Genomic DNA, 43089 nt, shown 5'->3' with positions numbered 1-43089 from the left:
ACAGAAGCCACCAGACTGCGAAGAGAAGCGTGACCCGCGTGAACGAGCCCCGGCACAGGCTGCAATCCGAGCTTGACCCAACTGCCCGATTAGAGAAGCCGGCATTACGACGCTGCCTGACAGCGGACATGGCCGAGGCGGCCCCTGTATTTAGGATCAAGCGCAGCCTATATCGCCGTAGACGAGAACATGCATGATGGCCTGATAGTCAACGGGTCTGCCCATGTTCGCGCGCAATGATCGCGCAGAAGGTATCGTGTGAAACTCAGGATCGGCTTCGAGCTCGACTACGATTTTCCCCAACCAACACCCGTCATCCTAATGCTGAACGTGCATTTCAGCCGGGTATCGGACCTTGCCGAGCCCGATCATATCCGCATCCAGCCTTCGGTTCGCGTCAGTGCCTACCGGGATAGCTTCGGCAATTGGTGCACCCGGCTGCTGGCACCACAGGGGCTGATGCGGATCGCCGCAGACGCAATCATCTCCGATAGCGGCCTGCCCGAAAGCCATGACCTCAATGCTGGCCAAATTCCCGTTGAGCAGTTGCCGGAGGAAAGCCTCGTCTTCCTGCTGGCGAGTCGGTTCTGCGACAGTGACCGGCTGCTCGATCTCGCTTGGCAGCTTTTCGGCCATACCCGGCCCGGTGCAGCGCGGGTTCAGGCAATCTGCGATTTCGTCAACCAGCGCATTGCGTTCAATTACAACGATGCCAGCGTTACCCGCACGGCGACCGACGCCTATCGTGAAGGCCGCGGCGTCTGCCGCGACTACGCCCATCTCGCCATCGCCTTCTGCCGTGCGATGAACATCCCGGCGCGCTACTGCACCTGCTATCTCGGTGATGCAGGTACGCCACCGCCATATCCGCCGGGCGATTTCGCGGCGTCGCTCGAGGCCTATCTCGAAGGCGGCTGGCAGACGTTCGATCCGCGCAACAACGTGCCACGCATCGGCCGCGTGCTGATCGCGCGCGGCCGTGACGCGGCCGATGTCGCTATTGCCACCACATTCGGGCCAAACACACTGAAAGGGTTCAAGGTCTGGACTGACGAGGTGGTGGAAAGGACGACGTAGACGGTCGCAACCAGAGTGGTCTTGGACGCGCCGATACCGTTGAAAAAGTCGTCGTTGCCGCGGGTATGAAGTCCTGATTCAGTTGTCCTTGGTCGGAGGGCGGCGCGATGATGGGCGAGCGACAGGTGGCGCAAGAGGCGTTGTTCTACGAGTTCAGCCTGGAGCGGCACGTCCCGGCCGATCATTGGGTCCGAGCCATCGACCGCTTCGTCGATCTCTCTGATATCCGGGCGCATCTGCGTCCGTTCTACAGCGAGATGGGGCGGCCCTCGATCGACCCGGAGCTGATGATCCGGATGCTGCTCGTCGGCTACTGCTTCGGCATCCGGTCCGAGCGCCGCCTGTGCGAGGAAGTCCACCTGAACCTCGCCTATCGCTGGTTCTGTCGGCTCGGGCTCGAGGGCGCCGTTCCCGATCACTCGACCTTCTCGAAGAACCGGCATGGTCGTTTCCGCGAGAGCGATCTTCTGAGGGAGTTGTTCGAGACGACCGTCCGGCGCTGCATCGCGGAGGGGCTCGTCGGCGGCGAGGGCTTCGCGGTCGATGCCAGCCTGATCAAGGCCGACGCCAACAAGCAGCGCTCGGCGGCGGCCTCCGAAGTGGTCGACTGGGACGATCTCGCCCGGACGCGCCGGTCGGTGCGCGAGTATCTCGACACGCTCGACGAGGCCGCCTGGGGCGCCGCCAGCGAGGCGAAGCCGAAGTTCGTCTCGCGCTCCGATCCAGCGGCGCAATGGACTGGCGCCCTGAAGGGACACGCCTTCTTCGCCTATGCTACCAACTATCTGATCGACCTCGACCACGCCGTCATCGTTGATGTCGCGGCCAGCCGTGCCATCCGGCAGGCAGAGGTCGGGTCGGCCCGGACCATGCTCGACCGAACGCAGGAACGCTTCGGCCTCTGGCCGGCCAGATTAGCTGCTGACAGCGCCTACGGCTCGGCCGAGAACCTCGCCTGGCTGGTGCATGAGCGCGGGATCGAGCCGCACATCCCGGTCTTTGACAAATCGCAGCGCAGCGACGGCACCTTCAGCCGCCCGGACTTCGCCTATGACCACGCCCGCGATTTCTACACCTGCCCGGGCGGGAAGGAGCTTCACCAATATCGCCGGCGCTTCGGTATCAGCCGCGAGGGCGTCGATCCCGAAGGCTTCATGCGCTACCGCGCCAGCAAGTTGGACTGCGACGCCTGCTCGTTGAAGCCGCAGTGCTCGCCCAACACGCCGGCTCGCAAGATCCTGCGCTCGATCCACGAGGGCGCCCGCGACATGGCCAGGGACATCGCGCAGACCGATGCCTATGTCACCTCGCGGCGAGAGCGGAAGAAGGTCGAGATGCTGTTCGCTCACCTGAAGCGCATCCTGAAACTCGATCGCCTGCGCCTACGCGGACCGAACGGCGCCAGAGACGAGTTCCACCTCGCCGCGGCAGCCCAGAACCTCCGGAAGCTCGCAAAGCTCCTGCCGAACGGACCGCAGTTCAGGCCTGCATGAGAGGGCGAGGATCAATCGGCCAAATCCGAAACGCCCTCGCGTCCCTCTTAAGACCGACTTTTTCAACGACATCCGCCATTAGCCGACATTCGAGCTCTGCCCGCTAGCGGACATTGGCAAATTGCCCAGATCGTGATCGCGATCGGCCCGCAGCTGCTATCCGAAAGGAGCGATCAGGGCTGGGTGTGGCTCAGCCTATCCGCACCGCCGCTCTGGGTGTGGATCGCCAGAAGATAACGACATTGCCGAGTAGCGTTAGAAACAGCCCGATCACGGATAGGGCGTCCCATCTGTACCCTTCGAAAATTGTCGAAAGCGATAGGGCGACCACCGGGAACAAGACGGTTGTGTAGGCCGCCTTCGCCGATCCAACTCTTGCGATGAGAAGTAGGTAGGTGGTGAACCCGATCACCGATCCCACGATCGAAAGGTACAGCAGCGCCGCGAGATAGCGGTTGTCGGGTGGCGCGACCAACGGAACGCCAGTTGCAGCGATCAACAGTGCCAGCAGAATAGCGCCATACGTCATGCCCCAGGCATTTGAGGTGACGGGGGACAAGCCAGCTGCGCTGTTTCGGCGCGACACCATATTCCCGAGCGAAAAGAATAGCGTCCCGAGTGCGGCCAAGGCCACGCCGATGAGTGTTCCACGATCGAAGCTGATTAGGAGGTCGCGTCCAAGCATGAGCGCCAGGCCAGTGACCCCTAAGGCCGCCGCGAGGAGTGTTCGGCTGGTGATCCGATCGCCGAAAAAGATGCGGGCGTTGACGGCATTGTAGACGGTAGCCAGCGAGAAGATGATCGAGACCAGCCCAGATGGGAGGTAGGCAGCCGCATTGTAGAAGCAAACGAAATTGAGGCTAAACAGGCACAGGGCCTGTGCGACGATATAGGGTTGGTCGCGCCATTGCGGTACGGACAGCCGCCGTAGCACAGCCAGTGCCAGGAGTAGGACGACTGCGGCACTCGCAAAACGGTAGAACACAGATACCAGGACCGGGACCGGCCCTATCTGCCACGTGATGGCGATCCATGTGCTGCCCCAGATTAGAACCGTCGCGATAAACAGGATTGCGTTCATGGCAGTCGGCTGATCCTCAAGCCTTCGAAGTGCTCTTCGGACGTCGAGCGGGGGGACGCGGCATAACCACTCCTCGGTCCAGTGTCGATCGAGTGCCAAAGATTAGCTCGTCGCCCGCGCCGCTGCTCCGCTCTGGTGTCTTAGCGCGATACAGTTTTTTGCAGCAAGCGATCGAAGGTCGCGTCAGGGCAGAGCGTGGAAAGACGGAGGATCAGTTCGTCAGCCGCCTCGTGCAGTGCATGTTCGGGCATGGGTTCGAGCCGCTCCAGAACAAACCAGGCCGAGGTCGTGTCCAGCTCAATCCGGGTGCGGGTGCCCTGGCGCCAGTTCCAGCGCCTGCAAGTCACCCCTCGCTCGTCTCGCCAGACGACCTCCCCGGCGTCCACTGTTTCTCCCTTCGGTATCCCGTCTTGCATGGTATCGAAGGTCTCGCCGCCGAGAGCGCGGGTCAGCGCCGGCGCCCCCTGATATGCATCGGCATCCTCCCCGCCAACCGGCAAGGTGTAGCGGACGCTGATCGCGTTATAGATATCGACCACCGCGTTTGTGCTAGGCAGCCGACCATCGCGCACGGCCCGCTTGCGGAGGGCATCGACCGAAGGGGGCGTGCGCTGCGGCTTGGCCCCGAACGCGCGATAGGCATCGCGCCAAGCCTCGATGTGAGCATCCGCCCAAGGCGCTTGGTGCATGTCGTGGCAGGCCGCATCCAACAGTGCGACCGTGTCAAAGGTGCTGGCTGTGTTCTGCAAGCCGGTGGCGAAGACGCTTAGGGCCATGAAGTCGGAGCGCAGATCGTAGACAGCCGGAGAGATCGAAGGCACGAGCATTGGGTCAGTCCAACGATGGGATATCAATTCGGGAAGGCTGATTTCAGAAGGCTGGCCGCGAGCGCGAGCATCACGGCGCCAATGATCACGTCGAGGACGCGCCAAGCGATAGGACGCTCGAAGAGTGGCGCCAGGTATCGCGCACCAAAGCCCATGGAAGCGAACCACGCGAAGCTGGCCGATGCGCCTCCGATCATGAACCAGAACTGCTGCTCGGCAGGCAGACTGGTTCCGACCGCACCCATCAGCATGACGGTGTCGATGTAGACATGCGGGTTGAGGAAGGTGAATGCGGCTGTGCCCGCTAGCGCTGCGCCAAGTGTGAGTGTCCCGTGCTGATCGATAACCATCGTCGAGGCACTGAACGCGCGACGAAGAGCCGTCACGCCATACCAGCAGAGGAACGCAGCGCCGCCAAGGCTGAGCGTAACCGACAGCCCTGGAACCGCTGATAGGATCGTTCCAAGGCCATTCACGCCGGCGACGATCAGAGCCGCGTCGGCCGCAGCGCAGAATAATACGACCTGCCAGACATGCTCCCGCTTCAGCCCCTGGCGCAGCACGAACATGTTCTGTGCGCCGATGGCCATGATTAGGCCGGCGGAAAGGGCGAAGCCTTTGGCGAAGGCAGGGACGATCAGATTGGTCATACCCGCTTGATGGCGCAAACGGGGCATGTAAGGAAGCTAATCCTCCTTATTCTGGATTAGGCTTGCTTATGCTGGACTACATGGCGTTGGCTGCTGTCGCAGCGGTCGCCCGCGAGGGTGCGTTTGATAGAGCAGCCGCGACGCTCGGCGTCACCCCATCCGCAGTGTCGCAGAGAGTAAAGAGCCTCGAAGAGCGTATGGGAGTTGCGCTGATCGCACGGGGAAATCCATGCCGACCGACTGCGATAGGAGCAAGGCTATGCGCCCATGTGGAGCAGGTCGCGCTTCTCGAAGGCGATATGATCGGCGACCTACCAGGAATAGGCGGAACGGTCAGTGCGCCCACCACCATCCGAGTTGCGGTAAATTCGGACAGCGCAGCGACTTGGTTTCCAACAGCGGCAGCTCTGTTTTATTCGGAGACGGGCTGCCTGCTGGACCTCGTCCTCGACGACGAGGCGAATACGGCAGAACGACTTCGTAGCGGAGATGTCGTTGCCGCTGTGACAGCTGATCCCTCGCCCGTTGTAGGCTGCAAATCCCACTTGCTCGGTGCAATGGAGTACATCGCGGTCGCAAGTCCATCCTTTATGCGGAACCATTTCTTAGACGGTGTTACCAGCGACCGACTGCGTCACGCTCCCATTATCCGCTTCGACCGTCGCGACGAGCTTCAAGCGCGTTGGGCGCAGGAGGCGTGGGCTATCAAGTTGGTCTCACCGACACATTGGACGCCTTCGACAGCCGGCATGCTGGAGATGACTGCGGCCGGCCTCGGTTGGTCCATGGCGCCAGCGTCGACTGTCGCAGATCACATCGCAGACAGACGTCTATCGGAACTCCCGCCCAACCAGCGGCTGTGGATTCCGCTCTATTGGCAACGCAGCCGGCTGGTTTCGAACGTCCTCGATCGCCTTACGCGTTCTGTGCGAGGTGCAGCTGAAATCGAATTTGCGAGCGTCCGCTAGCGGCGCTGTGCACTATTCACCTGAGTGGCGAGCGCGAGTTCGGACCGCGCCATAAGCCGTTATTGGCGCATCGCGGATAAGCGGACATTGGCCATGGCCGGCTTACGGTAGCCATCTGTCAGCGGCCGTTTGCTTGCCTATCGTTATAATATCGGTTATCTTGGATAAATGGATAATTCGCATGTCATCGCCGCCATGGCCGCTTTGGCGCAGCCGACTCGACTCGATACCTTCAAGCTGCTGGTCAACTGCGAGCCGGAAGGCGTGCCCGCCGGCGAGCTCGCGCGTCTGATCGACGTGCCCCAGAACACGATGTCGGCGCATCTCGCGATCCTGGCGCGAGCCGGCCTGATCACGGGCGAACGCCGGAGCCGCTCGATCATCTACCGCGCCGACCTCGAAGGCTTCCGGGCCGTGATCACCTTCCTGCTGAAGGATTGCTGCGGCGGTCGCGCCGACCTCTGCCAGCCCCTCATCGACGAACTCATTCCCTGCTGCCCTCCGAAGGTCACGACCGATGCCTGATCGCGTCTACAACGTGCTGTTCCTCTGCACCCACAATTCCGCCCGGTCGATCATGGCTGAGGCATTGCTGAACCATCTCGGACAGGGCCGATTCCGCGCCTTCTCAGCCGGCAGTGAGGGCGGCCCGGCGCCGAAGCCGATGGCGATCAAGGTCCTCGAAGCCGAAGGCATTCCCACCGCAGGCCTGTCGTCGAAGACATGGGACGTCTTCGCGAGGCCAGACGCTCCGGTCATGGACCTGGTGATCACGGTCTGCGACCAGGCCGCCGGGGAGGCCTGCCCGCATTGGCCCGGGCAGCCGATTACGGCGCATTGGGGCATCGAGGATCCGTCTAATGGCCAAGGCACCGACATCGAGCGCGAGCGCGCCTTCGTGACCGCGCTCCGCTACCTCAGAAACCGAATCGGCGTGCTCCTGTCCCTTCCGATGGCGAGCCTGGACCAGATGGCGCTGGCGCATCGGGTCCGCGGGATCGGCGAGATGGAAGGGACGACGGGTCGCCGTTCGGAGGTCGCGTGATGGACGTGCTCATCTACCACAACCCTGCCTGCGGGACGTCCCGCAATGCGTTCGCCATGCTCGAAAGGGCCGGGGTCGACCTGACTATCGTGCCCTATCTCGACGCGCCGCCGACCAAGGAGCGTCTGCGCGAGCTGTCCCACCTGTCGGGCCTGACGGTGCGCGAGATGATCCGCGAGAAGGGCAGCCCGTTCGCCGAGCTGGGCCTCGACCGCCCGTTGGTCGACGACGAGGCGCTGCTCGACGCGATGGTGGCCAACCCGATCCTGATCAACCGCCCGCTGGTCGTGACGCCGAAGCGGGCCAAGCTCTGCCGGCCGAGCGAGACCGTGCTCGATCTCCTGGAGGACTGGCCACGCAAGGACGTCGTCAAGGACGACGGCACGCCCTTTCTGGAGAGCGTCCGCGTGCCCGGCGGCTCCGAGGACCTGCGGGACGCGCTCGCCGCCGCGAGCCTGCCGGTCGACGACCTGCAGGAGTCTGGCAGGACGTTCTTCCGGTTCCAAATGCTGGGCGGCCTGGTCGTCGGCTACGGCGGGTACGAGGTCCATGGCCGCGACGCCCTGCTGCGGTCCGTGTGCCGAACGGAGCGGTCGGCGAAGGGCGTCGGCCCGAACCTGGTGCAGCTCCTGATGTCGCGCGCGTTCGACGATGGGGCGCGACAGGCCTTCGTGCTGACCGAGGACGCCGCCCCGTTCTTTCGCCGGATCGGCTTCGTCGACGTCGACCGCGCGACCGCCCCGGAGGCGATCCGCTCGACGCGGCAGGCGCTGGAGCTTTGCCCGGCCTCGGCCTTCCTCCTGTCCCGCCGGATCGCCCTCTGAGATGTCCGCCTTCGAACGTTACCTCACGCTGTGGGTGGCGCTGTGCATCGTCGCCGGCGTCGCCCTGGGCCACCTGTTCCCGGCCGCCTTCCAGATCGTCGGCGCGATGGAGATCGCCAAGGTCAACCTGCCCATGGCGGTCCTGATCTGGCTGATGATCGTCCCGATGCTTCTCAAGATCGACTTCGTTTCTCTCCGCCATGTCGGCCGGCACTGGCGCGGCATCGGCGTCACTCTGTTCGTGAACTGGGCGATCAAGCCGTTCTCGATGGCCTTGCTGGGCTGGCTGTTCATCGGCTGGCTCTTCCGACCGAACCTGCCCGCCGACCAGATCGATTCCGATATCGCGGGGCTGATCATCCTCGCCGCGGCGCCCTGCACGGCCATGGTCTTCGTCTGGTCGAACCTCATCAGGGGCGAGCCCCACTTCACGCTGAGCCAGGTCGCCCTGAACGACGCGATCATGGTCGTCGCCTTCGCGCCGATCGTCGGCCTGCTGCTCGGCCTGTCCGCGATCACCGTGCCCTGGGGCACGCTGACGCTGTCGGTCGCGCTCTACATCGTGGTCCCGGTGATCGTCTCCCAGCTCATCCGCAGGTCGCTCCTGGCGTCGGGTGGCGAGCCGGACCTGAAGCGCCTCCTAGACCGGCTGTCCCCGTTCTCGCTCGTGGCGCTGCTGGCCACGCTGGTGATGCTCTTCGGCTTCCAGGGCGAGCAGATCGTCGCCCAGCCCTCGATCATCGCGATCCTGGCCGTCCCGATCCTGATCCAGGTCTACTTCAACGCCGGGCTGGCCTACGGGATGAACCGGCTCGCCGGCGAGCGGCATTGCGTCGCCGGCCCCTCGGCGCTGATCGGGGCCTCGAACTTCTTCGAGCTCGCCGTCGCCGCCGCGATCAGCCTGTTCGGCTTCAACTCCGGCGCCGCGCTGGCCACGGTGGTCGGCGTGCTGATCGAGGTGCCGGTCATGCTCTCGGTCGTCTGGATCGTGAACCGGTCCAAGGGTTGGTACGAACTTGGCGCCAGGGTGCCTGCGGATGTCTGACCGGCGGCTCGTCGTCGGGGCGCTGGGCATCACGCAGATCCTGGCCTGGGGCTCGTCGACCTACCTGCCGGCGGTCCTGAACGCGCCGGTGGCCGCAGATACCGGATGGCCGCTCGGCTGGGTGGCGGGCGGGCTCTCGGCGGGCCAGCTCATGGCGGCGGCGGTGTCGCCAAGGGTGGGGCGGGCCATCGGCGAATGGGGCGGCCGCATCGTACTAGCCGCCTCCGCAGGGCTTCTGGCGATCGGGCTGGCCACCATCGGGGCGGCTCCGAGCCTGCCCGTCTACGTCCTTGGCTGGACCATCATCGGGGCCGGCATGGGCGCGGGCCTCTACGACGCGGCCTTCGCCACGCTGGGCACGATCTACGGCCAGTCCGCGCGCTCGGCGATCACGACGCTCACGCTCTACGGAGGTTTCGCCAGCACCGTCTGCTGGCCGCTCTCGGCCTTTCTCGTCGAGCGTTACGGCTGGCGCTCCGCCTGTTTCGTCTATGCCGGAATCCAGGTCCTCGTCTCGCTGCCGCTCCTGCTCGCGACCCTGCCGCGCCGGCAGGTCGCCGAGGTCTCGACGTCCGAGGCCGACGTTGCGCCACCAGCGGTCGACAAACGCCGCCGTCTCCAGCTCCTGCTGCTGACGATCGCCTTGCCCCTGAGCGCCTTCGTCTCCTCGGTCGTCTCCGTCCAGCTGCTGACCCTGCTCCAGGCCGCCGGAGCCACCCTGGCGGTCGCGGTCGGCTACGGCATGCTGATCGGCCCCGCGCAAGTCGGCGGCCGCATCGTGGAAATGACGGTAGGCAAGCGCTTCGACGCGCTTTGGACCTTGCTCTCCGGCGCCGCCTTGATCGCGCTCGGCCTCATCCTGATCTGGACCGGCCTGCCGATCCTGGCGATCGCCATCGTGGTCTACGGTGCCGGCAACGGCGTCTGGTCCATCGCCCGAGGCGCCGTGCCGCTCGCGCTGTTAGGGCGGGACGACTACGCCGCCGTGATGGGCCGGCTCGCCCGTCCCGCCTTGCTGGCGTCCGCCGCCGCCCCGTTCGCCGCCGGCGTCATGTTCGAGCGCGGCGGCGTTGCCCTCAGTCAATCCGTCCTGGCGATCCTCGCCGTCGTCGACGTCCTCGTCGTCATGGCTCTGGTCGCGGTCACCTTCAGAGCAAAGACACCCGCCGCATGAGCGATCTCCCCAACATCGACCTCGATCGTCTCGCCACGCCGGACCTCAGCCGGCTGGAGCCGACGAAACGCGCCTTGCACCCGCCGCGCATCCTGCTGCTCTATGGGTCCCTCCGGACCCGTTCCTACAGCCGCCTGCTGACGCTGGAAGCCGAGCGCATCCTCCAGCACCTCGGCGCCGAGACGCGGGTGTTCGATCCCTCCGGCCTGCCGATGCCCGACAGCGTCCCTGCGGACCATACCAAGGTGAAGGAGCTTCGCGACCTCGCCCTGTGGTCCGAAGGCCAGGTCTGGTGCAGCCCCGAGCGGCACGGCACGATCACGGGCGTGTTCAAGAGCCAGATTGACTGGATTCCGCTGGAGCTGGGTTCCGTCCGACCGACGCAGGGGCGCACGCTGGCGGTGATGCAGGTGTCGGGCGGCTCGCAGAGCTTCAACGCGGTCAACGCGCTGAGGGTGCTCGGGCGCTGGATGCGGATGGTGACGATCCCGAACCAGAGTTCGGTCGCCAAGACCTATCAGGAGTTCGACGAGGCGGGGCGCATGAAGCCGTCCGCCTATTACGACCGGGTGGTCGACGTCATGGAGGAGCTTGTCCGCTTCACGCTTCTCACGCGTGACCGGTCGGATTATCTGACGACCCGCTATAGCGAGCGGAAGCAGGCCGCCCAAGCGCCAGTGACCTCCCTATAGCTGTCAGCGCTCCTCTCTCTGCACAGCGAAATGCGCCACAATCGGACATTGGGAAGCGACCCAGAACCGGACGTTCGAAGCTGAGCGAAATGGGGAAGCGCGCAAGCGACGCCAGCCCGCACGGTCACGCTTTCCCTCGCTCCCTGCTCAGCCATCGCTGAAGCTTCGCATCACCAGCCGGTTCAGCCGTTCGGTGAATGCACTTGCGTCTATCGGGCGTTCGCCGTCCAAGACGCGGGCGGTATCCAGGAGCAGATGGGCGACGTCGCTACGCAACGCATCATCTTCGACAGACGCGAGGGCTGAGACCATCGCATGGCGCGGGTTGACCTCGAGGATCGGCATGGCCGCGCTGTCGACCCGGCCTGCTGCGCTGAGCAAGCGTTCGAACTGGCGATCCAGCCCCTTGTCCGATGCAACAAGGCAGACCGCGCTCTCGGTCAATCGATCGGAGGTTCGGACGTCAGCGACCTCGTCCGCCAAGATCTCCTTCATCGACGCGAGCAGCGCACCGATTGTCTCATCCGTTTCAGCGGAAGAAGGCGTTGCGCCGTCGAGCAGCGGGATCAGACCGAGATCGGCCGCACCTTGGGTCACGGATTTGAACGGCTTGCCTTCGAATTCCGGTGCTGCCGAGGCCCAGAAGCTGTCGATCGGATCCGACAGCAGCAGCACCTCGATGCCCCGCGCCCGGAAACCTTCGAGCTGCGGGGAGTTGGCAATCCGGGAGGCGTCGTCGCCGGCGATGTAGTAGATCGCGGTCTGGTTGTCCTTGAGCGCGCCGATATAGCCCTTGAGGCTGCGCGACTCTTCGCTGGAGGTTGTCGTCCGGAAGCGAGCGAGGCCGAGCAGCTGCTCGCGGCGCGCAAAATCCTCGTAAAGCCCTTCCTTGATGACGACGCCGAAGTTTTCCCAGATCAGGCGGAATGTGTCCGGTTCCTGTTCGGCCAGTTTCGCGAGATCGGCGAGGACACGGCTGGTGACGCCCTTCTTGATCGCACCGAGCAGTGGGCTGTCCTGGATCATCTCGCGGGAGACGTTGAGCGGCAGGTCGGCTGTGTCGACGATACCGCGAACGAAGCGCAGGTAGCGCGGCAGGAGTTCGGCTTCGTCCGTGATGAAGACGCGCTTCACATAAAGCTTGATCCGCCCTTTGCGGTCGGCATCGAAGAGATCGAACGGACGCGCGCCCGGGACGAAGGCCAGCGCGGTATATCGTGCAGGCCTTCCGCGCGAAAATGGATCGTGGCCGCCGGCTCGTCATATTGTCCAGCAACGCTGCGGTAGAAATCGGCGTATTCGTCCTTCGTGATCTCGCTTTTCGGCCTGGTCCAGAGCGCGGCCCCGTCGGAGAGGGCGACCGCATCGGCGCCCGGCTCCCTGATCAGCGAAATCGGAACAGGCACATGGCCGGACTGTTTCTTGACGATGCGCTCCAGCGTCCAGCGCTCGGCATAGGACTTGGCCTCCTCCATCAGGTGAAGCGTCACGCGTGTTCCGCGTGCTGGAGCATCTTTCAGGGGCGCCGGCGCCACCGTGAACTCGCCCTTCCCATCCGAGGACCAGGACCAGGCTTCGGCGCTACCGGCGCGACGGCTGACGACCTCGACCTTCTCGGCGACCATGAAGGCGGAATAAAAGCCGACGCCGAACTGGCCGATGAGCTGCGCGCCGTCCTTACCATCGGCGGTTGCTACCCGCTCCATGAAGCTGCGCGTACCGGAGCGGGCGATCGTGCCGAGAGCTTCGATCATCTCGTCATGGCTCATACCGATGCCGTTGTCGGCAATAGTTAGCCTGCCGGCCTCTGGATCGGCTGAGATGGTGATCGCGAGCTTCGGGTCGCCCCCCAGAAGTTCGGGATTGCCGATCGCTTCGTAGCGCAGCTTCTCGCACGCGTCGGCTGCGTTTGAGATCAGCTCGCGCAGAAAGACGTCCCGGTCGGAATAGACCGAATGCACCATCATGTGCAGAAGGCGGGAGACGTCGGCTTCGAAGCTGCGATGCTCGGCTGTGGCGGTCGTTGTCATTCGGATTTCTCGAATAGATTGGCAGCGGGGAGACTCTGGCGGAGAGCGATATCGCGCAGGACCGCGGCGAGCCAGCCTGTTTGCTGACGGCCGGGGGGTATAGAGAGCGGCGCTCACCCGCTTCCGGACGTTTGTCGGTTGGATAGCGTCCTGATCAGAGCAAGTATGGCGTTCAGGCGCGCGGTCGCGAACTCGCCGGCGCCAGGCAACTGAGCCTCGATGTGAGCGGCGACGGTCTGCCACGTTGCTGATCCATCCCGCGTCATGACGGCCAGGAGATTATCCTTGAGCCCATACGTTGCGCTCTCAGCATTGGTGATGAGGGCCTTGAAGCGGTCGGAAGGCGAGAGGTCCTTAGGTTCCTGTGGGGCATCGGTCATGTCGGATATCTGATGCGATTGAGGAAATGTAGGGGATTTCATGCGGCCTCTCGCCTAGGCCTTCTCGCGAAACCGATCGATCGCGCGCTGTGCGAGATCATCCTCGTCGAGCGCCAGCGGAACCAGCGAAGCCACGATATAGGCGAGGTTGTTTCGCTCTAACTCGTCCGAACCTTCCGGAAGCGCCGGCTTGAGTTTCGACCACGCCTTTTCGAAAGCAGCTTCGGCGCGGGCCAAGTCGATGGGATCGGTCAGTGATGAAAAGGGCATGGCTCCCCTCAGCATGCCTAGAAATTTGGACGTTAGAAGTGGGCGCCGCGGAAACCGCGGCGCCCACGATGCTCAATAGTCCATTCCGCCGGCGGGCATGGCGGGCGCCGGGTCCTTCTTCGGCGCCTCGGCGATCATCGCCTCGGTGGTGATCAGAAGACCCGCGACCGATGCCGCGTCCTGGATCGCCGTGCGGACGACCTTGGTCGGGTCGATGATGCCGGCCGTGACCAGATCGCCATACTCGCCAGTTTGGGCGTCGTAGCCCCAGGCGTAGTCCTGCGACTCCAGCAGCTTGCCGACCACGACCGCCCCGTCGCCGCCGGCATTCTCGACGATCTGGCGGGCAGGCGCGGTGATCGCCTTGCGGACGATCTCGACGCCGGTATTCTGGTCGTCATTGCCGGGCACGAGCCCTTCGAGCGCCTTGACCGCGCGCAGCAGGGCGACGCCGCCGCCCGGCAGGATGCCCTCCTCGACCGCTGCGCGGGTGGCGTTCAGGGCATCGTCGACGCGGTCCTTCTTCTCCTTGACCTCGACCTCGGTCGCGCCACCGACGCGAATGACCGCGACGCCGCCGGCGAGCTTGGCCAGGCGCTCCTGCAGCTTCTCGCGGTCGTAATCCGAGGTGGTTTCTTCGATTTGCGCCTTGATCTGCGCGACCCGGGCGTCGATCTCGGCCTTCGCGCCAGCGCCATCGACGATGGTGGTGTTCTCCTTCTCGATCCGGACCTTCTTGGCGCGGCCGAGCATGTCGAGCGTGACGGTTTCCAGCTTGATGCCGAGATCCTCGCTGATAGCGGTGCCGCCGGTCAGGATCGCGATGTCCTCCAGCATGGCCTTGCGGCGATCACCGAAGCCCGGAGCCTTGACGGCCGCGATCTTCAGGCCGCCACGGAGCTTGTTGACGACGAGCGTGGCGAGAGCCTCGCCCTCGACATCTTCCGCCACGATCAGCAGCGGCTTTCCCGTCTGGACGACCGCTTCAAGCAGCGGCAGCATCGCCTGGAGGCCCGAGAGCTTCTTCTCGTGGATCAGGATGTAGGGATCTTCGAGCTCCGCGACCATCTTCTCGGTGTTGGTCACGAAATAGGGCGAGAGGTAGCCGCGGTCGAACTGCATGCCCTCGACGACGTCGAGCTCCGTCTCGGCCGTCTTGGCTTCCTCGACGGTGATGACGCCCTCGTTGCCGACCTTCTTCATTGCCTCGGCGATCATTTCGCCGATGGTGCGGTCGCCATTGGCCGAGATGGTGCCGACCTGCGCAACCTCCTCCGAGCCGGTGATGGTCTTGGAATGCTCGCCGAGCGACTTGGTCACCGCCTCGACGGCGAGGTCGATGCCGCGCTTCAGATCCATCGGGTTGATGCCGGCCGCGACCGCCTTGGCACCTTCGCGGACGATCGCCTGGGCCAGCACCGTCGCGGTCGTGGTGCCGTCACCGGCCGCATCGTTCTGCTTCGAAGCCACCTCGCGGACCATCTGTGCGCCCATGTTCTCGAACTTGTCGGAAAGTTCGATCTCCTTGGCGACGGTGACGCCGTCCTTGGTGATGCGGGGCGCACCGAACGACTTCTCGATCACGACGTTGCGGCCCTTCGGACCCAGCGTGACCTTCACGGCATTGGCAAGCGTGTCGACGCCACGCAGCATCCGCTCGCGCGCGTCCTGCGAAAACTTCACGTCCTTCGCAGCCATGATTCCTCACTCCTTCAGACTTGAGGTTTCAGGTTGATGATGTGGGATAAAGGCCCCGTCAGGCGGCCTTCTTGAGGGCGGCAGTGGTCTCGACGACGCCCATGATGTCGGTCTCCTTCATGATCAGGAGATCCTGGCCATCGATCTTGACCTCGGTGCCGCTCCATTTGCCGAAGAGCACGCGGTCGCCGACCTTGACGTCGGGCGGCACGAGCTTGCCGGTCTCGTCGCGCGCGCCGGCGCCGACGGCGACGACCTCGCCCTCCTGCGGCTTCTCCTTGGCAGTGTCGGGGATGATGATTCCGCCCCGGGTCCTCTCCTCCGCGTCGATGCGCTTCACGACGACGCGGTCATGCAGTGGCCGAAACTTCATGAGTTCCTCCAGTTTTCCATCATGTCAAAGCGGGTCGGCCCTGTTCGGGTCTCGCGGCGAGGTTCCGCGCGCCCCTGAGGCGCCATACCCGCGCGATGATTTGGGTTGCTTGTTTTTGGCCTTCAAGAGGTCGGCAGCACTTTTTTTGATCGAGTGCTAACAGGCTGAAAAGGCAGCACAAACGCAACCATTCAGCTTGCCAAAGCGTTGGAAATCCGCTGCCATCGGCGCAGTGAAACCAGGGAGCTGAAAGGAATGGCTTCGACGGACTTCGCCCGCCAGATCGCCGGCTACGGATTGACCACCGCCGGCATCCTCTACCGATTGCCCGACCACCCATCGATCCTGCAGGAATATATCTGGCAGGACTACGACCTCGCTCCGCGCTTTCCTGAGCTCAACAAGTTCCTCGCCTTCTGGCAGGCCAAGCTCGAGGGCAGGCTGTTCCGCATCACCGTCGCACACAAGGACCTGATCGGTCCGGCCGACCTCAGCGCGGTCAGCGGCGAGTTCCGGCTCCAGTGACGTCGATGTTGCGGCGGGCTTGATTCGCGAAAAGTCATCCCAAAATGATGGCAAGCCGCCGACAGCGACAGCGCGCTCGACGCGGCGATCAACCAAACCGGATCCATGTTGCTTCGAGGAGGATATGGCTATGGCAATGTTGGCACTCGCTCCCCACCGAGGGAGGGCTGCATGACGACATCAGATGATTTCGAGAGGCCGGTCGTGATCCTGACCGGGCTCGGGCACCCGGCGGCGATCGCGTCCGCCATGGAGGCCTACATGTTCCTGGCCGACTGGCCGGCGAGCCGGCGCGATGCGGTCCACGGCTTCGCGCTGAAGGCCTGCCTGGCGGCGATCCGCGGCGAGATAGAACCAGACACGGCACGCGGCTTGTTCGCGTCCTGGGCGGAAAAGCATGATCTTCTAGCGCCCGACGTGGCCGCGTTCGCCAGCAGCCGCAAGGAAGGCTCGCGCGGCCACGCCTGACCAGTGGCCCGGCTCCGCACCGGTGGGGCCGGGCATTTCCGAAGCCGCGGGACGCTGTTTTATTGCCGAAATCCTGCCCCGGATTTGGGGCGGGCGGTTACGGCTTTGAGAGCCCAGCCCGACGGGGAGCTCCCACCCAGCGCGGCACCGTTTCCGAGCCATCGAACGATTCCCCCAAAAAATCTCACTGATCCCCTTGAACGTCCGCCGACCGGATCCAAATCGCTAATTGCCGATCGCCTTTTGAGGGATCGGCCGGTCAAGCCGACATCGGTGAGACCTCGGAATGACCGATTTGTGCCCATGTTGCTCAATGGAGGATGTGGTTATGAGAACCGTCTTCGATTTTTCTCCTTTGTATCGATCGAGCATCGGCTTCGACCGCATATTCGGTGCGATTGAAGCCGCAAGCCGGCTGGACCCGCCCGGCAACTGGCCGCCCTACGACATCGTCAAGACCGATGACGACGAATATCGCATTACGATGGCCGTGGCCGGCTTCTCGCGGGACGAGCTCACCATCACGCATGAGCCGAACCTACTGGTGGTGTCCGGGCAGAAGGCCGGCCAGGACAATGGCCGATATCTGCACCACGGCATTGCCGAGCGCACCTTCCAGCGCCGCTTCGAGCTTGCTGACCACGTCAAGATCGTGGCCGCCAACCTCGAGAACGGTTTGCTGACGGTCGATCTGAAACGCGAGCTGCCAGAGGCGATGAAGCCGCGCCGGATCGACATCGCCACCGGCACCGCACTGCCGAAAGCCGATCGGCGGCAGATCGACTCGGAGAAGCGCGCAGCCTGAGCAGAGGCTGATTGAATCAGCGTTGAGCGCCGGGCGGCGAGCCCGGCGCCGCGAATCCGCTTCGATGTTTGAACGCAAGGAGGATGTCATGAGCGTTCGAGATTTGATCCCCTGGGGCCGCGATAACGGCAATCGGCCTCCCGCGCTGTATCGCGATGATCAGCACAACCCCGTCTTCTCGCTCCATCGCGAGGTCAATCGTCTGTTCGACGACATGTACCGCTCGTTCGACAGCCTTGGTTCGCTGCCGCCCTTCAACGGCGGTTGGCCGAAGGTCGAGGTCTCCGAGACAGCCGGGGATATCAAGGTGACCGCCGAAATTCCGGGAATGGAGGAGAAGGACCTGGAGATCCTGCTCGATGGTGACACTCTCACCCTCAGGGGCGAGAAGCGCGCCGAGAGCGAGAACAAGGAGAGGCAGTTTTCGGAGCGGTATTACGGCCGCTTCGAGCGTCACATCCCCCTCGGCTATGAGGTCGAGCAGGACAAGATCGATGCCCGCTTCAGGAACGGCGTGCTGACGGTCGTCCTGCCCAAGAGCGAGAGGGCGCAGTCTCAGGTCAAGCGCATCGCGATCAAGCATTAGCAGATCGCCGAGACCCTGGCGGAGCGCCTCGGGCGCCGCCAGCTGCTGGAGCGTCACGAGACGAATGCTGGCGCGGGCCGGAGCCGCGAGAAGCCCCGGTCCATTCTAGCTCCGTCGTCTTGCCGAGAGTGGCCAACCCCTGGCGCCGGTCTCACCAGCGGCAGCTTCATTGTCAGTGCTTTTCTCGATTGGTCAGGTCTTGGGTCACCCGTCTGGAACCAGCCGGGGATGCGAACCGTTGAAGCGCCACAAGTGCGTTGCGAGAACTAACTCGACGAGCCGCCCATGTCCGAGAAGAAGGCAGTTGAGATCCCGGTCATTAAACCGACGATGATCCAAATGAGCAGCGACCCGCGAGGCGATGCAGCCATAACATTCGAGACGATCGGGGACGCAGACGTCCTCCTCGTGTTGCCGATGACGGCCCTGGTCGCTTTGGAAGCGATGCTGGCGAAAGCGAGCCAGGAGCAGGCGAAGCACCAGCCTGTCAGCCATCCGGGCTCGGTAGTCCGACACATCGTCGCTGGCAGTGGCAGACGATGAGCCCGGAGGGCTGTGCCTCGCGCCAGAGGCGGAACCTAGCGCTTCGCTCGGAAGCGGACATCTCAGAGCTATCCGGTTGAAGGCCGGTCGCGCCCCTAAATAGTCATTACCTCGAAGAGCGCCTTGTGCGCGGCTCGCCAATGATCAGGCGTGCGCGCTGCCAATAATCCATAACCGTCTTGTCCAGCCCGGTAGGGAGAACCATTCCAGCGTGCGACGTGGCCGCCGGCCTCGCTTAAGAACAACGCACCGGGCAGATGATCCCACGGTAAGGTCCGCCAGAAAACGGCGAAATCGCGATCGCCAGCGACAATGGCAGGATACTCGGCTCCTGCGCAAAGCAGTGGCGGGACGATCAAGGGCACCTGATCCAACCGTGGTTTGACGGCCTCAAGCACCTCGGGAGGAAAGAAACGCATAGAAATTGAACCCTTCCGCAGCGGCTCTGCTTTTCCATCACCAACCACGCGGACTCCATTAATCTGGGCTCCACTTCCCAATTCGGCGACATGAAGCTGACCTGACAGCGGGTCGAGCATCCAAGTGGCGACGGTCTCCCCTCCGTGCAGAAGCGCGACCATGACCGAAAATGGTCCTCGGCCGGAGACGAAATTTCCAGTGCCGTCCAGCGGATCGATCAACCAGACGGTGCCCTGGTCTAGAGCGCTAGCCAAGGCGGGGTTACGTGCACAGGCTTCCTCACCTACGATCCTCGCGGATGGATCGAGCTGCAGCAATTGTTCGCCAATTAACCGTTCGGCGTGATGATCGGCAGCGGTGACGAGTTCTCCCGGCGACTTTTCCTCAACGTCGCTCGCGGTAAGTTTGCGAAAGCGAGGTAAGATTGCCTCGGCAGCTGCCTGTCGCAGAACCGTCGATACTTTCTCAATCAGACTCATCATGCCCCCGGCCCATCGTCCTGGACTTGCCTATCGGGTCTCGTCGATCTGACAAAGTCCCTACTACCAGCCCAGGTCGTTCTCGAAGTGGCAGAGGCCAGAAGCTACGACGCGCCATTGGACTAACCCGCTCTCGCGGGAGGGCGCTGCAGCGTAGCAGCGAGATTTCGCCATGTGAGGCGCTGCGTCCGAGGATTTCGGGGTCGTTTCCCCTGATCCCTGGAGGTCTCCATGATCGATGCCGTCACCGTCAGTCCGCTGCGCCAGCGGATGATCGAGGACATGACGATCCGCCAGTTTGGCGAGCACACGCAGCGCGATTATGTCCGGCAGATCCGCGAGTTCACGGCCTTCCTCGGCCTGTCGCCGGATCGGGCCGAGCCGGAGGATCTGCGGCGCTATCAGCTTCACCTGGCTTCGCTCGGCGCCAGCTACGCCCGCATGAACTTGGCCTGCACGGCACTGCGGTTCTTCTTCCACGTCACGTTGGGCCGGACCGGTTTCGGAGACCGCATGGCGCGGATTCCGACGCCGGAGCGGCTGCCGGTGGTGCTGGACACGCAAGAGGTAGCGCTGCTGCTGGCGCATGCGCGGAGCCTGAAGGACCGCGCCGCGCTGAGCATCGCCTATGGCTGCGGACTGCGCGTCTCGGAGATCGCCAACCTCAAGGTCGCCGACATCGACAGCGCCCGCATGCTGATCCGGGTCGAACAGGGCAAGGGCCGCAAGGACCGCTATGTCATGCTCGCGCCCGACCTGCTCGACCTCCTGCGGCAGTGGTGGCTGGTGAAGCGCTCGCGCGGCTGGCTCTTCCCCGGCCAGCAGCCGGGCCAGCCGATCACGACGCGCCAGCTCAACCGGGCCTGCCATGCCGCAGCCGTTGCGGCCAGGCTCGACAAACGCGTCTCGATGCACACGCTGCGGCACAGCTTCGCCACCCATCTGCTGGAGCGGAAGACCGATATCAGGGTGATCCAGGTGCTGCTCGGCCACAGGAAGCTCGACACCACCGCCGTCTATACCCGCGTCGCGCTGAAGACCCTGCGCGAGGTGACGAGCCCGCTTGCGCTGCTGGCTCCGCCGCCACCGCCATAGCGGCCCCGCGCCGATCATGGCGCGGCCTGCGCTGGAGGTCGCGGATATCCTGAATCGGCATGGCGAGGCCTATCTCGTGCGCCATCGGCTCAGTCGCGGCCAGCTCAAGGTGATGGGGGCGATCCGGGCCTGCCGCACGGCTGCGCTCGGCGGCCATGTCATGCGCTGCGGCGACTGCGATCACGCGACGATCGCCTACAACTCCTGCCGCAACCGGCACTGCCCGCGTTGCCAGGGCGCAGCGGCGAAGGACTGGCTCGCGGACCGGCAGGCCGATCTCCTGCCCGTGGCCTACTACCATCTCGTCTTCACCCTGCCGGCGCCGATCGCGGCCATCGCCTTCCAGAACAAGGCCCAAGTCTACGGCCTGCTGTTCAGGGCCGCGGCCGAGACGCTCACCACCATCGCCGGCGACCCGAAGCATCTCGGCGCCCGCATCGGCTTCACCTCGGTGCTGCACACCTGGGGATCGGCAATGACCTATCATCCCCATCTCCACATCATCGCGCCCGGTGGTGGCCTCTCACCGGATGGCGCTCGCTGGATCGCCTGCAGGCCCGGCTTCTACCTGCCCGTGCGCGTGCTCTCGCGCCTGTTCAGACGGCTCTTCCTCGAAGGGCTCGCCGCTCTCCATGCTTCCGGGCGGCTCGCCTTCCATGGCGATCTCGCGCGGCTCGCCGACGGCGATGCCTTCGCCGCCATGCTGGCGCCGCTGCGCCGCGCCGACTGGGTCGTCTATGCCAAGCGGCCCTTCGGTGGTCCCGACGCCGTGCTGGCCTATCTCGCCCGCTACACCCATCGCGTCGCCATCGCCAACAGCCGCCTCGTCGCCATGGATCAGCACGGGGTCACGTTCCGCTGGAAGGATTATCGCGCCCGCTCCGCCGGCACAGTCTGGCGCAAGACCATGACGCTGACGGCGCACGAGTTCATCCGCCGCTTCCTGCTCCACGTTCTGCCTGACGGCTTCCACCGCATCCGCCATTACGGCCTGCTCGCCTCCAGCCGGCGCGCCGACACCGTCGCACGCATCAGGCAGATCATTGCGGCGCAGATCCCAGCGGCAGCGCCCCAAGAACACGACGCAAATGGTCGTGCCGAGACGGACGAGCCACCGGATGACCATCGTCCACCATGCCCATGCTGCGGTGGCCGCATAATCCTCGTCGAGCGCTTCGCGCCGGGCGCGGCGCCACGCACCATTGTCGCCGTCAGGATCGACACATCATGACGATGGCGACGCGGCGGCACCCAGAGGAAGCACTGCCGGCCTCGCCCAGAGAGCGGGCGATCCCCTTCGGTCCGATGGCGGAAATGGAGATTGCGGCGGGCCCGAATCCGTCCCATGCGAAGCCAAGCGCCGGCTCCCGGGCATCCCGGACGGAGCATAGCGTACCCGACCCACGCCTCGCACGCTCCCGCAGACCACGCCGCGCGGCGAAATCCCCATAGCGCACGGCCTCGGGCCGCGGGTTCTTCCCCTGGAGGCTCTCAGACGCGGGCCCAGGAGCCTCGCCATCAGCGCTGCGCAAGGGCCCGCATCTGAGACCCTTCACACAAGCTGACGTTGGCAACTCGCCCGGAAGCAGACCCAATCTTGAGGAAGCCGACACACCCGTGCAGACGAACCTGGGGACCGCGTTCTGATCCCGCCCCAAGCGCGCGTACGGGGGGCGACATTTGTGCCTGCGCCATTTGTCACTGCACCGAGGCTTAGCGCTTGACCCGACCCGGCGCCAATTGGGATTGGTACCGACGGGCAGCGAAGACCGGAAGCTACTGTTTCCCGGCGGCTAGATCGGGCCAGCCGGAGGGACGGCGCCAGTCTCATCCATATTTCCGCATGCAGCACTTTGGGCGCCACACCCTAGAACAGCCCATGCAACAAATTGGCGTGCGACCCTGAAGGACCGTCCTGGACATCGACGGCATCCGCGTAGGAGATCCCGGCAAAGCCGATCGTCACCGTCTCGATAGCCCCTCCGAGCTCGGGCATGAAGGCATCCTGCCCCGCTGGCGCCAGCCCTTCGGCGTCAACAGAATCGCCGACCTCGGCCACGCCGCCCTCTTGCGGGTCAGGTGCCTCGATCAACTGCGGAGCGTCGAACAGTCGCGCGAGGAAACCGTCCAGCTCGCGCCCATCCTGATCAGCGCCAAGCACCGTCGCCGGTACCGCCGACGACGTGGTTGATGGATGCCGCATGGCTGGCAATCGCGGTCACTTGCGTGATTGCGGTCATGGCTGCCGACGGCGAAAGCGCCTGATTTGTCTTGTGCATCGCTCAACAGCCAATCCGACCACGAAACCGACTGCCACGCCCGATGGCCAATGGGCAAGGATCGCGACCCGAGTTGCCGCCAAACCGATAGCGGTGGCCCAAATCGCAGCAGGCCACCGCACTGACCTTGAAAAGAATGCAGCTATCGCGCCCGCATGCATGGCGTGTCCGGACGGCATTGCGTCAGACGCCCGGCCAGTCCTCAAATGGCCCTCGCCGATCATTCGATCTGGCCGACGCTGATCAACCAACCGTTTGACGGTGTGATGAATCGCAGTCGTGCATGCAATCATCAAGAGGAAGCGACCGGAATCTCGATGCGCATCGCTTCTACGAGGCGTCGCCAGATGCCAAAGCGCGCTGGTACCAAGAAGGACACGTGCATCGCATAGCCACCCGAGCGCAAAGCCCGCTTTGACGATCGGCAATGTCAAAGCGATGGCCCGCGCTCCGGCGAAATCGATCTTCGTGACGCGCAGCGAAATCCGCACCGTTGAAGTGGGGTCAGCCGGCTTTTGCGCGCGGCTTTCGTCCAGGGCTATTCGCCGGAGCGCTGGTTTGCTGGTCGGTCGAGTCGTCGAGCCCGCGTCTCTGCATGGCCCAGGCCGCCTTGGCCGCTGCCCAATGCTCTCGATCCCGTCCTTCCGGTTGCCCGTCCTGCAGCCAGATCCGATACGCCAGCCTGCGAATTTCAGCGTGATCCGTGTCGTGTTCCATCATCGTTGGCCCAATTGGTCGATGGTCGCGTAACGTTTCTCTGCGGCTTGGAGTTCCCCTCCGCCTGCAACCATTCCGGTCGTCGGCAGTTACGATAGATTGGACCGCCGAAAGATCGCCATGACGAAGACAGTCGTTCTAGTCGTGGAGGATGAGGCCCTCATCCGCATGTGCGCCGTCGAGTTGATCAAGCACGCCGGGCACACCGCCTACGAAGCTGCGCATTCCGATGACGCGATACGCCAGCTCGAAGCTCACCTCGACATCACGGCCGTCTTCTCGGACATCGACATCGCGCCGCCGTCGCGCGCCTCGCACGATCCCGCCGACCAGGCCGCGCGGCGAAATCCCCATAGCCCACGGCCCCGGGCCGCGGCTTCCTCCACTGGAGGCTTTCGAACGCCGGCCCTCAGCCCGGTCCGAACCCGCTCGCACGGGCCGGCATCCGAAACCCTTCACAGGTGCGGACGTTGGCAGATTGCCTGGAAGCATACGTTCGACCTTTGGTTTGGTCGGCCAGCGAGCGGTGCTGGCCGGCCGTGACGAAGCATCCGGGACGGCTCTGCCCCGAATAACTTGTTTCAGAATGTCATGCCGCAGGCTTGGCGGATGGCGATCTGGACCGGCGAGGGCGGCAGAGAAGGGTCGAATTCGAAACGTGGCAACAGAGGGGGCTGTGCCATGAAACGCGGCTGCCGACCTCGATGAGGCTGTGCGGCGTGCACGAGAAAGGGGTGGCATAGATAAACCGTTCCCGCCTCACCCAGCGCCAGATCGATGGGACAATTCTCTGTCGACGCGTACCCATCTGCCGAGAGCTGACGCAAAGTCGCTCCTCGCTCGCCATAGGGCAGAAGTTCCTTGGCGATGGCCGCATGCGAGCCTCTTCGGATCCGCGTCGGTGCATCATCAGGTCCGACATCGGACAGCAGGAAAAGCATAAGCAATGCCCGCCCGCTGCTTTTGATGTTGGCCCGCCATTCCATGAAGTCGGCATGTTCGAAGCCAAAGCTGACATCGACATGCCAGCCGTCATCGTTCGGCGCTATAGGCGATGGGAACCGTATCGGAAAGGTTCCGAGGCCAGTGGGAGCCAGCCACCGGCCCGGACCGACAAGTTGGTCAAAGGCCGCATGGAGGCGCGGCGAATTGGAGGCTTCGATAAATGCTGCCGACGATTTCGACGACACCCGAATGACGGGTTTCGTCCAGTTGTGTGGCTCGTCAGCAGAAAGGCCGATATCGGTCCACAATTCGTCCCGACACCGCCTCGCCAGATCGGGGCTGAAGGCTCGATCCAATTTGACGTAACCATGGTCGATGAAGCTATGGACCTGACCTTCCGTCAGACCAATCCCGTGTTCGTGGGGCATTCCATATCTCTCCGCTCGGCCGCCGCTTGCACGGCGCCGTTTTGATCCGATCGGCGCAAAGCGCCGCGCTGCGTCAGCAGGTCAGATCAGTGGAAAGAATGAGGAGACGAACATCATAGGGCTGAAACTAGCACAATGCCGACTTTGCCCTCAAGCTCCAGAAGCGTTGCCTTCGTTCATCAAGGACGAGGCTCTTCGCCAAGGATTTACACTCGACGGAGAAGAGCGCCAATTGCCGTCATTGAGTGAGCGCCGCTTAGCGGGCTTTCGTGGAGCTCGACGTGATGGGCTTCTTTCGCGGAGCAAGCTCACCGGTGATAGAGTCTGACACGCTCCGTCTCGGCGCGAAGATCGAGATGGCCTTGGGGTGGACCTTGAAATGCGCGGGCGTCGCCGTGACAATTTCTCCGTCGGTGTTGACCGGCATAGGCTTCCTCGTCTCGACATCGAATTCGATGCATTTGGCCGTGCGGACCTCGCGCCACGCACCATGAGTTCCGGAACGGAATGAGCGCAACATCAGCGCCAGTTTCCACAGATTGGTCATCTCTAGGCTATACAGGTCGAGATGCCCGTCGTCGATTTCAGCGGTCTCTTCCACAACATTGCCGCCGCCATAATGCCGGCCGTTGCCGACAGCGATCTGATAGGTGTCCACATCGACCCTGCGGCCCTTCTCGGTGATGCTTGCGCTGAAGCGGGAAGCGCGGGTCATGACCTTGATAGCGGCCAATGCATACCCCAACCTGCCAAAACGCTTCTTCAGCACTGGATCAAGATTTTGCGCAAGGTCGCTGCTCAGCCCAATGCTCGCGACATTGAAGAAGGCGTGACCGTTCACCGTGCCAACATCGACCGATCGGGTCTCACCGCGCACTATGATGTCCGCAGCTTCAGCCAGATCCATCGGAATGCCAAGGGTCCGGGCAAGGTCGTTCGCCGTCCCCATCGGAATTATGCCCAAGGGCAGTCCGCTTTCCATCGCTGCGACCGCAGCGGATGAGACCGAACCATCGCCGCCGCAAACGATGACCAGATCGGCCATGTGCCGAAGCCGGACGATGTCGCGGGCAATTTCGGGCAAGGCCTCGAAGGTTTCAACGGTCACGTCGAGACCGCCGCGCTGGAGGCCTTCGAGAACGGGCGTCATCGACTCCTGTCCACGTCGCGCCTTCAAATTGCGCAACAACAGGGCGCGTTTGTGGACTGCCTGGCCCATCGAACACTTTGCGGCGGGGGATCGTGGATATGCAGGTGGTGAACCTGCCCAATGAATTCAACCTAGGTATGTCCCAGTTGCGGCCTGTCCTCGTTGACCGGCTCGACGCGGCCGACGAACTCTGTGCCCGGGCGACTTTCTTAGACGTACGGGATCCACGACCACCACAGGCACTGAACCTTGCGCAAGCGCGCGGGAGCCGCCGGGAACAAAGGGGGCGACCTCCAAGAATACAAGAAGATACATCGTCGGGAGGGAAGATCCTCGCGCGACCTGAATGCGACAATGACAACCCGGGCGGCCGATGGGTCCAGGATATCGTTCGGAATACCAGGCGTGGTCCTCTTGGAAGTCCCGGATCGCCGGTTCATGCCATGCCTCCTCCTGTCGCAGACGCCAATCTGGCAGGTGTGCAGAGCAGAATCGACGCCTTGAAAAATCATCATGGCTGCGCTTTTTTGCACGCATTGAGCTTGGGGTCACAGTCGGGATTCGAGGTCATTAGCGACGGCTGAACCGATGAGATCGGTCATAACGATGGGTGCACCCGCATGGACCGCCGATCATTCTTGAATGCCCTGCTCGGGGGAGCTCTCGCGATCGGCCTATGCCGCGCCGCAGCAGCCGACGAGTTTTCCGCGGAGGCCGCAGTGGCCCTCGACGGGACGTCCGCGGAATTCATGCAAGGGCCACCTACGCCCCGTCGGCCCGGCGAGCCGGCGCCGAATTCCGGACGACAGAGGCCGACCCGTAACTGGCATCGCTGGCGCATGCGTCGGCGCCGGCCTTTGCCCCCTCCGCCGAGACAAAGGCGCTCGCCGCCGCAGTGAGACGCGACTATCGGTAATTCTACCGGCAAAATTTGAATCCGCTGCGAAGCTGACCAATTGCGGCGACGCTTCAGCACAGCTCCGGAGTTGCTGTTCCGTCTCCGTTAGATCCAGACCCATTGGCAGCGGCGGACACGACGACCCCGACGGTCGAAATGCGTGCGGCAGACCCGGCGGCGGCGCACATGCCTGCGATGGTATCGGTGACGGCGGTCACGATGGTGCCAATGCGGGGATCGGCTCGATTGGGTGAACTCGGCCGGCGCCTCGTCGAGGCGTCCGGCCGTGAGGATGTCTGCTGCGCCACTTTCGGGCAGTGCGCAGCTACCGAGTGCCGCCGCCTTCACGTCAGGCGCTGGGATCACTTCAGAACCCGCAACAGCAACGCCTAACAGGCCCATCACGAAGGAACGACGATCCATACTCATCTCCTTCCTGCACCCAACGCTAGCGACCGAGACTGGCACCCTCAAAGCCACGGTTAATGCGCAAACTTGCTCCACATCGATTTCTACGAATTCTCAGAAGGGCGAGATGCACTGGCGGCGGGGTCCGTTATTTGGCTGCCACGAATTGTCCGACACTCGAAAGGACCGGAAGCGCTGCGAGCACCAATTCACATGATTGCTCCACGCGCTCTGGTTCTGCTGGGCAACCGCCGATGCCGCCATGCCTCCAATCAACATTCCGCCAATGAGGCCTGCCGCAACGGCGCCGCTATTGTTCCTCGAATGCCGGTAATAGCGGTGGTGATGGCGGGAATGGCCGCGCACATGCCCACGGGAATGCCCGCGGACATGCCCACGGGCGGGTCCGCGAACATGCCGATGCGAAACACCCCGGGATGGTCCCCGCGACGACCGCACTGTTCGAGACGAGCCCCGCACTCCAGCATCACGCCCCCGCGACTGGACAGTCTGGATGTCCTCGTGGACCGGCAGATTAGGCATCCCGATCGGCAGGGCCTCAGCCGGCGCTGCGACACATGCAATCAGAATAGCGATAATGAAGGCCTTCATCGTCAGTCTCCATAACCAGCCCCCGCCTATTCAGCCTAGCGCGCCGAACGTCAGGATCAACCGACTTGCTTTCGAAGAGTCGTGGGGTTTCTCAAGAGCACCCGTGCGCAGTGGTTATCGACTCACGGCCCGGCCCTGTCAGGCCGTCGATTTCGAAGACGCGGGCGACGGCGTGCGGGACGCACGTGCTGCCGCTGTCTGTTGTAGTGAAGTTGCGGCCGCTGGCTGAACCCAACGTCCGCTTGATCCAAAGTCCGGGCGATTTCGTTTGAAAGACTTTGCACAGTGTTAACTGCTTCAGCAGAGCATGTTCCGATCGGCCCAAAGGTCGCCGACGGAAGTCCGAGCAACAGCGCTGAAACGAAAGACCGACGGTTCATTTTGCTGTCCTGCTAGCGCATTCTCGCGAGTTATTCTGCCGTGGTGGATTGACCGAGTCTACGCTCGCGATGCCATCCACCGCCCTCGCTTCGGGCATCTTGGACCGCTCGGGCGGCGCGTGCGGGCGGTGATGCGCATGCATCGCCTTTTGGTCATCCGGCACCCAAAGTCTTCATCTATATCGAGAGCACTGTCAGGTTCGCCTGGCTGGGCTCCCTTGTTTGTCTGGAACATAGGGGCCGCTGAACGGTCTCCTTTCCAAAATTTGATCGCGGTTGTCGTGGTCTGGAAGGAGACGAGTGATGAGTAATTCCCACGAGGTCGACATCCATAATGCCGACGCCCGCGCTGAGCGACAAGGCGAGACGCGCAGAGGGGATGCAGTCAGTCCTATGAAGGCGGACACGCATTCCAGCGCGGATCCGGCCGTTGAGACACCGGTTGAAGGTCGCCAGGGATTTTTAGGACGGCCGGTGCTGGCCGTCTTGGTCGGCGGCCTTTTGCTAGTGGGCGTGGCATGGCTCGTGGTCCATTTTGCGGTGCCTTGAATCAAGACACTGGCAAAACGGGCGAGGTCTGCAGTCGGTAACGCCGAAGCAATGCTGGAGCTTGCCGAGACCGTTTTATTCAATACGGTCGCGACAGACGCACAGAAGGATGCGGCCAAGTTTGGACGGAATTCCCTGCGCAGCGTGCTTCGTAAATGCGAACCGTCGGATGCCTGTCATCAGGCGGCATTAGGCATTGGCACACTTGAGGCCAGTGGCTCAAACTGGGAGACGAGTGATGGAACGGCGATCGTTTTTGTTTGGCTTCCTGGCTCTGGCGACGAGCGCGGCGCTCCGACCAAACGACGCACAAGCGGCTCCCGAGTTCATAGCTGATGCGACGAGAGCGGAGGTTTCCGAGCCAACGCTACCGGACGGAACTCCATTGGATTGGGCCCAACATCGGGGCAATGAGTGGAATCGTCGTCACCACCATCATCGTCATCATCGCAGGCATCGCCGTCGGCACCGCAGGCAGGTTTGCCGTGTGCACCGGGATCGATTTGGGAGGCGGATCCGCCGTTGTCATTGGGTCTGACGTGAAAGGGGTGGTGCTCAATGCGCCACCCCTTTTTTTATCCCGCAGATAGTTCGACGCTCGTGGTCGGTGAACTATCGACCCGCAGCAGTGTTCTCCAGCCAGGATAACACCGATGCTTCCTGTACAATTCGACACGCGCGACCTCCCACGCCGCAAGCAAATCGAAGCGTGGCGAGCATGGTACCATGGTATGTTCGACATCCAGCTTTGCGATGACGATGTGGGATGTTCGTGTTCGACAGCCGTCTGGTCCTTGCCCGATTTTGGGATATCCACGGTTGCGACGCCCGCACTGACAATGATGCGCGATACGGCACTTCTGCGTTCTAACCCGATCGACCATTGGGTCATTATGACCGGGCAGCGGCGGACTGTAGGCGCGGTAGCGGAAACCGCGCTTGATGTTCCGGCTCAGGTGCCATTCGTGGCTTCGCTCGGCCAAAAGCTCATGCTGACAAGGCCGGCCGACGAGCGAACCCATCTGTTTCTTCCGCGTGACGGTTTCCGGGAGCTCGCCTCGCTTCTGGATGCAACGGTGGCGCAGCCGTTGGATTCTGCGCTGGGTCGCCTGCTTGGCGATTTTATCTTCTTGCTTCGGCAAAGCCTGTCCGGTTTGGACGTAGCCGAAGCCTCGCGTTTGACCGGAGCTGTGCGGTCGATGGTTTTGGCATGCATAGCGCCGACAGCCGACCGGCTTGAAGAGGCAAGCCCGCAGGTCAATCTTACAAGACGCGAGCAGGTCCGCCAGTTCATTGATCGGAACTTGCGAAATCCAGGCCTCGACACTCACATATTGTGTCGCGAGCTAGGAATGTCTCGCACACAGCTCTATCGCCTCTTCGAGCAAGATCGCGGCGTCGCTCACTACATTCGTCACAGGCGGTTGTTGAGTTGCTACGGCCTCCTATCGGATCCCTTGAACACGTTCCCGATCAACGTGATTGCCGACCAGCACTGTTTCGAAGACGCATCGAGCTTCAGCCGAGCGTTTAAGCAGGAGTTTGGCTGCAATCCTCGGGACGTGCGCGCCGCAACGGTGTCCGGCCAGAAAATCGCTCAAAAGCGCGCCGAGTTCGCGAGCGAGTACCGAACCCTGGACGAGTATCTAAAGGGGCTATGATCCACATTCCTCGTACGGCCGGGGAAGCAGGCGAACAGGGAGCACAGCAATGAACACCGAGCGAGGCGCATTGCTGCTGTCAATGGTTGCCGCTCTGGTAGTTGGCGTGGCTGCATTGGCCATCGGTTTCGTGACGGGCTCTGGCGCAATCCTGTTGGACGGGGCCTTCAACCTCTGCTTTTTCGCAACCGCGGTTTTTACACTGAGGGTGGCACGTCTGCTCAAGAACCCCGATGATGCACGCTATCCCTTCGGATACGTCCAATTTGAGCCTCTCATCAATTTGACCAAGGGGCTCCTCATCCTTGGTGTTGGATGCTTTGCGCTGATCGATGCCGCCCTGAGCATCAGTCGAGGTGGCAGTGACGTCTCGGCGGGAATTGCGGTGAGCTATGCCGCTGTCGCCCTCGCATTGTGCGGGGCCGTGTTGCTCACTCTGCGCAAAGCAGCCCCCAAACTGGCGAGCCCTCTGGTCGAGGGTGACGTCGAGAACTGGGGCGTGAATACGGCCATCTCCATCGGCATGCTGGTGGCCTTCCTGCTCGCAATCGGCCTGAGTTTCTTTGGATGGGAAAGCGCCGCTCGCCTAGTGGATCCTGGACTGGTGATCCTGGTGGTCTTGGTCACCATTGGTGTGCCTCTTCGGATGGTTTATCGCGGCATGGCGGCTTTGTTGTTGCGCGGCGTGGACGACGAGCTTGTTCAAGAGGCTGCGAGCCGAGTGAGGCAGGCGGTAGCAGTTGTGGCGCCCAAAGATGTGTTAGTTCGCATTCTCCAGCCGGGGCGCACGACCTACATTCTGGCACATGTCGTTGTGGATCACACTAAAAGCTCTCTGAGCATCGCTGAAGCGGACGCGCTACGAAGCGCGATCCTCGTGAAGCTGTCGGAAAAATTCGCACCGGTCGTCGCGGATGTCGTTTTCACGTCTGTGCTGGCTTTCTCCGCACCTACGACAGGCTGGGCCCCGGGCGATGCTGAGGCAATATCTGCCAGTCCACAGAACCGGCAGTAGACCACACTGCCCCAAAGCGGACCCTCAGAGGGTCAGCAATGGGCCAACTCCGGAAGGGCCGGCCCTAAGGAGTGAGTGCAAGGAGGAAGGCGGAGCCTGACCAAGGCTACCCCCGAGAACAAGATCCCTGGAGCGGGTCCTCGGGCCCGCGCTCCGTGGATATCGAGATGACCACCAAGGATTTCGCCGGCAGCAATGAAGCACTGCCTAATGACGCCGAGATGCGGCTCTACGCCAGGGCCTACTCAGGGCGAATGGCTGCTGACGAGCTGTTCCTGCGCTGGGAGGCGCATCTCGCGCATGGCCTGCTGCTCGAGCAGGCGCCTGACCGCGACTATCCCGAGTACGGCCTCAACAGCCACCAGTTGGCGGAGGGTGCGCGACTCGCGGCGCGCAGGATGGCTCTGCTGCTGGCCGAGGCGCCGGCGGAAGTCCGCGAAGTGCTGGCGATGAAAATCCACGTCTTCGAGACAATGGCGCAGCTCCCCACCGAGGGGACAGCCTCGAACACCATATTCATGGTGGAGACGGCGATGAAATCCGACGCCGAACGGTTCAATATCGTACTGCTGCCGATGTCACATCGCCCCGCACAAGCACAGTGAGGGTGTGATGTACCTTTTCTATGATCTGGAGACCTCGGGTCTCGAACCGTGCTGGGACGTGCCGCTCCAGGCCGCGTTCCTCCAGACGGATGCCAACCTCACGGTCCGGCGCGAGCTGACGCTGCGCTGCCGCCTGCCGGCGCACATCGTGCCATCGATCGATGCGTTGATGGTGACCGGCGTGACGCCTGAGATGCTGGAGAACCAGCGGGACAGCCATAGCGAGATGATGGCGCAAATCGCCCGGATCATCGCCAACTGCAAGCCGGCGATGCTGATCGGCTACAACACGATCAGGTTCGACGACGAGGTGCTGCGCCAGAGCTTCTACCAGTCGCTTTTGCCCCCCTATTGCGGGGCCATGACCGGCCACGGTCGGGCCGACGTCCTGACCATGCTGCGCGCCGTCATGATGCTCGAACCCGACGCCGTGGTGATCCCGCGCGATGCCTTGGCCAAGCCGGTGCTCAAGCTCGGCGAGGTCTGCAGGCTGAATGGTATCGCCTTGAGCGAGGCCGATGCACATGATGCCGCCGCCGATGTTCGCGCAACACGCGACCTGTTCTCGCTGTTGCTCGAGCGGGCCCCAACCACGATGGCGACGATGCTCGGGCATGCCAGGAAATCCGGGCCGCTCGCGCTGATGGACGCCGGCGAACCTATCATTCTTGGTGGCACCTCGCGGCTTACCCCGGTGCTGCCGATGATCGGCTCTCCGACGAACCCGTCGGCGCGCATCTGCATCGACCTCAGCCAGGACCCAGCGGCATTCATTGATCTGCCGGCACCGGAACTCCTGGCGGGAATCCGGTCGAACCGCTCGCCGGTCCGGCAGGTCAAGACCAACGCCCAGCCGATCCTGGTCGGCTGGGACCAGGGCGCCCATGCGCTGGTCGAACGAGAGCCCGACCAGGTTTATCGCAATCGCGCCCGGATGCTGTGGGCCCATCCGACCTTCACCCGGCAACTCGCGCTGGCACTGCAGGACCAATATGCCGATCGTGAGCCGTCGCCCTGGGTCGATGGTCAGCTCTATCAGGGTGGCTTCATCTCCGATGCCGATTCGGCGGCGTCCCGGCGCTGGCACGAGATCGCCTGGGAGCATCGGGCGGCCTTCGCCGCGCAGCACATCGCGGACCCGCGGCTGCGGACTCTGGCGATCCGGCAGGTCTTTCTTCACGCACCGGAGACGCTCTCGCCCGAGGCGCGGACCCGAGGTCGGGCTTGGCTGCGTGAGCGCCTGACCGCCGAGGACGAGGTTCCGTGGATGACCATTCCTCGCGCCCTGGCGCGCTGCGAGGAACTGGCGGCGACCAGTGACCCCGAAACCCGCGGAGGGCTTGAGAAGATCAGGGATTGGCTGATGGATCGGCGCGAGGCGTTGGGAATACCGCCCGCCACGATCGTAGCGACGGCCTGCACCGCGGCGTCTTAGGCGGAAAGACAGACCAGAAAAGAGGGCGCGGCCGCAAGGTCCGCGCCCTTTTCTCATGACCGGACGAGCCTTGGTGCTGCAGCCGCAGAACCCCTGTGAACCTGAGAAATCTGATAGCCCATGAACTCGATCCATCGTCGCCCGCGCCGTAAGCGGTCTGAACCTCTGCACACGTCACCGCCCCCACCGGTCGGGCTCGATCTTTACAGCACGCGTGATCTCCTCCAGCGCCTTTACAGCGACCGCCCCTCGGCGATGGGCGACGGTGACGACGACCGCGTCCAGGCGGCGCGCCAGCGCGCGCTCTGGCTAAGGATGCACGAGGACGAGCGCGGCTCCTGGCGCAGCCTGATCATACCCGATGCCGCGTTGCTGGCCCGTATTGCGGCGCTCGACCTGACCTGCCCGCAATTCGCGCAGGTGACCGCGTGGGTCCTTCGCGCCGCGACGCTGGCGATCGCCGGCGGACAGGCGTTGCGCCTGGACCCGGTCGTGCTGCTCGGGCCGCCTGGCGTCGGCAAAACCTACTACGCCCGCCGTCTGGCGCAGGCGTTCGGCGTATCGACGTTGACCATTCCAATGAACCTCGTCAGCGACAGGGGCAGCTGGTTCACCGGGCTGGCACCCGTGTGGCGCGCGGCTGGGCCTGGCAAGATCGCCCAACTTCTGGTCGACAGCGATAGTGCCTCACCTGTCGTCGTCATTGACGAGATCGAGAAAGCGAGCCCGATCAATCCGGCTGAGACGCCGATCCACGTTCTGCACTCGCTGCTCGAGCGTGAGAATGCCCAGTGCTTCCAGGACGAGTTCCTGGAGATCCCGATGCGAGCTGACGGCATCATCTGGATCACGACCGCCAATGATCTGAGCCCTCTGCCGAGCTCGATCGTCGACCGCCTGATCGGCTTCGAGATTGCCCTGAAGCCCGAGCAGATGTTGGCGATCCGGCGCTCGCTCTTCGACGAGGCCAATACCGCCACCGGTGGACTGTTCGAGCCGCCGAGCGACGCCTTTCTCGATGAGCTCGCTGCGCTGACGCCGCGGGCGCTTTCGCGGCTATGGCCGATAGCCTTCGGCTTCGCCTGCATGGCCGGGCGACGCAGCATCATCCGCTCGGACCTGACCCAGGCCGAAGGCGTCCTCAACCTGCAGCGCCATGACCGGAGCCGGATCGGGTTCATGGCCGGGATAGCCATGCCGCAACTGTCGGCCGCCGAGGCCAGCCGAGCGAAAAAGAGCAGGAATAAAGGCTGAAAGCGGGAACTGGGAGGAAAGCGAAAGCACCCCCGAGAACCTCGAATGAAACCGCAATGAAAGACCAGAACATGACCAACGCCCATCCGCGCCAGCCCGCCAACGCCGGCAGACTCAACAACCTCGTCGTCGACAATACCGAGCGTCCCGTCATCGACGAGCTCACCGCCCTTCGCCTCCACGATCCGAGCATGGCGGACTACGCCGCCCTGATCCGCAACCCGCCTGCGATCGGGGCGATCACGGCCCGGGCCAAGCATCATGCCGACCAGTCGGCGCGCTTCGTCGAACTGGTCAGTGACAGTGACCAGGAAGCCTTCGGCGAACATGTCGGCCAGCTCGTCGCGCTCGCCCTGCTGAACAACATGGCGACCCTCGCGGCCGCGCTCTTACCGGCGCTGACCGGACCCGATCGCCACGCCAGGCGGGAGCAGGGCCACGCGTTCATCGACTCGCTCGATCGACCCCAGGACAACCCGCTGCGCGAAGTCGCAAAGATCGCCTTCGGGATGCGCGACATCGATGCAGCGGAGATCGCCAACGACGCGATCGCCTTCGCTGCCGCTGGTCGGGCTCCGGCAGCGCCCGGACAAGCAACCCTGCACGATCTCGAAGAGCAGGCCACATTGCGTGGCTGGCTCGCCGCGGAGATCAATATCGGCGGGCTCCAGCAGGAAGCCCGCCGTCACGCGCAGATGGCAATTCGCTTCAGCAAGTCCCTGCGAGACGACGAGCTCGGGCATGCGGATCACGACCTGACGCAGGCTGCGCGGGAGGGCGCGATCCTGCAGCACGCGATCACACTGGCGTGCCTCGCGATCTCGCCGAAGGTGCCGAACGCACGCACCCTCGTTCAGCCGATCAGCGACGAGATGACCGGCCGGCCGCAGGTTCGTGCTGCCCTCGAACTCGCCATGGAGATGGGTGACCATCTGCGCCAGCTGGCTGCTTCCTACCCAGCCACGAGCAGGTGAGGATCAGCAGGAGATCGGCCGCCCTTCCAGGCCTGGCGATACGCAGGGAGCGCCCAGAAGCCAGGCGATCCGCAGGGTGGACCGTGGCGATCGGTTGGCGTCTCCAGCTCAGGTGCCCAGCAGGGCCAGCTTGCTCGGATCCAGCCGGCCGATGCGAACAGGAGCAAATCGCGCCTGCTCAACAGCCGGGAGGACAGGAACCGGCTCCCACGATCCTCTGAGCGGAAAATGAGCTCGGGAGACTCTGGCACGACCGTGGTGATCGGTTGGCGTAGAGACGACAACGCCGTCCCCCGATTGTCCCTGCAGGACATCGCAGGGAGGAGCCAGGGAGGACCGTGGCGTCGGAGGGGCAGAGACCAAAGACAGATGAGAGGCGCCCGGCCCGGGCGCCTTTTTCGATTCCGAGAGCAGCGGGGAGCGCAGCCACTTGGCTGAGACCCACAGGAAATTATCATGTCCAAGAACAAGCAGGACCTCTCGGTCCAGAATGAGGGCAACGCCCCCGACCGCGCCGAAATTCGGACCGACCTCGACCCGATCGCGGTGGTCATGGAACGCGTCAGCGACGACCCGTCCGTCGCCGAACTTCTGTCGTTTCGCAACGCCAAGCCCGATCTCAAATTCGCGGCCCGGCAGGCCAAGCGCCTCGCCGACGAGGCGATGCGGGTGCGGTTCGCCGGCGGGAACGTCGACGACGCGCCTGGCATTGCCGTCAGCCTGACGCTGGCCGGTCATTGCTTCACGGCGCTGACCGCGATCTGGCCTTCGGACACACTCAACGATATCGAGGCCAAGCTGGCGCTCGCCGAGGCCACCGGGCCGTATGGCGACGCTCAGGATGGCGACTATGTTCCCGCCCTCGAGCCAGAAACCGCGACGCGCATCCGGATCAAGCGCGCGGCGTTCAACGTCGGGGAATTGATGATGCCGCCGCCCCCAGCTGTCCCGGCCGCTCAGGATCGCGGCCTCGCGGACTGGCCGCTGCGGCACTACGACCTCAGCACCGTCCTGCCTCCCGCAGGTGGGCCGCCGGTCTTCATCGATGCGCAAGTCCAGCACTGGCTGCAGCTGCTGTCGCATGTTCCGGATCTCGGCCGTCTGGTCGAACGTGTCGAGCTTCTTATCAAGACTGCCGACAGGCTCTTCCTGCTCGCGCAGACGCCTGGGGAGACCGCGATGGATCTGCGGAAGGCAGCAGAGGGCGCCCAGATTCTCGCCTACCTCACGGCCGCCCAGATCGCACTCTGGCCGGTCGTCAAGGGATCGGACGGGGTCAAGGCCAAGCGCAGGCTCGCCAAGCTCATCGATGACAGGGCTTGCCGCTCCGATCCCCTGCACATGCAAGCCGCGATCCGCATGCTGTTCGTCGATGGGAGCTGGCTCGCCAAGCTCGTCGATAGCAATCGCATGGCCATCGGCACGCCGACGTGGATCGAAATCGTCTGAACCCGATGCAGGTCGCAGCTCGTGAACGCTCGGCGCTGGACATTAGCCGAACGAGCGCATCATAATGGACGACAATGCAGCGTCCGCATCGTCCGTAGCGTCCGCAATGAGGCCTTACAAGGCCCTCACTAGCGGGCCGCTCGTCGAGCGGCGCCCGCCCAGATGCGATCAAATGGGCCGAATAGTGTTAGAATCGGCATTTCGGCGATACTCTGCGGATGCCGCTTCGATTCTTGACTTCGGTTCGCGCGTCGAAGCGCTTCCGGACGCTGATGTGCCACAGCAGCATGTCAGCGTCCGGCAGCGACCGCCGAAGGTTAATCCTCGGAACCTGCCGCGGTCGCCGAGCCTAGAACAGCTCAAGCGTACGCCGCCGATCCTTTGAGGCCGCCCGGTGAAACGCCACCATCATCCCCTTCTTGACCAGAATTGGCTTGATCCGCTTCACATGGCTCGAGATCTGCGCAAGCCCGGTGGGAGCGGGGAGGCGCGAGCCTGAGGTTTTCAGGCGTCGGGCGATTTCAACCTGCAAATCTTGCATCGTTCCACTCCAGCACCGCTTTTCATCCCAGAGTTCCAGGATCGTGAAGAGGATTGGATCAGACTCGATAAGATCATCCGCTGCGGTCGCGCGGTTCTTGTCATAGGCGGCCGTGAAGCTCCCCGGCTCGCCAAACACATCCTCGATGGCCATCCCCAGTGTGGCGAATTCCGCCATGCGCGGCAGCTTTCCTGCGTGCCAAAGCCCCGCTTTCTCGGTCATCAGCTTGGAGCGCGCCAAGGCGAGAAGATCGAGCAAGGCCTCTGTCAGTCTTGGAGAGAGTTCGTTAAAGGCTCTCGTGATCGATCCTGAGTCGCGGCGCTCTTCTGCCGAGATTGCGCTCGTATTGATAAACAGAGCTCGATCGGCAAGGTCGGGTCGCAGCACGAGATCGCCGATCCCGTTCAAGATGATCGGCGCCTTGAACTCCAGAAAAATCTCGTCGGCGTCGGTCCCCGCGCGGCGCAGTGCGACCGCACCTCCCGTCGAGATCTTGCAGAGATTGTCGCTCGTGGCAGCGGAGATGGTCGACACATTGTCGAAGGCAAGCAGATGGGCATTGCTGGCCGAAATAAGCAGATCCTTTTCCGAGGACGGCAGGGAGCGCAGGGGCGCGTGGCTTGGGTCGACCAGTTCATGGATCAAGCGGACCAAAGTCGATTTGGCTGAGCCCTGTTCGCCGCACACTGTCAAGACCGGATAGGGCCCCTCGGGCGTGAGCGCACATACGCACCACGTCATCAGCAATTGGAAATCGGCTGCGTTGTCCAGATTGAGGAGACCAGCGAACTCCTTGAACGTCTGGCGGTGCGCCGCTCGGTTGCCAGCCGCCAATTCTCCTGTTTGCCCGTCAACAGATCCCTCTTTTCGGGTCTGGGGGAAGGCACGCATCGATCGAGTTCGGGTAAAATGGATCGGCACCCGATTGACGACTTGCCAGGAGCCCTGATGGATCTCGACAGCTTCCCGCCGATCGTTGCCGAGATCGATGTACCAACTGCCATGATCCATACCAACCCGTCTGAAGATACGCTCCTCCGGCGCATCAGCCGCCTGGTCTGCCACTTCTTTGATTGCAGTTCGCAACGCATAGGGCGATGGGTGGCGCGCGTAGTCGGTCAGAAACTGCCGGCGTAACCACGCGCGGAAGCCACGCGATGCAATCGCGACGGCCTCGCGACCTGGTTCGATTAGGACAGAAGCGAAGCCATCACCCTGCCACGAGAATAGCTTCAAAGCTGTTCCGCTCGTTGCCAGAATTTTCCGGAGAAGATCGAGATCGGATGGTGGCGGATCTTTTTTCTGCTTGCTCACCATGGTGCTCCAGGCTGGCGTCGCACTGCGCCCGCTGCACGCGAGCTGCTCCTTTAACGCCAGCAGCGCCGAAGAATCCGTTTATGCGGCCCTCATCGCCAGAAGCGGCAGATCGACGGAACTAGCCAATTGGGACGGGGTAGACGCGTCTGCGCGCGGGAAGAAGGGAGGAGACGAGGGTTTGAAGGGAATGCCCCCGGAAAATCGCTCTGCAACCTCGCTTGAATGAGAACGACGATGAATACCCGATTGACTGCACCGTCCGCAGCTTCCGCGCCGGGGAGCGCGCCCGCTTCGCGCCCGGTCTCGAAACGCCGGCCTGGCGAACGGCTTCTGCCTGACGGATCCGCCGGCGCTGTTACCCGGTGGTGGCCAGTGCTCTGGCCGCGGATCGGCGGCGAGGCGCTTCTGCCGCTGCCGCCGGATGCCTTCACCGTGGAGAGCTTCACCCGCGCCTACGAGCCCGGCACGCTCGCCTATATCTACTGCTCCGGCTGTGGCGAAGACCACAGGATGCCAGCCGTTGCGACCGGCCTTCTCGGCGTCGCCCGACGCCTCTTCGCCAGCATCCACAAGGTCTCTGTCACGGCCCAGGTCAAGCTCACCGACAGGCTCCGCGAACTCAACGAAGACCGCTATGGCAGCGTCACGGTCAGCGCCGACGGCTATCTCGTCTCCGATCGCGGCTTCGACAACTGGATGTTCCAGCACATCCTGCCCGGGGGGTCTCCCCTCCCGGCATCACCGGTCTCGCGGAGCAACAAGTGCCTTCGCGTCCGTCTCCCGGTCGGGATGGCGAAGGATGAGTTCGAGGAACGCCTGCATCAAGTCATGCAGGCGGCTTCCCTCAACGAATGGCTCAAGACGCCCGAGGCCATCGCCCACTGCGCGCAGATCGGCCGCTCGCCGGCAGAATTCAGCCGCATGACCGGCTACGGCTTCGGGGATAGCATCCGCTGGAGCGAAGCCAAAGAGTTCTACTTCTTCAGGCCGAAGTCCGATGACGCCGACCGGCTGATCCGGATTGCCGAGGTCATCATCCACGATTGGGTGACGAACCCGGCCTCCCGCGAGAAACTCGTCAGCTACAAGTCCCATGGCCAGGGCTACGTCCAGGAGTTGCCAGCAGGCTGATCACCTGTGACCGGAGGCGCCGCCAAGCGCTTCCGGTCCGGCATGCAGATCGGGAATGGCCGTTGTCACCCCGAACTGATGAAGGCGTATTTGCCTCCGCTGACATCGTCATCCTGCCGGCGCGGCCGAACCAGCCGCTGGACAAGCTCGTGCTCAAGGGTGCCACGGTCATCGCGCAGGGTGGGCTCACCGGGAATGGCGAGGACATCAACGTCGTCGCCCTCTCGGTCAAGACGGTCGAGTATACGGCAGCGATGAGCCAGGTCTACGGCGACGGCTCCCTGTTACAGTACTTGCCGCAACGATAACCGCCATCGCCCGGGGGTGGGGTAACCGGCATCTCCGGCGGGAAGCGGGCCCGACCTCGGCGCCGCAATGTGGTCAACTGTGGCGCACGGATGCCGGCGAAGAATGCAGTCGGACGCTCCTCACCGAAAGCGAGCCAGACATCCTGCTTGGCGCCCCAGTCGAACTCGCTGAAGGAGGTGAAACGAGCGGCTGCGGCGGGAACGCCCTGGGGGCGGGGTCGATGACCCTGGTCAAGCGCAACCACACCGCCCGGTCGAGCGGTCATGTTTGTTCCGCATCGGAGTGCGCGTCTAGATCGTATCGCGGGTAGGCGTCAATCCTGATCTTCAGCGCTTTTGGTCGTGCCGAGAAATACCGGTCCGATACGTCCTTCCCGTGATTGTGGCCGCAGATCGCATTGATGTAGCGCTTCTTGATGTTGGCCTCTTCAGCCCGGGTGATGAAGGTGTGGCGCCAGCCATGGTTCGGGCTGAGGTCCTCATCGAGCTCGACTTGCTCCCGGGTCCATTCGGCAAGCTCGCTCGCGCGCTGCTCCTGCTGGGTTCGTGTTGAGCCAGGCTTCTGGGGGGTATCGCCAACGAAGAGATAGCCTGCAGGGGCCTTCTCGCGAAACGCCAAAAGGCCTTCGTCGACAAGAGCGTCATGGATGGGGATTGTGCGCTCGACGTCGGTTTTCGTCTTTGCGAAGTGAATGACCCAGATGCCGTCCTTGATCTTGATGTCATCTCGCTTCAGCCAGCACACCTCCTGAATCCGGGCGCCGGTATAGGCGCAAATCCATGAGGTCCAGCGCCGCGAGGCGGCGGCGCGCGGGTAGCGCGGATTGGGTCGGGCCGCGCGGGCGGCCTTGAGGATCGCGGCAACTTCCTCGTCGCTAAAGTACTTGTCATCCTTCTTTGTCTTCTTGTCAGGTTCGAGACTGACACCCACTGCAGGGTTTTCCTTGAGGAGACGCCCTCCCGGGTGCTTCGTTGCCCAACCTAGGACAGAGGAGACCGCCACGAGGTCGTTCTTGTTGATCGTCTCGGCGCTGACGCCGGGCAGCTTCTCGCGTTCCAGCGCCCATGCCCAGATGTCATCCTGGGTCAGCAGGCGGACGTCGCGCTCACCCCAGAAGGCCTGTAGCGAGGCGATAGAGGGCCCGTAGCGTCTAAACGTCGAAGGCGCCCGTTTCTCGGCATGGGCTTCCTTCCAGCGCTGGAACAGCGCGTCGACCGTCACGAGGTTCTCGCGACGAGACGATCGCTGCGGCTGTGCTTGAGGCTGCCGTGGTGGGGGCAGGAAGCCCGGTAGCTTGTCCCCGACCGGGTCGCTGTAGTCGAAGTTCTTCAGGCGGCGTTCGGCCGTCTCGATAAAGTCCTGGCCCAGCTGCTCGGCAGCGTTGAGAAGCTTGGTCCGCGTGGCTGCATCGACCCGCATCTGGTACCTGGCGATGAGGTCATCGACCATCGGGCCGAAATAGCGCTCGAGCAGCTCTTCGCGAGAGATCTGCGGATCGCCGTGCTTCAGGCCCCAGGCCAGCAGGGCGCGCTCGCCCGGCATCTCGATGGCGGCCTCGAGCTCCGCGATCTTCTCACTCTTCCCCGCGCTGAGGTGGTGAGCGGTCGCCTCGGCGAACGCGTCGCGATAGGCCTCGACTTCATCGGCGACGGCCTCGTCGTGATCGATGTCGCTGATGGCCTGCTCGTAGATTTCACCGGCGAGGGCCCGCACATCGGCCCGGCCCAAGGCTTGGGGTGGATGCCCAAGCGATTCGAAAAAGACATTGAGGGCATTAAGGGCGAGGGGAAAGCGTTCCCGGGCGATCTTCGCTTCCTTGGTCCGGAGGGACAGGAAGACCTTGTCGCTCACGACGACGCTGTACTGCTCACCGCCGACGGGCAGGCTGACGCGCATCCCGATGGCGAGGGGGCGAAGGGCCAACGGCACCCTCACATTGAGATAGTAAGATCCCGACTTGGTAGCGAAGGGACGGGGCATCGCAAGGGCCATGTGTGAAACCGCTGTGTGAAAGCGGATACCCAATAAGCCTTTACAAAACCGTAACTCTTTCTCCTGCTGAGGAAAAAGAGTGGTGCCCAGGAGAGGACTCGAACCTCCACGCCCTTGCGAGCGCCAGCACCTGAAGCTGGTGCGTCTACCAATTCCGCCACCTGGGCAACGGCGGTTCGTTTACGGAGGCGCCGCGTTGCTGTCAACGACCTCAGGAACGAATTGTTGGAAATCCGTCGTTTTTCATGTGGGCCTCTGATCTGCCGCCGCGGGAGCCGGTCCCGCGGCGGGATACTTGCGCAAAATCACGCTGCCCTGCGGCGAACGGCCTCATGGATGTAGGTCGTCTGGCCGCTGTCGTTGCCGCCCTGCTCCTGTCCGGTCCTGAATGCCGCGACGAGGTCGTTGAGCTGGCCGATGCGGGAGGAGAGCGAGGCGGCCGACGCCGCGCTTTCTTCGGACAGCGCCGCGTTCTGCTGCGTCATCTCGTCG

Annotated in this window: 43 protein-coding genes, 1 tRNA gene and 1 pseudogene; 27 read left to right on the top strand and 18 right to left on the bottom strand. The window is 63.4% G+C overall.

Translation table 11 applies throughout. The annotated features are described in order from the left end of the window. Nucleotides 1-258: 258 nt before the first annotated feature. Together ASE63_RS19030 and ASE63_RS19025 are read left to right on the top strand one after the other, a co-directional pair. Nucleotides 259-1077: a transglutaminase family protein gene (locus tag ASE63_RS19030; protein ID WP_056804907.1), complete on the top strand. Its 819-nt coding sequence runs from the start codon at nucleotides 259-261 to the stop codon at nucleotides 1075-1077. A 107-nt stretch (nucleotides 1078-1184) separates the two neighbouring features. Beyond that, nucleotides 1185-2570, top strand: a complete 1386-nt coding sequence (locus ASE63_RS19025) for an IS1182 family transposase (protein WP_056804904.1) — start codon at nucleotides 1185-1187, stop codon at nucleotides 2568-2570. Between the two features lie 190 nt (nucleotides 2571-2760). Here ASE63_RS19025 and ASE63_RS19020 read toward each other — a convergent pair whose 3' ends face one another. The 3 genes from ASE63_RS19020 to ASE63_RS19010 all read right to left on the bottom strand — a co-directional run bounded on the left by ASE63_RS19020 (nucleotide 2761) and on the right by ASE63_RS19010 (nucleotide 5128). Next, on the bottom strand, nucleotides 2761-3651 hold the full coding sequence (locus ASE63_RS19020; protein ID WP_056804902.1) for a DMT family transporter: 891 nt from the start codon (nucleotides 3649-3651) through the stop codon (nucleotides 2761-2763). 140 nt (nucleotides 3652-3791) lie between these two features. Then, complete coding sequence (locus ASE63_RS19015) at nucleotides 3792-4478, bottom strand: phenylalanine--tRNA ligase beta subunit-related protein (protein WP_056804899.1); 687 nt, start codon at nucleotides 4476-4478, stop codon at nucleotides 3792-3794. A 23-nt stretch (nucleotides 4479-4501) separates the two neighbouring features. Beyond that, nucleotides 4502-5128, bottom strand: a complete 627-nt coding sequence (locus ASE63_RS19010) for a LysE/ArgO family amino acid transporter (RefSeq protein WP_056804896.1) — start codon at nucleotides 5126-5128, stop codon at nucleotides 4502-4504. Between the two features lie 68 nt (nucleotides 5129-5196). Here ASE63_RS19010 and ASE63_RS26875 point away from each other — a divergent pair, with 68 nt between their 5' ends. From ASE63_RS26875 to arsH, 7 genes are all read left to right on the top strand, one after another. After that, on the top strand, nucleotides 5197-6096 hold the full coding sequence (locus ASE63_RS26875; protein WP_082610117.1) for a LysR family transcriptional regulator ArgP: 900 nt from the start codon (nucleotides 5197-5199) through the stop codon (nucleotides 6094-6096). Between the two features lie 168 nt (nucleotides 6097-6264). Further along, nucleotides 6265-6621 carry a metalloregulator ArsR/SmtB family transcription factor gene (locus ASE63_RS19005; RefSeq protein WP_056804893.1) on the top strand — a complete coding sequence of 119 codons (357 nt, stop codon included), beginning with the start codon at nucleotides 6265-6267 and terminating at the stop codon, nucleotides 6619-6621. Further along, nucleotides 6614-7141, top strand: coding sequence for an arsenate reductase ArsC (locus tag ASE63_RS19000; protein WP_056804890.1), 528 nt, complete (start codon nucleotides 6614-6616; stop codon nucleotides 7139-7141). The genes ASE63_RS19005 and ASE63_RS19000 overlap by 8 nt, the downstream gene beginning before the upstream one ends. Further along, nucleotides 7141-7965, top strand: coding sequence for an arsenate reductase (glutaredoxin) (gene arsC / locus ASE63_RS26870; RefSeq protein WP_082610116.1), 825 nt, complete (start codon nucleotides 7141-7143; stop codon nucleotides 7963-7965). Before ASE63_RS19000 ends, arsC begins: the two co-directional genes overlap by 1 nt. A 1-nt stretch (nucleotide 7966) precedes the next feature. Further along, nucleotides 7967-9010, top strand: coding sequence for an ACR3 family arsenite efflux transporter (arsB, locus tag ASE63_RS18990; RefSeq protein WP_056804887.1), 1044 nt, complete (start codon nucleotides 7967-7969; stop codon nucleotides 9008-9010). Next, the gene (locus ASE63_RS18985; protein WP_056804884.1) at nucleotides 9003-10184 is read left to right on the top strand and encodes an MFS transporter; all 1182 of its coding nucleotides are present in this window, start codon (nucleotides 9003-9005) and stop codon (nucleotides 10182-10184) included. Before arsB ends, ASE63_RS18985 begins: the two co-directional genes overlap by 8 nt. Next, a complete protein-coding gene (arsH, locus tag ASE63_RS18980) occupies nucleotides 10181-10876 on the top strand; it encodes an arsenical resistance protein ArsH (RefSeq protein ID WP_056804881.1) in 696 nt (231 codons plus the stop codon). Before ASE63_RS18985 ends, arsH begins: the two co-directional genes overlap by 4 nt. 147 nt (nucleotides 10877-11023) lie before the next feature. On the opposite strand, the pseudogene htpG reads toward arsH, so the two are convergent. The 5 genes and pseudogenes from htpG to groES all read right to left on the bottom strand — a co-directional run bounded on the left by htpG (nucleotide 11024) and on the right by groES (nucleotide 15627). Further along, nucleotides 11024-12906: pseudogene (htpG, locus tag ASE63_RS27940) on the bottom strand (molecular chaperone HtpG). A gap of 113 nt (nucleotides 12907-13019) precedes the next feature. Further along, nucleotides 13020-13286 carry a hypothetical protein gene (locus ASE63_RS18965; protein WP_056804875.1) on the bottom strand — a complete coding sequence of 89 codons (267 nt, stop codon included), beginning with the start codon at nucleotides 13284-13286 and terminating at the stop codon, nucleotides 13020-13022. A gap of 54 nt (nucleotides 13287-13340) precedes the next feature. Beyond that, nucleotides 13341-13571: a hypothetical protein gene (locus ASE63_RS18960; protein WP_156410474.1), complete on the bottom strand. Its 231-nt coding sequence runs from the start codon at nucleotides 13569-13571 to the stop codon at nucleotides 13341-13343. Between the two features lie 57 nt (nucleotides 13572-13628). Continuing rightward, the gene (gene groL, locus ASE63_RS18955; RefSeq protein WP_056804869.1) at nucleotides 13629-15254 is read right to left on the bottom strand and encodes a chaperonin GroEL; all 1626 of its coding nucleotides are present in this window, start codon (nucleotides 15252-15254) and stop codon (nucleotides 13629-13631) included. Between the two features lie 58 nt (nucleotides 15255-15312). Beyond that, nucleotides 15313-15627, bottom strand: coding sequence for a co-chaperone GroES (groES, locus tag ASE63_RS18950; protein ID WP_056804867.1), 315 nt, complete (start codon nucleotides 15625-15627; stop codon nucleotides 15313-15315). A gap of 255 nt (nucleotides 15628-15882) precedes the next feature. Here groES and ASE63_RS18945 point away from each other — a divergent pair, with 255 nt between their 5' ends. The 5 genes from ASE63_RS18945 (at nucleotide 15883) to ASE63_RS18925 (ending at nucleotide 18554) form a co-directional block, all read left to right on the top strand. Continuing rightward, complete coding sequence (locus tag ASE63_RS18945) at nucleotides 15883-16152, top strand: usg protein (RefSeq protein ID WP_056804864.1); 270 nt, start codon at nucleotides 15883-15885, stop codon at nucleotides 16150-16152. 171 nt (nucleotides 16153-16323) lie between these two features. After that, nucleotides 16324-16620, top strand: a complete 297-nt coding sequence (locus tag ASE63_RS18940; protein WP_056804861.1) for a DUF982 domain-containing protein — start codon at nucleotides 16324-16326, stop codon at nucleotides 16618-16620. 328 nt (nucleotides 16621-16948) lie between these two features. Beyond that, nucleotides 16949-17425, top strand: a complete 477-nt coding sequence (locus ASE63_RS18935) for an Hsp20 family protein (protein ID WP_056804916.1) — start codon at nucleotides 16949-16951, stop codon at nucleotides 17423-17425. A gap of 88 nt (nucleotides 17426-17513) precedes the next feature. Continuing rightward, complete coding sequence (locus tag ASE63_RS18930; RefSeq protein WP_056804913.1) at nucleotides 17514-18011, top strand: Hsp20/alpha crystallin family protein; 498 nt, start codon at nucleotides 17514-17516, stop codon at nucleotides 18009-18011. A gap of 285 nt (nucleotides 18012-18296) precedes the next feature. Continuing rightward, nucleotides 18297-18554: a hypothetical protein gene (locus ASE63_RS18925; RefSeq protein ID WP_056804857.1), complete on the top strand. Its 258-nt coding sequence runs from the start codon at nucleotides 18297-18299 to the stop codon at nucleotides 18552-18554. A 95-nt stretch (nucleotides 18555-18649) separates the two neighbouring features. Here the strand turns inward: ASE63_RS18925 and ASE63_RS26865 are convergent, their stop codons facing one another. Further along, nucleotides 18650-19456, bottom strand: a complete 807-nt coding sequence (locus ASE63_RS26865) for an inositol monophosphatase family protein (RefSeq protein WP_082610114.1) — start codon at nucleotides 19454-19456, stop codon at nucleotides 18650-18652. Nucleotides 19457-19684: 228 nt separating this feature from the next. Between ASE63_RS26865 and ASE63_RS18920 the strand changes: the two genes are divergently transcribed. Then, nucleotides 19685-20548, top strand: coding sequence for a tyrosine-type recombinase/integrase (locus tag ASE63_RS18920; RefSeq protein ID WP_056804854.1), 864 nt, complete (start codon nucleotides 19685-19687; stop codon nucleotides 20546-20548). Between the two features lie 16 nt (nucleotides 20549-20564). After that, on the top strand, nucleotides 20565-21779 hold the full coding sequence (locus ASE63_RS18915; RefSeq protein WP_056804910.1) for an IS91 family transposase: 1215 nt from the start codon (nucleotides 20565-20567) through the stop codon (nucleotides 21777-21779). A 636-nt stretch (nucleotides 21780-22415) separates the two neighbouring features. Here the strand turns inward: ASE63_RS18915 and ASE63_RS18910 are convergent. The 5 genes from ASE63_RS18910 to ASE63_RS18900 all read right to left on the bottom strand — a co-directional run bounded on the left by ASE63_RS18910 (nucleotide 22416) and on the right by ASE63_RS18900 (nucleotide 26136). After that, nucleotides 22416-22751: a hypothetical protein gene (locus ASE63_RS18910; protein WP_082610113.1), complete on the bottom strand. Its 336-nt coding sequence runs from the start codon at nucleotides 22749-22751 to the stop codon at nucleotides 22416-22418. A 580-nt stretch (nucleotides 22752-23331) separates the two neighbouring features. Continuing rightward, entirely contained in the window at nucleotides 23332-23544 is a 213-nt protein-coding gene (locus ASE63_RS26855) for a DUF2934 domain-containing protein (RefSeq protein ID WP_162261805.1), read from the bottom strand. 138 nt (nucleotides 23545-23682) lie between these two features. Beyond that, complete coding sequence (locus ASE63_RS18905) at nucleotides 23683-23898, bottom strand: hypothetical protein (protein ID WP_056804848.1); 216 nt, start codon at nucleotides 23896-23898, stop codon at nucleotides 23683-23685. Between the two features lie 227 nt (nucleotides 23899-24125). After that, nucleotides 24126-24917, bottom strand: a complete 792-nt coding sequence (locus ASE63_RS26850; protein ID WP_082610110.1) for a phytanoyl-CoA dioxygenase family protein — start codon at nucleotides 24915-24917, stop codon at nucleotides 24126-24128. 256 nt (nucleotides 24918-25173) lie between these two features. After that, entirely contained in the window at nucleotides 25174-26136 is a 963-nt protein-coding gene (locus ASE63_RS18900) for a lipid kinase (RefSeq protein ID WP_082610109.1), read from the bottom strand. Nucleotides 26137-28668: 2532 nt separating this feature from the next. Between ASE63_RS18900 and ASE63_RS27445 the strand changes: the two genes are divergently transcribed. The 9 genes from ASE63_RS27445 to ASE63_RS18855 all read left to right on the top strand — a co-directional run bounded on the left by ASE63_RS27445 (nucleotide 28669) and on the right by ASE63_RS18855 (nucleotide 37307). Next, nucleotides 28669-28914 carry a hypothetical protein gene (locus ASE63_RS27445; RefSeq protein WP_156410472.1) on the top strand — a complete coding sequence of 82 codons (246 nt, stop codon included), beginning with the start codon at nucleotides 28669-28671 and terminating at the stop codon, nucleotides 28912-28914. A gap of 410 nt (nucleotides 28915-29324) precedes the next feature. Then, entirely contained in the window at nucleotides 29325-29504 is a 180-nt protein-coding gene (locus ASE63_RS18890) for a hypothetical protein (protein ID WP_056804842.1), read from the top strand. A 63-nt stretch (nucleotides 29505-29567) separates the two neighbouring features. Then, complete coding sequence (locus tag ASE63_RS18885; RefSeq protein WP_082610107.1) at nucleotides 29568-30575, top strand: helix-turn-helix domain-containing protein; 1008 nt, start codon at nucleotides 29568-29570, stop codon at nucleotides 30573-30575. A 49-nt stretch (nucleotides 30576-30624) separates the two neighbouring features. After that, nucleotides 30625-31590 (top strand): cation diffusion facilitator family transporter, encoded by a 966-nt coding sequence (locus ASE63_RS18880; protein WP_082610106.1) that lies wholly within the window; start codon nucleotides 30625-30627, stop codon nucleotides 31588-31590. Nucleotides 31591-31757: 167 nt separating this feature from the next. Beyond that, complete coding sequence (locus ASE63_RS18875) at nucleotides 31758-32195, top strand: hypothetical protein (protein WP_156410471.1); 438 nt, start codon at nucleotides 31758-31760, stop codon at nucleotides 32193-32195. A 7-nt stretch (nucleotides 32196-32202) separates the two neighbouring features. Then, entirely contained in the window at nucleotides 32203-33630 is a 1428-nt protein-coding gene (locus ASE63_RS18870; RefSeq protein WP_056804826.1) for an exonuclease domain-containing protein, read from the top strand. 120 nt (nucleotides 33631-33750) lie between these two features. Further along, a complete protein-coding gene (locus ASE63_RS18865) occupies nucleotides 33751-34884 on the top strand; it encodes an AAA family ATPase (RefSeq protein WP_082610105.1) in 1134 nt (377 codons plus the stop codon). A 56-nt stretch (nucleotides 34885-34940) separates the two neighbouring features. Next, complete coding sequence (locus ASE63_RS18860) at nucleotides 34941-35858, top strand: hypothetical protein (RefSeq protein WP_056804820.1); 918 nt, start codon at nucleotides 34941-34943, stop codon at nucleotides 35856-35858. Nucleotides 35859-36314: 456 nt separating this feature from the next. Next, the gene (locus ASE63_RS18855; protein WP_056804816.1) at nucleotides 36315-37307 is read left to right on the top strand and encodes a hypothetical protein; all 993 of its coding nucleotides are present in this window, start codon (nucleotides 36315-36317) and stop codon (nucleotides 37305-37307) included. Between the two features lie 349 nt (nucleotides 37308-37656). Here the strand turns inward: ASE63_RS18855 and ASE63_RS18850 are convergent, their stop codons facing one another. Continuing rightward, nucleotides 37657-39162 carry a hypothetical protein gene (locus tag ASE63_RS18850; protein WP_156410470.1) on the bottom strand — a complete coding sequence of 502 codons (1506 nt, stop codon included), beginning with the start codon at nucleotides 39160-39162 and terminating at the stop codon, nucleotides 37657-37659. Between the two features lie 225 nt (nucleotides 39163-39387). Here ASE63_RS18850 and ASE63_RS18840 point away from each other — a divergent pair, with 225 nt between their 5' ends. After that, nucleotides 39388-40296 (top strand): hypothetical protein, encoded by a 909-nt coding sequence (locus ASE63_RS18840; RefSeq protein ID WP_156410469.1) that lies wholly within the window; start codon nucleotides 39388-39390, stop codon nucleotides 40294-40296. 62 nt (nucleotides 40297-40358) lie between these two features. Beyond that, on the top strand, nucleotides 40359-40604 hold the full coding sequence (locus ASE63_RS18835; protein WP_056804805.1) for a hypothetical protein: 246 nt from the start codon (nucleotides 40359-40361) through the stop codon (nucleotides 40602-40604). Between the two features lie 262 nt (nucleotides 40605-40866). Here the strand turns inward: ASE63_RS18835 and ASE63_RS18830 are convergent, their stop codons facing one another. The 3 genes from ASE63_RS18830 to ASE63_RS27795 all read right to left on the bottom strand — a co-directional run. Beyond that, on the bottom strand, nucleotides 40867-42585 hold the full coding sequence (locus ASE63_RS18830) for a tyrosine-type recombinase/integrase (RefSeq protein ID WP_348271364.1): 1719 nt from the start codon (nucleotides 42583-42585) through the stop codon (nucleotides 40867-40869). Nucleotides 42586-42677: 92 nt separating this feature from the next. Further along, nucleotides 42678-42764, bottom strand: a tRNA-Leu gene (locus ASE63_RS18825). Between the two features lie 138 nt (nucleotides 42765-42902). After that, nucleotides 42903-43089: hypothetical protein (locus ASE63_RS27795; protein WP_056804798.1), on the bottom strand; the 187-nt coding region annotated here is incomplete at its 5' end.

Origin of the sequence: Allobosea sp. Root381, from assembly GCF_001429395.1 — a bacterium.
GTDB lineage: Bacteria > Pseudomonadota > Alphaproteobacteria > Rhizobiales > Beijerinckiaceae > Allobosea.
This window is presented reverse-complemented; position numbering and strand designations above follow the sequence as displayed.

Bases quoted from the DNA above. Each gene is read 5' to 3' on its own strand.
- ASE63_RS18915 (WP_056804910.1), top strand. From the start codon at position 20,565: ATGGCGCGGCCTGCGCTGGAGGTCGCGGATATCCTGAATCGGCATGGC.
- ASE63_RS18900 (WP_082610109.1), bottom strand. From the start codon at position 26,136: ATGGGCCAGGCAGTCCACAAACGCGCCCTGTTGTTGCGCAATTTGAAG.
- ASE63_RS18910 (WP_082610113.1), bottom strand. From the start codon at position 22,751: ATGCGGCATCCATCAACCACGTCGTCGGCGGTACCGGCGACGGTGCTT.
- ASE63_RS26855 (WP_162261805.1), bottom strand. From the start codon at position 23,544: ATGGAACACGACACGGATCACGCTGAAATTCGCAGGCTGGCGTATCGG.
- ASE63_RS19015 (WP_056804899.1), bottom strand. From the start codon at position 4,478: ATGCTCGTGCCTTCGATCTCTCCGGCTGTCTACGATCTGCGCTCCGAC.
- ASE63_RS18935 (WP_056804916.1), top strand. From the start codon at position 16,949: ATGAGAACCGTCTTCGATTTTTCTCCTTTGTATCGATCGAGCATCGGC.
- arsC (WP_082610116.1), top strand. From the start codon at position 7,141: ATGGACGTGCTCATCTACCACAACCCTGCCTGCGGGACGTCCCGCAAT.
- ASE63_RS18960 (WP_156410474.1), bottom strand. From the start codon at position 13,571: ATGCTGAGGGGAGCCATGCCCTTTTCATCACTGACCGATCCCATCGAC.
- ASE63_RS18930 (WP_056804913.1), top strand. From the start codon at position 17,514: ATGAGCGTTCGAGATTTGATCCCCTGGGGCCGCGATAACGGCAATCGG.
- ASE63_RS18840 (WP_156410469.1), top strand. From the start codon at position 39,388: ATGAGAACGACGATGAATACCCGATTGACTGCACCGTCCGCAGCTTCC.
- ASE63_RS18885 (WP_082610107.1), top strand. From the start codon at position 29,568: ATGCTTCCTGTACAATTCGACACGCGCGACCTCCCACGCCGCAAGCAA.
- ASE63_RS18985 (WP_056804884.1), top strand. From the start codon at position 9,003: ATGTCTGACCGGCGGCTCGTCGTCGGGGCGCTGGGCATCACGCAGATC.
- ASE63_RS18905 (WP_056804848.1), bottom strand. From the start codon at position 23,898: ATGGGGATTTCGCCGCGCGGCCTGGTCGGCGGGATCGTGCGAGGCGCG.
- ASE63_RS27445 (WP_156410472.1), top strand. From the start codon at position 28,669: ATGAGTAATTCCCACGAGGTCGACATCCATAATGCCGACGCCCGCGCT.
- ASE63_RS26850 (WP_082610110.1), bottom strand. From the start codon at position 24,917: ATGCCCCACGAACACGGGATTGGTCTGACGGAAGGTCAGGTCCATAGC.
- ASE63_RS18855 (WP_056804816.1), top strand. From the start codon at position 36,315: ATGTCCAAGAACAAGCAGGACCTCTCGGTCCAGAATGAGGGCAACGCC.
- ASE63_RS19020 (WP_056804902.1), bottom strand. From the start codon at position 3,651: ATGAACGCAATCCTGTTTATCGCGACGGTTCTAATCTGGGGCAGCACA.
- ASE63_RS26865 (WP_082610114.1), bottom strand. From the start codon at position 19,456: ATGATGAGTCTGATTGAGAAAGTATCGACGGTTCTGCGACAGGCAGCT.
- ASE63_RS19005 (WP_056804893.1), top strand. From the start codon at position 6,265: ATGGATAATTCGCATGTCATCGCCGCCATGGCCGCTTTGGCGCAGCCG.
- groES (WP_056804867.1), bottom strand. From the start codon at position 15,627: ATGAAGTTTCGGCCACTGCATGACCGCGTCGTCGTGAAGCGCATCGAC.
- ASE63_RS19025 (WP_056804904.1), top strand. From the start codon at position 1,185: ATGATGGGCGAGCGACAGGTGGCGCAAGAGGCGTTGTTCTACGAGTTC.
- ASE63_RS19000 (WP_056804890.1), top strand. From the start codon at position 6,614: ATGCCTGATCGCGTCTACAACGTGCTGTTCCTCTGCACCCACAATTCC.
- ASE63_RS18920 (WP_056804854.1), top strand. From the start codon at position 19,685: ATGATCGATGCCGTCACCGTCAGTCCGCTGCGCCAGCGGATGATCGAG.
- arsH (WP_056804881.1), top strand. From the start codon at position 10,181: ATGAGCGATCTCCCCAACATCGACCTCGATCGTCTCGCCACGCCGGAC.
- ASE63_RS18875 (WP_156410471.1), top strand. From the start codon at position 31,758: ATGACCACCAAGGATTTCGCCGGCAGCAATGAAGCACTGCCTAATGAC.
- ASE63_RS18865 (WP_082610105.1), top strand. From the start codon at position 33,751: ATGAACTCGATCCATCGTCGCCCGCGCCGTAAGCGGTCTGAACCTCTG.
- ASE63_RS18940 (WP_056804861.1), top strand. From the start codon at position 16,324: ATGACGACATCAGATGATTTCGAGAGGCCGGTCGTGATCCTGACCGGG.
- ASE63_RS18965 (WP_056804875.1), bottom strand. From the start codon at position 13,286: ATGACCGATGCCCCACAGGAACCTAAGGACCTCTCGCCTTCCGACCGC.
- ASE63_RS19010 (WP_056804896.1), bottom strand. From the start codon at position 5,128: ATGACCAATCTGATCGTCCCTGCCTTCGCCAAAGGCTTCGCCCTTTCC.
- ASE63_RS18945 (WP_056804864.1), top strand. From the start codon at position 15,883: ATGGCTTCGACGGACTTCGCCCGCCAGATCGCCGGCTACGGATTGACC.
- ASE63_RS26875 (WP_082610117.1), top strand. From the start codon at position 5,197: ATGCTGGACTACATGGCGTTGGCTGCTGTCGCAGCGGTCGCCCGCGAG.
- ASE63_RS18860 (WP_056804820.1), top strand. From the start codon at position 34,941: ATGAAAGACCAGAACATGACCAACGCCCATCCGCGCCAGCCCGCCAAC.
- groL (WP_056804869.1), bottom strand. From the start codon at position 15,254: ATGGCTGCGAAGGACGTGAAGTTTTCGCAGGACGCGCGCGAGCGGATG.
- ASE63_RS18830 (WP_348271364.1), bottom strand. From the start codon at position 42,585: ATGCCCCGTCCCTTCGCTACCAAGTCGGGATCTTACTATCTCAATGTG.
- arsB (WP_056804887.1), top strand. From the start codon at position 7,967: ATGTCCGCCTTCGAACGTTACCTCACGCTGTGGGTGGCGCTGTGCATC.
- ASE63_RS18925 (WP_056804857.1), top strand. From the start codon at position 18,297: ATGTCCGAGAAGAAGGCAGTTGAGATCCCGGTCATTAAACCGACGATG.
- ASE63_RS18880 (WP_082610106.1), top strand. From the start codon at position 30,625: ATGAACACCGAGCGAGGCGCATTGCTGCTGTCAATGGTTGCCGCTCTG.
- ASE63_RS18890 (WP_056804842.1), top strand. From the start codon at position 29,325: ATGAGTGGAATCGTCGTCACCACCATCATCGTCATCATCGCAGGCATC.
- ASE63_RS18870 (WP_056804826.1), top strand. From the start codon at position 32,203: ATGTACCTTTTCTATGATCTGGAGACCTCGGGTCTCGAACCGTGCTGG.